36 protein-coding genes, 2 pseudogenes and 1 riboswitch (1 of these 39 cut by a window edge) are annotated in these 41822 nt (G+C 59.6%); of the genes and pseudogenes, 10 read left to right on the top strand and 28 right to left on the bottom strand.

The window, feature by feature from the left end; translation table 11 throughout:
* From F8N80_RS21020 to gabT, 6 genes are all read right to left on the bottom strand, one after another.
* Nucleotides 1-179, bottom strand: a 179-nt coding sequence (locus F8N80_RS21020; RefSeq protein ID WP_150784065.1) for an acetyl-coenzyme A synthetase N-terminal domain-containing protein, incomplete at its 3' end; no start/stop codon positions are given.
* A 337-nt stretch (nucleotides 180-516) separates the two neighbouring features.
* Entirely contained in the window at nucleotides 517-1245 is a 729-nt protein-coding gene (locus F8N80_RS21015; RefSeq protein ID WP_150744638.1) for a DUF4198 domain-containing protein, read from the bottom strand.
* A 219-nt stretch (nucleotides 1246-1464) separates the two neighbouring features.
* Nucleotides 1465-3588, bottom strand: a complete 2124-nt coding sequence (locus tag F8N80_RS21010; protein ID WP_150744639.1) for a TonB-dependent siderophore receptor — start codon at nucleotides 3586-3588, stop codon at nucleotides 1465-1467.
* A gap of 206 nt (nucleotides 3589-3794) precedes the next feature.
* The gene (locus F8N80_RS21005) at nucleotides 3795-4283 is read right to left on the bottom strand and encodes an Lrp/AsnC family transcriptional regulator (RefSeq protein ID WP_150744640.1); all 489 of its coding nucleotides are present in this window, start codon (nucleotides 4281-4283) and stop codon (nucleotides 3795-3797) included.
* A 46-nt stretch (nucleotides 4284-4329) separates the two neighbouring features.
* Nucleotides 4330-4986, bottom strand: coding sequence for an HAD family hydrolase (locus tag F8N80_RS21000; RefSeq protein ID WP_150744641.1), 657 nt, complete (start codon nucleotides 4984-4986; stop codon nucleotides 4330-4332).
* Between the two features lie 93 nt (nucleotides 4987-5079).
* Nucleotides 5080-6372: a 4-aminobutyrate--2-oxoglutarate transaminase gene (gabT, locus tag F8N80_RS20995; RefSeq protein WP_150744642.1), complete on the bottom strand. Its 1293-nt coding sequence runs from the start codon at nucleotides 6370-6372 to the stop codon at nucleotides 5080-5082.
* Nucleotides 6373-6647: 275 nt separating this feature from the next.
* Here gabT and F8N80_RS20990 point away from each other — a divergent pair, with 275 nt between their 5' ends.
* The 5 genes from F8N80_RS20990 (at nucleotide 6648) to F8N80_RS20970 (ending at nucleotide 12622) form a co-directional block, all read left to right on the top strand.
* The gene (locus F8N80_RS20990; protein ID WP_150744643.1) at nucleotides 6648-7574 is read left to right on the top strand and encodes a 2-hydroxyacid dehydrogenase; all 927 of its coding nucleotides are present in this window, start codon (nucleotides 6648-6650) and stop codon (nucleotides 7572-7574) included.
* Between the two features lie 426 nt (nucleotides 7575-8000).
* Nucleotides 8001-9341 carry an OprD family porin gene (locus tag F8N80_RS20985; RefSeq protein WP_150784594.1) on the top strand — a complete coding sequence of 447 codons (1341 nt, stop codon included), beginning with the start codon at nucleotides 8001-8003 and terminating at the stop codon, nucleotides 9339-9341.
* A 338-nt stretch (nucleotides 9342-9679) separates the two neighbouring features.
* Complete coding sequence (locus tag F8N80_RS20980; RefSeq protein WP_150744645.1) at nucleotides 9680-10537, top strand: GNAT family N-acetyltransferase; 858 nt, start codon at nucleotides 9680-9682, stop codon at nucleotides 10535-10537.
* Between the two features lie 57 nt (nucleotides 10538-10594).
* Nucleotides 10595-11302: a cupin domain-containing protein gene (locus F8N80_RS20975; protein WP_150744646.1), complete on the top strand. Its 708-nt coding sequence runs from the start codon at nucleotides 10595-10597 to the stop codon at nucleotides 11300-11302.
* A 117-nt stretch (nucleotides 11303-11419) separates the two neighbouring features.
* Nucleotides 11420-12622 (top strand): aminotransferase class V-fold PLP-dependent enzyme, encoded by a 1203-nt coding sequence (locus F8N80_RS20970; protein ID WP_150744647.1) that lies wholly within the window; start codon nucleotides 11420-11422, stop codon nucleotides 12620-12622.
* 509 nt (nucleotides 12623-13131) lie between these two features.
* On the opposite strand, the gene F8N80_RS20965 is transcribed toward F8N80_RS20970, so the two are convergent.
* The 12 genes from F8N80_RS20965 to F8N80_RS20910 all read right to left on the bottom strand — a co-directional run bounded on the left by F8N80_RS20965 (nucleotide 13132) and on the right by F8N80_RS20910 (nucleotide 27363).
* Complete coding sequence (locus F8N80_RS20965) at nucleotides 13132-14211, bottom strand: tartrate dehydrogenase (RefSeq protein WP_150744648.1); 1080 nt, start codon at nucleotides 14209-14211, stop codon at nucleotides 13132-13134.
* A gap of 41 nt (nucleotides 14212-14252) precedes the next feature.
* Nucleotides 14253-15710, bottom strand: a complete 1458-nt coding sequence (locus tag F8N80_RS20960) for an NAD-dependent succinate-semialdehyde dehydrogenase (protein WP_150744649.1) — start codon at nucleotides 15708-15710, stop codon at nucleotides 14253-14255.
* Between the two features lie 242 nt (nucleotides 15711-15952).
* The gene (gene argE, locus F8N80_RS20955) at nucleotides 15953-17110 is read right to left on the bottom strand and encodes an acetylornithine deacetylase (RefSeq protein ID WP_150744650.1); all 1158 of its coding nucleotides are present in this window, start codon (nucleotides 17108-17110) and stop codon (nucleotides 15953-15955) included.
* A complete protein-coding gene (locus tag F8N80_RS20950) occupies nucleotides 17107-18261 on the bottom strand; it encodes an NAD(P)/FAD-dependent oxidoreductase (protein WP_150744651.1) in 1155 nt (384 codons plus the stop codon). Before F8N80_RS20950 ends, argE begins: the two co-directional genes overlap by 4 nt.
* The gene (locus F8N80_RS20945) at nucleotides 18258-19649 is read right to left on the bottom strand and encodes an NAD(P)/FAD-dependent oxidoreductase (RefSeq protein ID WP_150744652.1); all 1392 of its coding nucleotides are present in this window, start codon (nucleotides 19647-19649) and stop codon (nucleotides 18258-18260) included. Before F8N80_RS20945 ends, F8N80_RS20950 begins: the two co-directional genes overlap by 4 nt.
* Nucleotides 19631-19939: a (2Fe-2S)-binding protein gene (locus F8N80_RS20940; RefSeq protein WP_150744653.1), complete on the bottom strand. Its 309-nt coding sequence runs from the start codon at nucleotides 19937-19939 to the stop codon at nucleotides 19631-19633. Before F8N80_RS20940 ends, F8N80_RS20945 begins: the two co-directional genes overlap by 19 nt.
* Nucleotides 19936-21780: an ABC transporter ATP-binding protein gene (locus tag F8N80_RS20935; RefSeq protein WP_150744654.1), complete on the bottom strand. Its 1845-nt coding sequence runs from the start codon at nucleotides 21778-21780 to the stop codon at nucleotides 19936-19938. Before F8N80_RS20935 ends, F8N80_RS20940 begins: the two co-directional genes overlap by 4 nt.
* Nucleotide 21781: 1 nt before the next feature.
* Nucleotides 21782-22654, bottom strand: coding sequence for an ABC transporter permease (locus tag F8N80_RS20930; RefSeq protein WP_150744655.1), 873 nt, complete (start codon nucleotides 22652-22654; stop codon nucleotides 21782-21784).
* On the bottom strand, nucleotides 22651-23607 hold the full coding sequence (locus F8N80_RS20925) for an ABC transporter permease (protein WP_150744656.1): 957 nt from the start codon (nucleotides 23605-23607) through the stop codon (nucleotides 22651-22653). The genes F8N80_RS20930 and F8N80_RS20925 overlap by 4 nt, the downstream gene beginning before the upstream one ends.
* Before the next feature lie 46 nt (nucleotides 23608-23653).
* Nucleotides 23654-25300 (bottom strand): ABC transporter substrate-binding protein, encoded by a 1647-nt coding sequence (locus F8N80_RS20920; RefSeq protein WP_150744657.1) that lies wholly within the window; start codon nucleotides 25298-25300, stop codon nucleotides 23654-23656.
* 83 nt (nucleotides 25301-25383) lie between these two features.
* Nucleotides 25384-26658 carry an NAD(P)/FAD-dependent oxidoreductase gene (locus F8N80_RS20915; protein WP_150744658.1) on the bottom strand — a complete coding sequence of 425 codons (1275 nt, stop codon included), beginning with the start codon at nucleotides 26656-26658 and terminating at the stop codon, nucleotides 25384-25386.
* A gap of 36 nt (nucleotides 26659-26694) precedes the next feature.
* Nucleotides 26695-27363, bottom strand: coding sequence for a haloacid dehalogenase type II (locus F8N80_RS20910; protein ID WP_150744659.1), 669 nt, complete (start codon nucleotides 27361-27363; stop codon nucleotides 26695-26697).
* 696 nt (nucleotides 27364-28059) lie between these two features.
* Between F8N80_RS20910 and F8N80_RS20905 the strand changes: the two genes are divergently transcribed.
* The gene (locus tag F8N80_RS20905) at nucleotides 28060-29523 is read left to right on the top strand and encodes an aldehyde dehydrogenase family protein (protein WP_150744660.1); all 1464 of its coding nucleotides are present in this window, start codon (nucleotides 28060-28062) and stop codon (nucleotides 29521-29523) included.
* A gap of 153 nt (nucleotides 29524-29676) precedes the next feature.
* On the opposite strand, the gene F8N80_RS20900 is transcribed toward F8N80_RS20905, so the two are convergent.
* From F8N80_RS20900 to tssB, 8 genes and pseudogenes are all read right to left on the bottom strand, one after another.
* Nucleotides 29677-30075 (bottom strand): DUF6124 family protein, encoded by a 399-nt coding sequence (locus F8N80_RS20900; RefSeq protein ID WP_150784593.1) that lies wholly within the window; start codon nucleotides 30073-30075, stop codon nucleotides 29677-29679.
* Nucleotides 30076-30336: 261 nt separating this feature from the next.
* Nucleotides 30337-31455 carry an OmpA family protein gene (locus F8N80_RS20895; protein WP_150784592.1) on the bottom strand — a complete coding sequence of 373 codons (1119 nt, stop codon included), beginning with the start codon at nucleotides 31453-31455 and terminating at the stop codon, nucleotides 30337-30339.
* A gap of 15 nt (nucleotides 31456-31470) precedes the next feature.
* Complete coding sequence (gene tssE / locus F8N80_RS20890; RefSeq protein ID WP_150744663.1) at nucleotides 31471-31917, bottom strand: type VI secretion system baseplate subunit TssE; 447 nt, start codon at nucleotides 31915-31917, stop codon at nucleotides 31471-31473.
* A gap of 3 nt (nucleotides 31918-31920) precedes the next feature.
* Nucleotides 31921-32457: a type VI secretion system lipoprotein TssJ gene (gene tssJ, locus F8N80_RS20885; protein WP_150784591.1), complete on the bottom strand. Its 537-nt coding sequence runs from the start codon at nucleotides 32455-32457 to the stop codon at nucleotides 31921-31923.
* On the bottom strand, nucleotides 32438-33535 hold the full coding sequence (gene tssG, locus F8N80_RS20880; protein WP_150744740.1) for a type VI secretion system baseplate subunit TssG: 1098 nt from the start codon (nucleotides 33533-33535) through the stop codon (nucleotides 32438-32440). Before tssG ends, tssJ begins: the two co-directional genes overlap by 20 nt.
* Nucleotides 33499-33756 (bottom strand): annotated as a pseudogene (locus tag F8N80_RS20875) (type VI secretion system baseplate subunit TssF); the annotation flags it as partial. The pseudogene F8N80_RS20875 and the gene tssG, both read right to left, overlap by 37 nt.
* A gap of 52 nt (nucleotides 33757-33808) precedes the next feature.
* Nucleotides 33809-34846, bottom strand: a pseudogene (gene tssC, locus F8N80_RS20870) (type VI secretion system contractile sheath large subunit); the annotation flags it as partial.
* Nucleotides 34847-34880: 34 nt separating this feature from the next.
* Nucleotides 34881-35384 (bottom strand): type VI secretion system contractile sheath small subunit, encoded by a 504-nt coding sequence (gene tssB / locus F8N80_RS20865; RefSeq protein ID WP_150744665.1) that lies wholly within the window; start codon nucleotides 35382-35384, stop codon nucleotides 34881-34883.
* Nucleotides 35385-35749: 365 nt separating this feature from the next.
* Nucleotides 35750-35945, top strand: a riboswitch (cobalamin riboswitch).
* A gap of 142 nt (nucleotides 35946-36087) precedes the next feature.
* Between tssB and F8N80_RS20860 the strand changes: the two genes are divergently transcribed.
* From F8N80_RS20860 to F8N80_RS20845, 4 genes are all read left to right on the top strand, one after another.
* Nucleotides 36088-37101 carry an ABC transporter substrate-binding protein gene (locus tag F8N80_RS20860; RefSeq protein WP_150744666.1) on the top strand — a complete coding sequence of 338 codons (1014 nt, stop codon included), beginning with the start codon at nucleotides 36088-36090 and terminating at the stop codon, nucleotides 37099-37101.
* Nucleotides 37098-38114, top strand: coding sequence for a FecCD family ABC transporter permease (locus F8N80_RS20855; RefSeq protein ID WP_150744667.1), 1017 nt, complete (start codon nucleotides 37098-37100; stop codon nucleotides 38112-38114). Before F8N80_RS20860 ends, F8N80_RS20855 begins: the two co-directional genes overlap by 4 nt.
* On the top strand, nucleotides 38111-38902 hold the full coding sequence (locus F8N80_RS20850; protein ID WP_150744668.1) for an ABC transporter ATP-binding protein: 792 nt from the start codon (nucleotides 38111-38113) through the stop codon (nucleotides 38900-38902). Before F8N80_RS20855 ends, F8N80_RS20850 begins: the two co-directional genes overlap by 4 nt.
* Before the next feature lie 83 nt (nucleotides 38903-38985).
* Nucleotides 38986-39366, top strand: a complete 381-nt coding sequence (locus tag F8N80_RS20845; RefSeq protein WP_150744669.1) for a RidA family protein — start codon at nucleotides 38986-38988, stop codon at nucleotides 39364-39366.
* A gap of 265 nt (nucleotides 39367-39631) precedes the next feature.
* On the opposite strand, the gene F8N80_RS20840 is transcribed toward F8N80_RS20845, so the two are convergent.
* Both F8N80_RS20840 and F8N80_RS20835 read right to left on the bottom strand, forming a co-directional pair.
* Nucleotides 39632-40327, bottom strand: coding sequence for a DUF1963 domain-containing protein (locus tag F8N80_RS20840; RefSeq protein ID WP_150744741.1), 696 nt, complete (start codon nucleotides 40325-40327; stop codon nucleotides 39632-39634).
* Nucleotides 40328-40822: 495 nt separating this feature from the next.
* Nucleotides 40823-41822 carry the 3' portion of an MFS transporter gene (locus F8N80_RS20835; protein ID WP_224790729.1) on the bottom strand. Its footprint extends 257 nt past the window's final position, so 1000 of the gene's 1257 nt are visible here — the last part of the coding sequence; its start codon lies off the right edge, out of view; it ends in the stop codon at nucleotides 40823-40825.

Here is a 41822-nt window from a genome sequence, read left to right as displayed (position 1 = left end):
AAAGACGTCTGCTTCACCGTGGTGAAAGGCTTGATCCAGTCGAGGCGCTTGGCTTGCTCGCGCCAGAAGCCGTCCGGGTTGACGACCGACTGCTGGTACATGGCCTTGTAGGTCGCCTCATCAGTCAGCGTGTTGGCCGCAACCTCGGGACGAACGGGATACAGAGAAGCCGCACTCATCTTTCTTACCTCGGTGAATAATTGTTTTTGTTAAATGTTTTGCAAGCGTCCTCGATATGTTCCACAGGTTAAGCTTTCGACGCAATTGTCTAAGCCGAACTTGGCCTCTGGGAAATTCGGATCGACTGTTTTCACCCCGGCAAACAGCAGAATCCTTAAATCAGCCGATAGTTGCTGCTGACCTTACCCCACGCTTGAGCAGTAACTGCGGCCTAACGCCGCAGCCTATGTAATCTACCGAATTGACTGCAGCGATTTGTCAGGCCTTGTCGCAGCTGCGATACAGCCACCGCGCCCGGGGGCGGCTGCGGGCTTTGTGCAGCCCAGAGATGCTGCACTAATCATGGTGCGCACTACCAACAAACGTCAAAGAGGTAAATAGGCCACGTTCATTGATATCCTTGTCATTCTCGACCGGCACAATGACTTCGGCAGCGATGATGTTGAGGCCTTCGTTACGCACCACTATTTCTGCGCGACCTTCGGCATTTGTCTCAGCGCTGACCTCATGCGGCGCGCTACGGTAGTCCCCTATGAGCTTGACGCCCGCTGCGGGTTTGCCGTCCAGCAGTACGCGCACCGGCAGTGGTTTTCCAGGGCCGACGTTAAGCGGGTCGATCTGCGGCACAATGACTAACTTCATTTTCTCCAGCGCCGGCAGTCTGGCCCCCTCCTGGTAGATGGCCAAACTGTATTTGTAGGTATGAAGCGAATGCACGGAGTTCGGAACTTGCGAGCGTCCGGAATTCACCCATTTCTTGTCGGGTGTTTGTGACCAGGCGCCATTATCCAAAGCCACGGCCAAGATTGCCGGGGGCTTGATCGGTTGCAGGCGCGCGTGATCATTGAGGCGCTGTACTGTTACCGGAATCTGTTTGCCGGTTGCGTCATAGGCCCAGGCACCGCTGATTTTTTCCGCTTTGAACGCATCATCTTCCGCGCCATCACCATAGATAACTTCGATGTTGCCGCGACGCTGTTCAGTCCACAAACCATGCGCTTGAACTTGTCCAATAAACAAGGCAGCACATAGGCTTGCCAGGAGGAAGGGCTTGTGAATAGTCATGAAATACTACCTTGCACTTAGAGGTTAATGGTTAGGCTGAAGCTGAAGTTGCGCGGATCGCCTGGCATGACCCACCCTGACTACGGTCCTTGCGTTTCACCGAGCCAAGCTCGCCGTTTGCAGCCGGGATACCGCGGTCAAATACCGACTCGGCACGCGAAAACTCACTGTTTATCAGTGAGCGCTTATCGGAGGCGCGCGCGCCTGGGAAAGTCGTCCCTACAAGGTGTATGAAATGCCGATCTGCACCGTTCTAGGCGCCCCTGGATAGGCATAGACATTGCCGAACGCTCCTTCCTCGTAATCTTCGTCCGCCAGATTCTTCACATCCAGATTGAGCCTGATCTTGTCGTTGACCTGGTAGTAGCCCAGCAGGTCGACAACGGTGTAGCTGCCCATTGAAAACGAGGTATTGGCCGTCTGCCCGGCGCGCTCGTCGACGTACTTGAGCCCGGTCCCAAGCCCCAGTCCCTTGAGCGCGCCATCCTGGAACTCGTAGACATTGAGCAGGCTGAAGCTGTTCTGTGGAATGTTCATCAGTCGGGTGCCGGACTGGATGACGTTGTCCTTGGTCACTTCTGCATCGACGTAGGCGTAGCCGCCAATCACACGCCATTGCGGGGTCAGGTTGCCGGCGATGTTCAGGTCGAAACCACGACTGCGCACCTCGCCTGCCGCCACACTGAAGGTCGAGTCCACGGGATCGGTGGTGAGCACATTGCGCTTTTCGATCTGGTAGATCGCCGCGTCGACACTCAGCTGACTGTCCAGCGCTTCCCACTTGATACCCAGCTCATAGGATTTACCCTTTTCCGGATCAAAACCCCCGCCCTGGCGACTGGCACCGGTATTGGGCTTGAACGAGCGGGCCGTATCGGCATAGACCGCCACGGTGTCGGTGAGGTCATAGGTCACCCCGATGCGCGGGGTCACGGCGTTGTCGCTGGCCTGCCAGCTTCTGCCGCCCGGCACGAAGGTTTCGTAGTCATGCTCGAAACGCTCGAAACGCGCCCCGGCCAGGACTCGCAAGCGCTCGGTCAAGGCCACCTGATCCTGGATGAACGCGGCGTAGGTCTTGAGATTTTCCTTGTCGTTGGTCGGCGTACGGGTCAAGGCTGGACGTGGCTGGCCGTACACCGGGTCGAAAATATCGATCGGGTAGGCGCTCACCGCCCCGCTGGAGCGCTGGATGATCGACTGGTAGTCGTAATCCTCGTACTCGACGCCGGTCAGCAAGGTGTGATCGAAACCGCCCGCGCTAAAATGCCCGGTGAGGTTGAGTTGGGTGTCCTTGTCCGTCCACTCCAGTTTGCGGTAGTTGAAGTTGCGGCCCAGAGTGCGCCCGTCTGCGGCCACGCCGTTGGCTTCAACGGCATTGCCTTGCAGCGTACCGTCCAGCCACTGGAAGCCACCGCCCAAGGTCCAGTTATCGCTCAGCAGGTGTTCGAAACGCAGCTGTGCCATGTTGTTGTCGTTGTGCAGTTTGCCGACGTCTTTTTCGCCGAAGAACGTGTCGCGAGAGGCCGTGCCGATCTGATTGGGATAACGCGTCACGCCGCGATCCAGCGGGTGATTGTTGCGCATGAAATCACCCTCGAACACAATCTTGGTGTCATCGCTAGCCTGCCAGCTCAGGACCGGCGTCACGCCGTAGCGCTCGGTTTCAACATGGTCGCGGAAGGTGTCGCCGCCCTCACCCACCACATTCAGGCGATAGGCCAAACGGCCTTCTTCGTCCAACGGGCCAGAGGCATCCAGCGTACCGCGACGCATGCCTTGATCATTGAGTTGGCTGCCCAGCGTGACGGTGCGCTCGGCCAGCGGCTGCTTGGATACCACGTTGAACGTGCCGCCCGGATCGCCGCGACCATACAACATGGTCGCGGGGCCGCGCAGGACCTCCAGGCGCTCGATGGTGTTCGCATCGGGCATGTTCGGATAACCACGGTTGATCGGGAACCCGTTGCGATAAAACTCACCGGTAGTAAATCCGCGCACCGTGAAAGTCGTGAGCCCCTGGCCGCCGAAATTGTTGGCCCGCCCCACGCCGCCGGCGTAGTCGAGCGCGTCCTGCAATCGGGTGGCACTGATGTCCTCGACAACATCCTTGGTCACCACGCTGATGGACTGCGGTGTTTCGTGGATCGAAGTGTCGGTGCGCGTAGCACTGGCCGAACGCGTCGCTCGATACCCCTGAACTGGCCCTTGGGCCTGCTCTTCGAATGTGCCATTGATGTCGATCGCTTGTAACTCTATCGATGCAGCCTCAGTCGAGGGTTGTTCAGCCCAGCTGGTCTGGGAGATGGCTTGGATCACACACAGAGAAACGAGAGTTCGACGCATGGACATACAACCTTGAGAAGATTACCGGGCACAACAGGAGCCGGCAGGAATTGTAGTTAATAATATCAATTCCCATTCTCACTGGATAGTTTTAAGTTTGGAACTATAGATCCAGATGCACAATTAACTGTAACCCTGCCGTCTCATTGGCAAGCATCGAATTCAAGCGGCCAGGGCAATCAGCAAAACCAAGTTACCGGGCAGCCTCAGTGACGTAATAGCCGACGGAGCGGGACACCATCCTTGAGTACAGGAGATTTGATGACGATGTAACTGAAGTACTTGGATATACCGATGTTCTTGTCCAGCAGCCCTTCGATCACTTCCTGATAATGCTGAATACTGCAAGTCATGAAGCGCACCAGGTAATCGTAACCGCCACTGACTAAATGGCACTCCAGTACTTCATCGACCAGGCGTATGTTGGATTCGAACTTGGCGAAGTCCTCCCGTTTATGGTCGCTGAGCGTGATTTCGGTGAATACAGTGACGAAGTCGGTGATCTTGGCCAGGTTCAGATGAGCTCTGTACCCGGAAATATAGCCGGCTGATTCAAGCCGCTTGACCCGCTGCAAGCATGGGCTGGATGACAGGCCCACCGCATCGGCCAGACTGACGTTGGTCATCCGACCGTCTTTTTGAAGTTCAACCAGGATACTGATATCAATTCGGTCTAGTTTGATTAAACCTTCCATCGGGTACCTCGTGATTGCCATTCGGTTAGACAGCGTTGTAGCAAACTCAACGGCGCAAAGATAGCTGATGTTGAGCGACCAGGTCGGCCATGCTGGTGATGCAAAAGTCCGCGGAATATTCCTGGGGATAGTGCTCATGGCCACGGCGGATCAGGCACAAACCAGCCGATGTTGGTGGCTGCGCCGGAGGCCGGGAAATCTGCAGGATATCTTTAGGCTCCAGCTGGTTGGCCAGCAACCATGCGCCATCTTCCAATGGATTACTGGCTCGGGAATGCAGGTCTTCGGCCGAAATCCCCAAGCGCTCGCAGAGCTGCTCGCGATCTTCGGCATCACGATCGCAGTACACCAGCAACCGATAGAATTTGCGCAGATACAACATGGCACCGGGCGCGTCCTCGAACAACGACCAGTTGCATGCCGAACGGGCAAAGCTCATGCCTTCTTCCCAACTGGCCTTGAGCCCCAAACGCTCTGCCAACTGGCGATGGGCAAAGCACAACAAGCCACTGAACCCCAACTCGGAGAACCGTGGATAGAGGGTGCGTACCGCCTCGTCAAACGCAGCCAATACCTCTTCCCTGCCCGGCGTGCCCAGATGGTTTTCAAGCACTGGCTGCAGGGCCGTCCAGATACCGGAATCCCGATCGACCAGGACTTCGTCGCAATCGATCAATAGTGCGCGATAATCAGTCAGGTACATGGTGTGTAGCCTCCCATGATGCATTCATCAATCCATGTGCGCTAAATGCCCTCGGTTGGCGCATTGCTACATTGCGCCAACCGAGACTTGAGATTAATCCAACACTCGCAACAATGCCGCTTCAAGAATAGTCAGCGCTTCGTCGATCTGATTCTCTTCGGTTACCAGAGGAGCCAGGAAGCGCAGCACATTTCGATACACGCCGCATTTGATTACCAACAGCCCGCCAACCCTGGCCTGATCGATCAGTTGTTGGGTGAGTTCGGCATCGGGGCTGCGGGCCTCATCGTCTTTGATCAATTCGATGGCCAGCATGAAGCCGGTGCCGCGTACGTCACCGATTTGCGGGTGACGCGCCTGCAAGCGCAGCAGACCCTGACGCAGGCGCTCGCCCAATACCTCACCGCGCTCGAGCAACTGTTCCTCTTCGTAGGCTTCGATCACCGCCAACGCCGCCGCGCACGCCAGGGCGTTACCGCCATAAGTACCGCCGAGACCACCGGGCAATGGCGCGTCCATGATGTGCGCACGCCCCACCACGCCCGATATTGGCAAACCACCTGCCAGGCTCTTGGCGACTGTGACCAGATCCGGCTGAATGCCGGCATGCTGGAAACCGAACCATTTGCCGGTACGGCCGAAGCCGGTCTGGATTTCATCGAGAATCAGCACAATGCCATGTTTTTCGGTCAGCGCTCGCAGCGCCTGGAGGAACTCTGGCGGCGCACTGAGGAAGCCTCCGTCGCCCTGCACCGGTTCGATGATGATCGCTGCCACTCGATCCGGCGTGACCTGGGTCGCGAGCAATTCGTTCAGGGCTTGCAGCGCCATCTCGCTGCTGAAACCGCGATAGGCATTAGGATAAGGAGTATGGAAGACTTCGGGAGCGAAGGGCCCGAAGTTCTGCTTGTAGGGCTGGCTCATGCCGGTCAGGGTCGTGCCCAGTAAAGTACGCCCATGGAAACCGCCACGAAATGAGATAACCGCAGGACGATTGGTATGAGCGCGGGCGATTTTCACCGCGTTTTCCACAGCCTCGGCACCGGAGGTAAACAGCGCCGCCTTGTAGGCTTCCTGCCCCCCCACCAGCTCGCACAAACGCTGCACCAGGTCGATATAGGGTTTGTAGGCCACCACCTGGAAGCAGGCATGGCTGATCTTTTGCAATTGGGCCTGCACCGCCGCGACCACCTTCGGGTGATTGTGACCGATGTTCAAGACGCCAATGCCGCCGACGAAGTCCAGGTAGCGCGTCCCGTCCACGTCCCAGACCTCGGAACCCTGGGCCCGGTCGATGACCAGCGGGTGTGCCGTGACCAGGCCCCGTGGCACGAATTGATCGCGCTGACGGAGCAAACTCGGGGTTTCTTCGACTTTACTGTTCATGGCATCTCCCATAGTGAACCTGGCAACCGGAAACGGCTGCGATGTGCTTCACAGGTTAAGCGTTCGACGCAATTGTCTAAGCCGAACTTGGCCTCTGAGAAATCCGGATCGACTGTTTTCACCCTGGCAAACAGCAGAATCCTTCAGCCCCATGGAATCTGCCGACAGGCGCTCCATACAACACAACGTTATGCGTTTACGCAGGTTCTTTCGACACATCCTGCTCTGCCACTCGGGCATGCTGGATACTCCCTATCTAATGCGAGAAGTGACCCATGGCCCTGCTCTATAAAGCTGACCCGGTGCGCGGCGAACGATGGAGGCGGCTATTCGCCGAGCACGCTCCGGATATCGAATGGCGTGCCTGGCCGGACATCGGCGATCCGAAGGATATCCGCTACCTGGCAGCCTGGCAGGCGCCGGACGACCTCGAAACACTGTTGCCAAACCTGCAGGTCCTGTTCGCCTTGTCGGCGGGAGTCGACCAGCTTGACCTTGACCGTCTGCCACCGACCCTGCCGGTGGTGCGTTTACTCGACCCGGGCATCACCCAAGGCATGTGCGAGTACGCCAGTTTCGCGGTGCTCAGCCTGCACCGGGATATGCTGCGTTATCGCCAGCAACAAATGGCTCGGTGCTGGCAGGCTCACCTGCTGCAACCGGCAGCCAAACGCCGGGTGGGCGTGATGGGGCTCGGCACACAGGCTCAACAGATTCTGGCCACCTTGCAGACCTTTGGTTTCGCCTTGTCGGGCTGGGCACGCAGCGAGCACAGCATCGCCGGGGTGGAGTGCTTTGCGGGTGCCGAGCAACTTCCGGCCTTCCTCGGCCAATGCGACATCGTGCTCTGTGTCCTGCCATTGACCGAGCAGACCAAAGGGATTCTCAACCGTGAGTTGTTCCAGCACCTGCCCAAAGGTGCGGCCCTGGTCAACATGGGTCGGGGTGGGCACCTGATAGAAGAAGACCTGCTTGAGGCATTGGCCAGCGGTCAGCTCAGCGCGGCGGTGCTCGACGTACTGCAACAGGAGCCGGCGGCGCCGGACCATCCCTTCTGGCACCATCCACAGATACTGCTGACACCGCATATCGCTGCGATGACCCAACCGGAAAGCGCCTTTGGCGTGTTGCTGGAGAATATCCGTCGGCATGAACGCGGCGAGTCAATGCTTGGCCAGGTCGACCGCGAACGAAGTTACTGAGCACCGGTGCCAACTCGAGAGTGGTAATCGCCCGGCGCCAGATTTGTTGATTCACACACGGGCAAATCTGGCGTCATACAAAACGGTCCTGGTTTTTCATCCCATAGTGCTGTCTCGCACTGACCTCCTTGACGAAAAAACCAGCCGATATTTGCTGCTGACCTCCCCCCCGATTGAGCAATAACTGCGGCTCCTGAAGCCGCAACTTATGCAATCTACCGAATTGAATGCAGCCCATTGTCAGGTCTCGCCATAGCTGCGATACAGCCAGCGCTGTGCATGGCCCGGCGTGTAGATCAAGTCCGTAGCAAGAGGCTGATCGACAGGATTTTCCCGGATTACTTCGCAGTGGTTTACCTGAGCTGCCGCAAGACCATCGCCTGCCGCGCAGATAACCAACACTAATAAGATCAAATGGGGTAAGCGATGAACATCGCAAAACTAAGCTCTCTCTCCCTGGCGGTCATTGCCGCCACCACGCAACTGGCACTGGCGGATCAGCAACAGGAAGCCAAGGGCTTCATTGAGGACAGCAGCCTCGGGTTGCTCAACCGTAATTTCTATATGAATCGCGACTTCCGTCATGGCGGCAGCAATAGCCAAGGCACCAACGGCGCCAAGCCTGCCAGTGAGCGCAACGGCTATCGGGAGGAGTGGGCACAAGGGGCCATGCTCAACTTCGCCTCGGGCTTCACCCAGGGCTCCATCGGTTTCGGCACCGATGCCTTCGCCTACGGCGGCATCAAGCTGGACACTGGCCGTGGCCGGGTGGGCAACGGCCTGCTGCCGATCAGCAACAATCGCACCGCTCAAGCCGAAGTGCCGGATAGCTACGGCGAGGTCGGCGGTGCAGTGAAGATGCGCGTGTCCTCCACCGTACTGAAGTACGGCGAGCAACGCCCCACTGCTCCCGTATTTGCCACCGGCGACAACCGCTTGCTGCCGGAAACAGCGACCGGCTTCCAACTATCGAGCAAAGAGCTCGACGCCTTTTCTTTCGAGGCGGGCCACTTCACAGCGTTCAACAATCGAGCCTCGACCAACGCCGATGACGGGCTGGTCACCACCTACGGGGGGACCGAAGCTGACAGTGTCGACTTCATTGGCGGTACCTATAAAGTCAACAACAACCTCAGCCTGATGGCGTACACCAGTGAGGCTGTGAATGTCTGGCGTCAGCACTTCGGCAGTGCCTCCTATACGATTGCTCTGGCTGACAAGCAATCGCTCAATTTTGGTCTGACGGCCTACAAGACCGAGGACCAAGGCGATGCGCGCGCCGGTAAGCTGGACACCACCAGCTGGTCGGCCAAGGCGACCTGGTCCTTCGGTGCCCACAAGCTCACCCTGGCTTATCAGAAGATCGATGGCGACGAGTATTTCGACTACATCGGCGTGGACTCGATCTGGCTCGCCAACTCGATTCAGTACTCCGACTTCAACGCCCCCAACGAGCGTTCCATCCAGGCGCGTTATGACCTGAATATGGCCACGTTCGGCATACCGGGGCTGAGCTTCATGGCCCGCTATGTCAAAGGTGATCAAATCGATGGCACCAAGGCCGATCCGAACGGCGCCTATGCCAACAAGGTGGGTGACGACCAGAAGGAATGGGAGCGTGACCTGGAAGCCAAATACGTTATCCAGGAAGGGACCGCCAAGGACTTGTCCTTCCGCCTGCGCCAGGCCACCCACCGCGCGACCTCGTTCGAGAGCGATATCGACGAAGTCCGCCTGATCATCGAGTACCCGCTGAGCATTCTGTAAGGGTCGACCCTGGCCGGTTTTACCTGTGGACCGGCCGGCTTTCCTGAAGGCCTGCTCCCTCGCTCCCTTAGCCTTGAGGCGCCCAGCCGGGCGCCTTTTTTTTGAGCGATGTACCCATAAGGAGTGTCTTTCGCTTTGACCTGCAGCCTGAAAGCCAACCCAGTATTTGCTGCCGATATTGCTTCTCATTTGAGCAATAACTGTGGCCTGCAGAACCATCGCTGACGGAATCTGCCGAATCAATTGCCGCCTCTTGTCAGGCCTCGCCGCAGGTGAGATACCACTACTTTCAGCGGAGAAATCCGACCGCTCACGCTCCCTGTCCAAGGAGATCTGTCATGTCCAATTCGCAACGCCCTGCGTATAGCTATCGCCCCATGACCCCGGCCGATGTGCCGTTGGCCCACGCCTTGTCCGTACAGTTGAAATGGCCCCACCGCCTGGAGGAATGGGCCATGTTGCAGCGCATCGCGCAGGGTTTTGTCGTAGAAGACGCAGGCCGCTTGATCGGTACCGCGTTCACCTGTGCGCAGGGAGATTACGCCACCATCGGCCTGGTGATCGTCAGTGATGAATACCAGGGTCAAGGCATAGGTCGCAAGCTGATGGAACTGGCACTCGAGGCTTGCGGATCACGTACCGCCATACTGAATGCGACGCTGGCCGGCGCCCCACTTTATGCCAGCCAGGGATTCGTGGACTTTGGGCATATTCAACAACATCAGGGGCATGCGCTGTCCCCTGTACCCAATGATCTGCCAGCCGGCGAGCACTGCCGCCCGCTGACCGAATCCGATCGAAGCGACCAAATCGAACTGGCCAGCGCCGGCAGTGGCCTGAACCGGCACGCCGTGCTCAATGATCTGTTCGACACTGTCGAGCACTCGGTCGGTATCGAGCGCGAGGGGCAACTGCGTGCCTTCGCCATGCTGCGTCCATTCGGTCGCGGTCGCTGCATCGGCCCGGTCATCGCGGAAAATCCAGAGCAGGCCAGGCACTTGATCGCGGTGTTGTTGGCCCAAGTGCCGAACGCATTCGTGCGCATGGATATACCGTCCGATAGCGGACTGGCCCCTTGGCTGGAAGAGGCCGGGCTGAAGCATGTCGACACCGTTGCCCAAATGGCTCGTGGCACCCCACCGCAGGCGATCGGCGGCGTGCGCCAGTTTGCTCTGGTCACTCAGGCGATCGGCTGACAACCCCCACCCTTACATCCACCGCTTCACAAAACACACTGCTGGAGAAACACCCTCATGCTAGAGCCCACTGCAGTGCTATTGGCACACGCCAACGGCAGTCCCGTTTCAACCGAGTTTACCTCTGGCTCCTTGGGAGCCAACGATCCTTTCGACAGGCAGATTGCTTATGTCGGGACTGATGACATTGCGGCCGGCGTGGTCCAGGCGAGCGGACAATTCAGCGTCAATGAATATCCCTACAGCGAAATGATCGTGGTGCACGCGGGGCAAGTCACCCTGCAGAGCCAGGATGGCACGCTGCAACTCAATCCTGGTGACAGCGCAGCGATCGCCCGCGGCACATCGATTCAAGTCGATGCGCAACCCGACTCTCTCTGGGCATTCTGCGCCGATACCCAGCTTGTTGCGCCGTGCAAACTCGGGCTAACGCCTCTCCCCCCGCAAACCCTGCTCTCTCCCTCGGCAGCACCGGATGCAGAAATTCTGCTAAGCCCGGCACCGCAATGTCGCTCGCACAATGTGTTCGTCGAAGAAGCGACCAACCTGCGCATCGGCATCTGGGACTCGACACCCTATACCCGCAGGGCGCGGCCGCACATGCTGCATGAACTGATGCACCTGATCGAAGGCAGCGTCACCCTCCAGGTGGCGGACGGCACCCATCTGACGGTCAACACTGGCGATACGGTGTTCGTACCCCGAGGCGCCCCATGCGCCTGGAAGAGCAGCGTCTATGTACGCAAGTTCTACGTCGTCAAGTAACTCGAACGGCGTTAGCGCCGGCAGATGGATTTCTTCACTAATCGCGGCATTGAAGCTCGTGGGCGTGGTGAGCGCCCAAGCCCCAGTCAACAATTCAAACAGAGGTGAGAAGCGGGAATGGAAGTGCAACTGATGTCAGACAAGTCTGTCGCTGGGGAAGCATTCTGGGAGCGCGTGGGCGCAGCCTATCCTGAGCAGCGACCCCTATTGAACCTGAACAACGCGGCCGTGAGTCCGCCGCCGCTGGTGGTAGAGCAGGCCATGATCGATGCCTATCGACTGATCAGCCAAAACCCGGACGTCAACATGTGGAGCAAGCTCGATGCCGAGCTCCCTGCGATCAAGCGACAGCTGGCTGACCTGGCCGATTGCGAACCCGATGAGATCGCCCTGAACCGCAACTCATCCGAAGGCTTGTCGACAGCCATCTTCGGCATTCCATTGGAGGCCGGTGACCAAGTGCTGGTCTCACTGTGGGACTATCCGAGCGTGATAGCCGGATGGATGCAGCGTCAGCAGCGCGAAGGCATTGAAGTGGTGACCGTCGACTTCGACCTGATGGACGATGAGAATGTCATCGTCCAAGCTTATGCGCAGGCAATTACCCCGCGTACCCGGGTGATCCAGCTGACCCACATGCTGCACTGGACCGGGCGGGTCCTACCGGTCAAGCGCATCTGTGCGCTAGCCCGGGCGCAGGCGCAGGCGCAGGCGCAGGCGATTATCACGGTGGTGGACGGTGCCCAGACGTTCGCGCAGATGCCGCTCAGCTTCCGCGAACTTGATTGCGACTACTTTGTCACCAGCCTCCACAAATGGCTGGGGGCGCCGGTCGGCAATGGCATGCTGATTGTCAGGCGCGACCGAATCGACAGCACCTGGCCGTTGCTGGGGCCTTTCGACCCTCCGCCGCTACAGATCGACAAGTTCGACCACTGGAATCTCGGCACCTATAATTCGGCGATACAGGCGGGCATTGCCCCGGCTCTCCGTTTCCATGCGCAAATCGGCACGCGAGCCATTCACGCGCGTCTGCAGGAGCTGACCCGCTACTGGGTTGACCTCGCCAAAGACATTCCCGGTTTCAGGCTCCACACGCCACTTGATACCGTCGAGCTGGGCGCAGTAAGCCTGTTCTCTATCGATCGATGCGATGCTCGATGGGTGGAGCAGGAGCTTCGAAAAACCCACAAGGTGCATGTCAAGTTCCGCGAGATCAGGCACATAAGCGGACTTCGGGTATCGCCGGGCATCTACACGCAGAAGAGCGATCTGCGCCGCTTTGTCGAGGCGCTAAAGCAGGTGATTGCAAGCAGATAGGCCGGCGGGCCGGGGGGACACTTGAGACCCACGGAGGCAGTGGCCCCCAGAAGGTGGCTTGGGTGTGCTCCCCCCACCGCAGCTAGATGCAATCACCGGTGAGCCAACGTCCTTCGACTGGCCAGTCGTTGGCATAACTCTGCTGCAGGCCCCCGCAGTAAACATGCTTTGGTAGTCCTTGTCGTCAATACTCACGAACCCTCTGTTCGCGCCAGTACGTCGACCGCTTTAGCCGAACGGGATATGTTCGACCGGCCGTATTCGCGCCAATTCTGCGCGCACAAAGACGACTACCCTCCCCCTCAATATAGGCCGCGAATAGTCCATCCAGGGCCGTGCGCTGGGTCGATAGCAGCGTGGATAGAGAGCAAAGGCGCGGCCGCTGGCCAACTTGAAAAGAGACTGCCTGAGGGTTTTTTGCGCGCAAAAAAAAGCCCGCAGTGAGACGGGCTAAAAGGGTGACACTAACGAATGAATAGAGCGGTGAAGCCGACCGGGTCTTCCTCAGCTCAAAGTGCCGCGGCGATTGCCTTACCGACATCCTGGGTCGAGCCCTGCCCGCCCAGGTCGGGGGTAATCGGCCCCTGGGCGATGATCTGCTCGATGGCCTTGAGAATACCGTCATGGGCCGCCCGGTAGCGCTCATCGCCATTGCCCAGGAAGTCCAGCATCAGCGCACCGGACCAGATCATCGCAATCGGGTTGGCGATGTTCTGCCCGTAGATATCCGGCGCCGAGCCATGGACCGGTTCGAACAGCGAGGGGAAGCGTCGCTCCGGGTCGAGGTTGGCCGAAGGCGCGATGCCGATGGTCCCGGCGCAGGCAGGTCCCAGGTCGGACAGAATGTCGCCGAACAGATTCGACGCCACCACCACATCGAAACGATCTGGCTGCAGCACGAAGCGCGCGCAAAGAATATCGATGTGTTGCTTGTCCCAAGTGATCTCTGGGTACTGCGCGGCCATCAACGCCGTGCGTTCGTCCCAGTACGGCATGCTGATGGAGATCCCGTTGGACTTGGTCGCCGCCGTCAGGCGTTTGCGCGGTCGGGTCTGGGCCAGATCGAAGGCGAACTTGAGAATCCGGTCCACGCCACGCCGGGTAAATACCGACTCTTGGAGCACGAATTCATGCTCGGTGCCTTCGAACATCTTGCCGCCGACCGAGGAGTACTCGCCTTCGGTGTTTTCGCGGATCACCACGAAATCGATGTCCCCGGCTTCGCGTCCGGCCAGCGGACACGGCACACCGGGAAACAGCCGCACCGGACGGATATTCACGTATTGGTCGAAGTCACGGCGAAACTTCAGCAGCGAACCCCACAGTGAAATGTGATCCGGCACTTTGTCCGGCCAGCCCACGGCGCCAAAGTAAATCGCGTCGAAGCCCTTGAGTTGTTCGAACCAGTCGGCGGGCATCATCTGCCCGTGCTCCAGGTAATAATCGCAGTGAGCCCAGTCGAGCACTTCGATGCTCAAATCCAGCTGCCATTTCTTCGCGGCCTGCTCCAGTACCCGCAGCCCCTCCGGCAAGACTTCCTTGCCGATGCCATCGCCGGCAATCGCGGCGATTCTGAATGGTTTGCTCATCAATCGTGGCTCCTCAACTATCTGTTCAAAGGGTGACCTGATCACAGCCCACCGATGTGGAAGGCTTTGACTTCAAGGTATTCATCCAGGCCGTACTTGCTGCCTTCACGGCCCAGACCCGATTGCTTGATACCGCCGAAGGGGGCGACTTCCATGGAAATGATCCCGGTGTTGAGACCGATCATGCCGAACTCCAGCGCCTCGCCGAACCGCCATGAACGGCGCAAGTCCTGGGTGAAGAAATAGGCGCCCAAGCCATAAGGCGTGGCATTGGCCAGGGCCAGCGCTTCTTCTTCACTGGTAAAGCGCATCAGCGGTGCGACTGGGCCGAAGGTTTCTTCGTTGGCCAGCAACATCCCGGCATGGGCCTCACCGAGCACCGTCGGCTGGACGAACTGGCTGTTGCCCTCGGGGATGCCGCCACAGAGCAGACGGGCTCCCTGGCTCAAGGCATCGTCGATATGTCGAGCGACCTTGCTCACCGCCGCCGCATTGATCAGCGGGCCGATGTTCACCTCAAAGTCCAGGCCATTGCCGACCTTGAGCTTGCCCACCTCCTCCACCAGGCGCTGGGCGAAGCGCGCGTAGATCCCCTCCTGAACCAGAATCCGGTTGGCGCAGACGCAGGTCTGGCCGGCGTTGCGGAACTTGCTGAGCATGATGCCGGCCACGGCCTGTTCCAGATCAGCGTCGTCGAACACAATGAACGGCGCGTTACCGCCCAGTTCCAGGCTCAGGCGCTTGATGTGTTCGGCGCTCTGGCGCATCAGCAGCCGACCGACAGCGGTGGAACCGGTGAAGGAGATCTTGCGCACCGTCGGATTGCCGGTCAGTTCTTCGCCGATGCCGGCGGGCATGCCGGTGACGACGTTGAACACCCCGGCCGGGATGCCGACCCGCTCGGCGAGGACTGCCAGGGCCAGGGCCGACAATGGGGTCAGATCCGAGGGTTTGACGATGATCGGGCATCCGGCGGCGAGGGCCGGTGCACATTTACGGGTGATCATCGCGTTGGGAAAGTTCCACGGGGTGATCGCGGCACAGACCCCGACTGGCTGCTTGAGCGTGAGCAAGCGGCGGTCGCCGCTGGGTGCCGGTATGGTCTCGCCGTAAACCCGGCGGGCTTCTTCGGCGAACCATTTGACGAAACTGGCGCCATAGCGGATCTCGCCCTTGGCTTCGTTGAGCGGCTTGCCTTGCTCGCAGGTCATGATCAATGCGAGATCGTCCAGGTTATCGATCATCGCCTGATACCAGCGCTCCAGCAGCGCCGCCCGTTCTGCCGCCGGGCGCGCGCGCCAGGCCGGCCAGGCGCGTTCGGCAGCTTCGATGGCGCGTCGGGTTTCGCTGCCTTGCATCGCGGGTACGCGTGCGAGCAACTGGCCGCTGGCCGGGTCGATGACGTCAAGGGTGGCGGCGTTGTCGGCGCCGGTCCAATGACCGTCGATGTAAGCGAGATCTACCAGCAGGCTGGGGTCTTTCAGGCGATTCTTGAGCATGGTCGAGTCCTGTTCCGAGACAGCCTTCAGTCTATTGTGTCGCCACAGGCGAGGATGCTGAAAGCGCCGCCCCGGCAGCCTTGAATGCTGAAAATCGGCATTCGACGGCAGGCTCTACTGTTGGTTGGTAATGGCTGTCGTCACGGCCCCAGGGTGCCGGGACGCGGCGGGTTATTGATCGTGAATTGAGTACGGGCAATCCCGGTCGGGTTGCGAGTGGCTGGCGGTAGGCGAGCGGTACACTAACGCCGCATCGAGCCCAATAACCCTTGCAGAAAGTGCTCGCCGGCCTCCATCTGGCTGATCTCGATGAACTCGTCAGGCTTGTGTGCCTGTTCTATCGAGCCTGGCCCACAGACCACCACCGGCACATCCAGGCGTTGTTTGAACAACCCGCCCTCGGTGCCGAATGAGACTTTGGCAGTACCGGTGTCCGGCGCCGCGAAGTTCTTCAGAAAGCGCACCGCTTCGACGCTCGGATGGGTTTCGAGGCCCGGGTAAACGTTCAGGGTTTCGATCTCGATATCCGCCACGCTGGACAGCTTTTTCGCTTCGCGCACGATCACTTCGGCACGCTCGCGCATCTGCTCCAGGAACTGATCCGGGTCGTCCGCCGGCAAGTTCCGCACTTCGAAATCCAGGGTGCACAGGTTCGGCACGATGTTCAGCGCCTTGCCCCCGACAATCTGCCCGACATGCACGGTGCTGTAGGGCACGTCGTAATCGGGATCCTGAGCACCCTGCTCTTGCAACTGCTGCTGGCTTTGACGCAGCGCGGCGATGAAATCGCAGGCCACGTGAATCGCATTGACCGAACGCGGTGCCAGCGAGGAATGCGCCTCCAGACCGCGACAGTAAGTGCGGTAAGACCCCTTGCCCTTGTGCCCGAGCACAAACTGCATGTTGGTCGGCTCCCCGATCACGCACAGAAACGGCCGCACCGGCGCCAGGTGCAAAACGTCCAGTAAGCGGCGAACACCGACGCAACCGATTTCTTCGTCATGGGACAGCGCCAGTTGCAACGGCCGATTCAACGAATGATCGGCGGCATCGAGCATGGCGTCGATGGCCAGCGCGACAAAGCCCTTCATATCGCAACTGCCACGACCATAAATCCGCCCGTCCTGCACCGTCGCCTGAAATGCCGGGAAGGTCCAGGCCTGCCCCGCTGCCGGTACCACATCGGTGTGCCCGGACAGCAAAATCCCCGGCACTTCCCGTGGGCCGGTGCTGGCAAACAGATTGGCTTTTTTGCCGCTTTCATCCTTGACGATCAATGACTCGATGCCCTTGGTCAGCAGCAGATCGCGCACGTACTCGATCAAGGCCATGTTCGACTCCGAAGAGACGGTGTTGAAAGCCATCAACCGTTTGAGAATCTCCAGTACACGGGGTTTCATGAGACTTTGCTCCGCTGCTCGACTGAAGTGGCGAACCGCTTGATGGAGAACGGCAAAATCGAAGTGCTGGTGCTGCCGGTGCTGATCAGTTCGGCCATCACGTCACCGACCCCCGGGCCAAGCTGGAAGCCATGACCGCAGAAACCGAACGCATAGAACAAACCATCAACCGTGCCGCTCGGCCCCATCACGGGCAGGGAGTCAGGCAGGTAACCTTCGATACCACTCCAGACCCGAATGATATTCAGGTTGCCGACACCCGGCAGCAGACGACGCATTTGCTCGAGCTGATTGAGGATGCTGCGCGGCTCGACCTGAGCCCGACGAGTGAGCATGTCGGGCTTGCTGCGGTATCCGCCACCGATGACGATGTTGCCGCGGGGTATCTGGCGGAAATAAATCACCTCTTCGGGAATTTTGGTGTAAACGCCGATCACCGTCGGCAGGGCGTACGGCACCGGTTCGGTCACGGCCATTTGCGGACCGTGGGTGTCCAGCGGCACCGGCTCACCGAACTGCGCCGATAGCTTCTGGCCCCAGGCACCGGCTGTAATCAACAAGCGCCCGGCGCTGAACTGGCGGCCGTCGGTGGTGTTGATGCTGAACTCACCACCCACCTTCTGCACCTCGGCCACCTCCGTGCGCTCTTCGATCCGCGCACCAAGGCGTCTTGCTGCGCGGGCAAACGCCGGAGCCGCCAGACGCGGGTTGGCGTGACCATCGTGTGGGGCATAGGAGCCACCCTTCACATCCGGGCCGAGAAATGGAAAACGCTGGTGCAACTCCTCGCCACGAAAGATCTTCAAGTCCAGCTGCTCCGCCTCAGGAGCGTCTGCGTAGGCTTGCAGCTCGGCGATTTCGTCTTCGCGGTAACACACCCGCATATGCCCGCTGGCGATGAATTCCAAGTCATCGTCGATCAGCTCCGGCAGACGCTTCCATAACGCCCAGGAACGATTGGCCAGTTCCAGCTGCCCGAGGTAACGCCCTTGGCGTCGCACGTTGCCAAAATTCACGCCGCTGGCGTACTGACCGATCTGGTCGCGCTCCAGCAAAATCACCGACTGCCCGCGCTGGCGCAGGAAAAACGCCGCCGCAGTGCCCATCAGGCCGCCGCCAACAATCACGACATCGGCTTTCTGTACCGTCATGGCGACACCTCCTCGGTGAGCATCGAAAGGGGTTTGACCGGCGCCTGTCCCCGTTGTCGGCCGACCTGTTGCACGCTGACGCCCGCGGCGGCGGCAATCACCTCAGCCCCGGCCTGGGAGCAATAACGCCCCTGGCAGCGGCCCATGCCGACCCGGCTGAAGGCCTTGGCCCGATTCACTTCACACGCCCCCTTCTCACTGACGGTCCGGCGCAACTCGCCGGCCGTGATCATTTCGCAGCGGCAGACGATCGCCTGGTCCGGCAGCGCTTTGGCCTGGGCGGAGGGCCAGGGAAACGACTGCGCCAGGCCGAGGCGAAATTTATCCATCACCGCCAGCGCGTGCCGCTGTTCGTCGCGCAGCCCAACGTTCACGGGTTGCTGCAGATCCTCCAGCAACGCCATGGCCACCAGGCGCCCGGCATGTTCGGCCGCATCGGCGCCGCGAATCTTCGAACCGTCGCCAGCGGCATATACACCGCTGACCGAGGTCCGGCCATCTTCATCGACGGCCAGCCACCATTGGCTGGAGGCCTCGTCAAAACGCATACGGCAGCCGGCCAGGTCGGCCAATTGGGTTTCCGGGCGCAGGTGATAACCCAGCGCCACGGCATCGCACTCCACCGTCAAGGTCTCACCTCGCGCCGTGCGCACGCGTACACCACTGACACCGCTGGCCGCATCGCCCAGCACTTGAAGCGGCGAAATGCCCAGGTGCACCGGGATCTTCGCGCGATACAACTGCGCCAACAGTTTCATTCCGGTGAACAGCAACCCCGGGCGCGCCAGCAGTTTCGGCAACGCGCCGATTCGCTTGCTCAACGGCGAGGTGTCGAGCACTGCCGCGACTTTGGCCCCGGCTTTCACGTACTGACTGGCGACCAGATACAGCAACGGCCCGCTGCCCATGAACACCACGCGGTGGCCGATGGACACAGCCTGGGATTTGAGGGCGATCTGCGCACCGCCGAGGCTATAGGTGCCCGCGTACTGCCAGCCTTCGATCGGCATCAAGCGGTCGGTGGCGCCGGTGCAGAGGATCAGCGCGTCGTAATCCACTGTCGAATGCTTGCCCTGGCTGACACAGCACAGTTGCCCCGGTGTCAGGTTCCACACCAGCGTGTCCGGGCGGTAGTCGATCTGCCCGCGCAAGCGGTCGAAGCTTTGGTGCAGGTCTCCGGCCTTGCTGGCTTCTGTGCCATACAAGGTGGCGTAATCCCGGGTAAAACCTTCGGGCTGGCGACGGTAGATCTGCCCGCCATCCCGGCGATTTTCATCGATCAGGATGGGCTTGAATCCAGCGGCGACCAGGGTTTCGGCACAACGTGTGCCGGCCGGCCCGGCGCCGACGACAACGACTCGATGAGTGCTCAGCCGCGCAGTGGCCATATCGCCTCCGGTTGTGTGGTGACAATATCCAGCCCTTCACGGACCTCATTGGAACAGGCGCGCAGACGCTCGCCGCTGCGGGTCCAGACCCAACAATCCTGGCAGGCGCCCATCAGGCAGAAGCCGGCGCGCCGCCCTGGATCGAACTCCGATTGGCGCAACGCCGAGCCCTGAGTCAACAACGCGACCATCAGCGTATCGCCCTGCAGCGCCTCGATGGGCATCCCGTCTACCTTCAGTTGGACGGTTGGCCGACTCTGTTCGGCCAGCCTTACGAAACGCCCGTTCATGCGTAGGCTCCCGCGATCATGTTGTTTGAATCCTGCTGGGTTTCCAGCAACTCGGCACTGTCGTGATGGCAGAGGATTTCACTGCCGCCAACGATCAACCGACGCTCCGGCGGGACGCAATTGCACCGACCGTCAATCCGCACCGGGCAACGATTGAGGAAGGTGCACAGCCCTGGCACATTGGCCTTTGCTCCGATGGGCGGCAGCGTGCCACAGGTCGTGGTTCCGCAACTTTCCAGCCAGCCCTGGCGCAACTCCGGCACGGAATGGATCAACAGGTCGGTGTAGGGATGGAAGGGTGCCTGCGCATACGATTGCCGGGTACCGGCCTGAATCTTGTGGCCGCTGTACATCACCACGATGTCGTCGCACAGCGCTCGCACGGTAGAGATGTCATGGCTGATGAACAGATAGGACACGCCCAATTGCTGGCGCAGGTCGCGCAGTAGTTCGAGAATCGCAGCACCGACCACGGTATCCAGCGCCGAGGTCACTTCGTCGCAGAGAATCAGGTCCGGCTTGGCCGCCAGGGCCCGGGCCAGATTGACCCGTTGTTTCTGCCCGCCGGACAGTTCGTTCGGACGACGCTCAGCCATGGTGCGCGGCAAACGAACGAGATCCAGCAACTCGCCGATACGCTCGCGCAAAGCCGCACCCTTGAGGCCGAAATACATCTTCAGCGGACGACTCAGAATGGTGCTGACGCTGTGCATCGGGTTGAGTGCGGTGTCGGCATTCTGGAAGACCATTTGAATGCGTCGGAACTGCTCGTCGGTGCGCGACGACAGGCTGCCACCCAGGGGCTGACCATCGAAGGTCAGCCCGCCGAGGGCCGGCGCCAACAACCCGGCCACCACCCGCGCCAACGTCGACTTGCCAGAACCTGACTCACCGATGACGCCAATCGCCTGGCCCCGACGCACGGTCAGATCAATGTCCTCCAATACGCGAATCGACGGCATTCCTTGTGCGTTCTTGTTGCCGTAACCGGCGGTCAACCCCTGGATGGTCAGTAAAGGCGTGTCTTCAGCGATGCCGCAAGGTGGACGAATCGTGGTGTCCGGCCGTGCTGCCGCCAGCAAGCTGCGGGTGTATTCGTGGGCCGGGCCTTTGAGCAAGGGCGCCGTGGCGCTCTGTTCGAAGATTTCGCCGCCATTGAGCACCACGATCTGATCGGCCATCTGCGCTACCACGGCCAAGTCATGGGATACGTAGACCGCCGTCGCGCCACGTTCGCGCACCACCCGTTTGAAGGCGCGCAGCACATCGATCTGGGTGGTCACATCAAGCGCCGTCGTCGGCTCGTCGAGCACCACCAGCAATGGATCGCTGATCAGTGCCATGGCCGCCATCACCCGTTGCAGTTGCCCGCCAGATACCTGATGAGGGTAGCGCTGGCCTATGCGATCAGGGTCTGGCAGGGCCAGGTCGCGGAATAACTCGATGGCCTTGGCCTCAAGCACAGCCTGGCTGCCCAAGCCATGAATCAAAGCCCCCTCAATCACTTGATCGATGAGTCTTTTCGCCGGATTGAACGCCGCGGCGGCGCTCTGGGCGATATACGACACCCGGTTGCCCCGCAGTCCTTGCAACTGACTTTCGCTTAACGCCAGCATGTCGTGCTCGCCGATTTGCACCACGCCGCCAGCCAGTCGACAACCGCGGCGGGCATAACCGAGCAACGCCAAGGCGATAGTGGTCTTGCCGGAGCCGGACTCACCGATCAACGCCAGCACTTCGCCTTTTTGCAGGGAGAAGCTCACGCCCTTGACGATTTCCACCTCACCAAGCTCGCCACAGGCGACCACTCGCAGGTCTTGAACCCGAATTAATTCACTCATTTCAATGGCCTCCCGAACGTCGACTACGTCGCGACGACAGTCGGTCGATAAACAGATTCACACCGATGGTCAGGGTACCGATGGCCAGGGCCGGAATCACGATGGCCGGCGCCCCCTGATTGAGGCCGCCAATGTTCTCGCGCACCAGCGAGCCGAGGTCGGCGTCCGGCGGTTGCACGCCCAAGCCCAGGAAGCTCATGCCACTGAGCAGCAGCACGATGAAGCCAAAGCGCAAGCCCAAGTCCGTCAGCACCGGGTTGAGCATGTTCGGCAGGATTTCCACGCAGGCGATGTACAGCCGACGCTCGCCGCGAGTACGGGCCACTTGCACGTACTCCAGGGCTTCGATATTCACTGCCATGCTGCGGGCGATGCGGAATGCACCGGGGGTGAAGCTCAATACCGCCGTGCAGATCAGCAAGGTGACCGAGGAGCCGAAAGCCGAGACCATGATCAGCGCCAGCATCTTGCTGGGGATCGAAATGAAGGCGTCCATAAAGCGACTGATCAACTCATCCAGCCACTTGGGCGAAACCACCGACAGCAACGCGAAGCTGGTCCCCAGACCGCTGGCCAATACCGCGGCCACCAAGGCCAGGCCCACGGTGAACCGCGCGCCGACGAGGATCCGGCTGAGCATGTCGCGGCCCAGGTAATCGGTGCCTAACGGGTAAGCAGCGCTCAGGGTGTCGAAGACATTGTCGGAGACCACTTCCCCCACCGGATGCGGTGCCAGCCACGGGCCGAAGATGGCCACCAGCAACCAGATCACACACATCGCAGCGCCAGCCAGGCCGAGCCAGGACGATCCGTGGGAACCCTTGCCCAGCGCCAATTTGGAAGTAGCCGGCGATTTCACAATGAGATTGTTCATTGATTTCTCAGCCTCGGGTTGGAAAGAATTGCGCACAGGTCGGCAATCAATACCAACGTCAAATACGCCGTACAAAACAACATGGTGCAGGCCTGAACCAGCGCCATGTCGCGGTTCGTTACCGCATCGACCATCAGACTGGCGATGCCGGGGTAGTTGAAGATCGTCTCGACGATTACCACCCCGCCCAGCAGGTACGACAGGCTCAGCGCGATGGCATTGGCAATGGGCCCGATGGCATTGGGCAAGGCATGGCGCAGGACGATCCGAATCTTGCTTACACCTTTGAGCCGGGCCATTTCCACGTAAGGACTGTCGAGCTGATCGATCACCGCCGCCCGGGTCATGCGCGCCATTTGCGCGACAATCACGCAGCACAGCGTCATCACCGGCAACGCGTAAGTGCGCATGAATTGCCAGGGTGACGTGATGTCACTGGCGTAGGACAGCGCCGACAACCAGCCCAGGTTCACCGCGAATATCAGCACCGCCAGGGTCGCGACCAGAAACTCCGGCACCGCCACCATGGTCAAGGTCAAAAAGCTGAGGAAGCTGTCGATGCGCCCGCCCCGGCCCATGGCCGAACCGATGCCCAGGGTCAACGCCACAGGCACTGACACCAGCGCCGTGGCGGCCGCCAGCATCAAGGTGTTGGGTACCCGCCCGGCCATCAAGTCGCTGACCGGCATGGCGTTGGACACCGACAGCCCCATGTCACCACTGAGCAGGCTCGTCAACCAGTGCAGGTAACGCAACACACCGGGCTGATCCAGCCCCATTTTCAAGCGCAAGGCGGCCACTTGTTCCGGCGTGGCGAACTGCCCGAGCGACTGTTGCGCCGCGTCCCCCGGCAGCACCGCCGTGATGGCAAAAACCACCATGGACACAATCAACAAGGTCACGATCGCCGCGCCCACGCGCCGGCCGATCAACCACAGTGTGTTGCTGTTCATCACCCTATCCTCATGCAATGTAGCTGCAGCAAAAACCCGACTGTTATCAAGCGTCCAGCCAGACTTGCTCGGAAAACATGTACCCCATGAAACCGCCCAGGGGATTGGTGCCGTAGCCCTTGACTCGCTGATCGACGCCATCGATGTTGCTGATGAACACTGGCACGCCGATACCGCTGTGCTCATGCACCAGGGTTTGCATGTCTGCGTACATCTTGCCGCGCTTGGCCTCGTCGGTTTCACCTCGGGCTTGAACCAACAGCTGGTCGAACTGATCGTTTTTCCAGCCGGACTCATTCCAGGGTGCCGTCGACTGGAAGAACTGCGAGAAAAGCATGTCGGCATTGGGCCGCGGGTTGATGTTGCCAAAGCTCAGCGGATGCTTCGCCCAGTGATTGGACCAGTACCCATCGGCCGGCAGGCGGTTGACGTCGAGCTTGAGCCCGGCCTCTTTGGCCGACTGCTGCAGCAGCACGGCGATGTCCACCGAACCGGTCGCGGCTGGCGAGCACATCAGCGGCATGGTGATGCTTTCCATGCCGGCCTTTTTGAGCAGGAACCTGGCTTTTTCCGGGTCGTAGGCACGTTGTGGCAGGTCAGCGTTGAAGAAGCGCGCACCGGGTGCGATCGGGTGATCGTTGCCGACCCGGGCGTAGCCACGGAATATCGCCGACTTGATCTGTTCCCGGTCCAGCAGCAGTTTCATGGCCTGGGTGAATTCCGGGCTTTTCCCTGGCAGCTGGTCCTGACGGATGATCAGGTCAGTGTAGTTACCCGACGGCGAGTCCACGACCCGATGCTTGGTGCTGGCCTTGATGCGAACCGTTGAGCGCGGGTTAACCTCGTTGACGATGTGTACGTCGCCCGATAACAGGGCGTTGATCCGCGACGGCTCGTCGGCAATGGCGATAAATTCGATCTCGTCCAGATACGGCAAGCCGGGTTTCCAGTAATTGGTATTGCGCACACCAATCGAACGCACCCCGGGCTTGAACTCCTTGGCCTTGAACGGACCGGTACCGATGCCCTGGCTGAAATCGCTCGTCCCCTCGGGAACGATCAACATATGAGAGATGGCAAGAACCGACGGCAATTCAGCATTCGGGCCGCTCAATTGTATCTGCACTTCGTGGGTGCCGACGGCCTTGACCTCGGCGAACTGCGACGCCAGCGGCAGGACCTTGGAACCGGTGATTGGATCCTTGTGGCGCAACAGAGAAAACACCACGTCGGCGGCGGTCAGCGCCTTGCCGTTGTGGAAGGTCACTTCCTTGCGCAGGGTGATCACCCAGAGCGTGGCATCAGTGGTGTCGATACGCTCGGCCAACTCCAGCTGCGGCACCATATGGCTGTCGAAACGCGTCAGGCCGTTGTAGAACATGTAATGACGCACGTAGTCGGTTGACGATGAGCCTTTGGCCGGATCGAGGGTGTCGGCGGTGGAGGAGGTCTGACCGGCAACGCGAATCCGTCCGCCCGGCTTGCCTTTGCCAGGGCTGGCGGCTTGATCATCGGCAAACAGCTTGCCGGCGGCGCCGAACAGACTACTGGCGCCCGCGACAGCCACCCCGGCCAACCCCAGCATCTGCAATGCATTGCGACGCGACATGCCGCGATTGAGCCCTTCGAATACGCGCAGACTTTCTTCACCGGTGATCAACTGGGCGTCGATATTTTTTTTGTTGTCAGTCATGTCCGTTCTACCTTTCGTCAATGATAAGGCTCGATTGCTCGCGATTAACGCAATTTGTTGAAACGTAAAGCGTCCCCATGAACTCAGTGCAGGTAGTCCTGCAGGCGGTAATACGCGCCTACCAGAGGCAGGAACCAGGGCTTGCCGAAATGCCCGGGAATAGCTGGCCAATCGAGTTCGCGCCACGGGTTGGCCTCGACCTTGCCGGCCATGACCTCGGCCATGACCTGCCCCATGTGCACCGACATTTGCACCCCATGACCGCTGTAGCCCATGGAGTAATAAACCCCTCCATGCTGCCCGGCCCGGGGTAACCGATCGGAGGTCATATCCACCAGGCCACCCCAGCAGTAGTCGATCTTCACGTTCGCCAGTTGCGGGAACATCTGGACCATTGCCGCCTGCAACACCTTGCCGCTCTTGGCGTCGGAAATGCTGTCGGACATGGCAAACCGGGCACGACCGCCAAACAGCAAGCGGTTGTCCGGCGTCAGGCGGAAATAGTTACCGATCATGCGGCTGGTGACATAGGAACGCCGTGCCGGGAGCAAGCTGTCGATCAGGGCCTGCGTTAGCACCTCGGTGGCGATCACGAAACTGCCCACCGGCACGATCCGCCGCCGATACCAGCCCAATCCACCCTGCTGGCACGTGCCTGTGGCCAGCAGAATCTGCGTGGCGTGTAGCGAGCCCTTGGTGGTGTTGACCTGATAGCCGCCGGCAAGGGCTTTCCAGTCCGTCACTGACACGCCTTGAAAGATCAACGCACCGTGACGTGCCGCCGCCTCGGCCAGCCCGACACCGAAGCGCCCGACGTGCATCTGCACGCCGTTACGCTGCAGCAAGCCTCCATGGAACTGGACCGAGTTGGCTTCAGCACGGGCCTCTTGCGCAGAGAGCAATTCGACCTCGGCGTCGACCTCCCGCCGAATCAATTCGCAGGTACGTGCCAAACCTTCGTAATGCATCGGTTTGGCGGCCAGCTTGAGCTTGCCATTACGCTTGAGGTCGCAGGCAATCTGCTCCTGCTCCACCAACGAAACGACGCTCTGCACAGCGCTTTCATAGGCCAGGTAATAGGCTCGCGCTTTATCGGCGCCGAGGCTGGCACTGAGCGCCGCGTAGTCCTGGGCAACGCCGGTGTTGCACTGACCGCCATTACGCCCTGACGCCTCGCCAATGACCCGCCCTCCTTCCAGCACCACCACACTGGCCCCCTTCAAGGCCAGGGCCCGGGCCGCTGCCAGGCCGGTGAAACCACCACCGACGATGGCCACATCGACCTGCCCGGGCAACGCGCCGAGCCGAGCACCGGTGAATTGCGGTGCGGTATCGAGCCAATAGGACTCACTGCCCATGTCTAACCCCTTTTGCCTTGAAGAGTGCCCTGAGACTTAGAGACCGACCAACCCGGGCAATGCGCCGATATCCGGGATCTGGTGGTAGCCATAGACCGCGTTCGCTGGTTGTTCATGACCACGAGCAACGAAGGCCTTGTTCTTGATCTTCATGTCGCTGGCCGGCATCAGGTCATAACGGAAGCTCGAGGACACATGCAGAACGTCCTCTGGGCCGCAGCCGAGGTTATCGAGCATGAATTCGAAGGCGGCCAGGCGCGGCTTGTAGGCTTGGGCCTGTTGGGCGGTGAAGACTTTATGGAAAGGAGCGCCGAGCTTGTCGACGTTGGACATGATCTGCTCGTCCATCGCGTTGGAGAAAATCACCAAAGGAATCTTGTCGGCGATTTTTGCCAGGCCAGCCGGTACGTCGGCATGAGGGCCCCATGTCGGTACGGCGTCGTAATAGAGTTGGCCTTCGTTCCGGTACTCGACACCCCAACGCTTGCAGACGCGCGCCAAGGCGGTCTTGATGATTTCATCATACGGCCGCCAGTCACCCATCACCTGATCCAGGCGATAGGCGGAGAAGTCCTTGACGAACTGATCCATTTGCTCGAAAGGGACACGATCGGCGAACAGCTCGCGCGTCATGTTTCCCATTTGAAAGTTGGTCAACGTGCCGTAGCAGTCAAAGGTAATAAACTTGGGTCGAAGAAAGCTCATGAGTGCGGTCCTTAATGATGGTTGAAGTCATGACGGGTCAAGCAGTTACGCCGCTCTGGAAGCATCGGTGCAACGCTGCATCACGGATTTATTACAACACCAAGAGACGATGCATAAACTGTTAAAAGTATAGGCTGCTTGGTACAAACCACCGTTTTGCAGGGCCTGCTCAGCAGACTTTGCGGGACGCTCCAGACTCGGGCGTTCCACCCCCTGTTCCCATGCCTTTGCGGGCGGTTTTGGTGCGCTGGTAAGCCACGCACAACGCCATGTGCGGCAGTATTTATGAGTGGCGGAAGGAGAACGGGGGCATTCGCTGAGGACGCGCCCGCTGATTGTGCTGCGAGGTGAGGCGGGGGCCAGTCAAGCGTCGATGCGCTATGGGACAACCTAGCTTCTATATGGATAGCGACAGGCGTGACATACCGGGTCAAAGCAACATTTGTACGCGTCGCCAAGTCAAGCTGACAGATACAGCAGATTCTCCCTTGCAAACCTGAAGAACAGCACATTTTATCTGGCACGCTTTGTTAGCTTATTGAGAAGACCCGGCATCGAGAAGTCCCGGTCGCCACGGCGATGTTGCGGTGATTTCCACGTTCGGCTCGATCTATGTTTCAGCGGCCTTGCAAGGTCGCGAGCCAGACCGCCCTCTGCTGCTTGCAGTGCCTATTACCGCTCTAGGGAGCCAGTTGGATGACAACACAATCTTCGAATAGCTACAGCGTTGATCCGCAAACGTCTCACAAATTTTATATCAATGGCTGTTGGTCTTCCCCGGCAATCCCGGCAAGTTTGCCGGTGGTCAATCCGGCAACTGAAGAGGTCGTTGCGCAGGTCGCGCAAGGCTCCGCCGAGGATGTTGATCGGGCAGTAGCGGCGGCGCGTGCAGCATTTCCTGGTTGGTCTGCTACCTGCGCAGAATCGCGCGCGCTTGTCCTTGGGAAGATCTACGATCTCATCCTTGAGCGAAAAGAACAGCTCGCGCAGGCGCTCTCGCTCGAGATGGGCGCAGCCATCGGTTCCGCACGGGCAATGCAAGTGCCTCTGGCCGCCGAACACGTTCGGGTCGCCCGCGACCTGCTGTCCACCTATCGTTTCCAGACGGTTGAAGGCGGCACGGCGATTGAACGCGAACCCATAGGCGTCTGCGGCCTCATCACTCCGTGGAACTGGCCGCTTTATCAAATCACCGCGAAAGTCGCCCCGGCTATTGCTGCTGGATGCACAGTGGTCTTGAAGCCAAGTGAATTGTCGCCTCTGAGCGCCCTTCTTTTTGCACAACTGGTGCATGACGCAGGCCTCCCGGCCGGCGTATTCAACCTGGTGAATGGAAGCGGCTCCGAGGTCGGCGCAGCCATGGCGGCGCATCCCGATATCGATATGATTTCGATTACCGGCTCAAACCGCGCAGGCGCTCTGGTCGCACAGGCGGCCGCCCATACGGTGAAACGCGTCACTCAAGAACTGGGAGGCAAGTCCCCGAACCTGCTGCTTCCCGACGCCGACTTCGCCAAAGCCGTTCCGCTGGGAGTGATGTCTGCGTTTCGCAACGTCGGACAATCGTGCAGCGCCCCAACAAGAATGATCGTTCCAAAGGATCGGCTGGCGGAGGTCGAATCGCTGGCTTCAGCAACCGCCAATGCAATCATCGTTGGTGATCCGCAATCGGAAGATACAGTACTCGGCCCCATTGCCAACGAGGCCCAGTTCAATCGCGTGCAAGCAATGATCGAGGCTGGCATTAGTGAGGGCGCAAAACTCGTTTGCGGCGGACCAGGACGTGTACCGGGCTTTGAAAAGGGCTTCTACACACGACCGACTGTTTTCTCCGAGGTAGATTCCACAATGCGGATCGCCCAAGAAGAAATTTTTGGTCCAGTGTTGTGCATCATCCCGTATGAGACGGTCGATGAGGCGGTCGCTATCGCAAACGACACGGTATATGGGTTGGGCGCCCATGTTCAGTCTCAGAACCTTGATCTTGCACGTGCAGTTGCCTCGCGTATTCGCGCGGGACAAGTGCATCTGAACTACCCCGCCTGGAATCCCATGGCTCCGTTCGGAGGTTATAAGCGATCTGGTAATGGTCGTGAATACGGTGTCTACGGCTTTGAAGAGTACCTGGAAACCAAAGCAATCATTGGATTTGGCGGATAGTTGGATTCTCCTTCGCGCACGTATAGAGACCGTTTAGTGGAGTGAATAAAGCAATTCGGCGCTGCATGGATGCAGGATGCAAACCCATGTGCGCCAGGCCCCCCTTTCGGCGATCGTTCAAGCACTGACCGGGAGTACACCGACCTTGATCCGTCAGTTGTTCGGCAGCACTTGAGCCTTTTGCGCCGGCACCACATTATCCAGTACCCGATTCACCGCCAGCTCACCCAGCATGATCACCTGCTGAACCGCCAGCATCGTGTTGCGCTGGGTTCCGTCCACCAGCCCGGCCAGGTCGCTGACCATGGCATTGGCCGACGCCAGCAGTTCGCAGACCTGGGCCAGTAGCGTTTCGTTGTCGACTTCGGGAGCGACGATGAAAATCATCGCGGGTTTGCGCCGATTGCAGGTGTCTTGCGCAGCGGAGGGTTTGAGGTAGTGGTCCAGGGCACGGTCGGCGGCCTGTTGAAATTTTTTCGAATCGCCAGAGGCATACGGGGTGGTGCTTTGCGCCGTTGATGGCGCATGGGTCTTGAATGTGTCGTCGGGCATGGTGACGCTCTGCGCAGTGATGAGAGCGACCACGCTAACCGCCGCACTTCCGACAGCCAACCCTAAAAACACGTCGGACATTTCCTGTGTTTTCAGCGTGTTTTAATCGGCTGTGGGGCGTGCACATGGAAAACCAACGTATTTGTCGGAGCTTGTTTAATCATCGTCAAAATGACTGCGCGAAACCTACAACATTGTGAGTCGCTGCCTACAGCTGCGCCAGAATCCACCGATTTTTCCTGCGGCCTGCCACCTTTTTTTTCAGCTTCCACAGGCCCCCTCTTGCGGCACCAGACGGATATCGACACGTCGGTTGGCCGCGCGTCCGGACTCGGTGTCATTACCGGTGACCGGCGCGCTGGCGGCGAGCCCCTGGACAGCAAAACAACGGTCCGGGATGTCGCCCATGCGTTGCATCCAGTCACGCACAGCCCAAGCGCGGGCGCGCGACAGCGCAAGGTTCTGTCCGGCATCGCCGGTGGCATCGGAATGCCCGTTGATGACGATCAGCCAGCCTGGCCGGGCCTTGATCCCGGCCAGGGCATTGATCAGCACTTTGGTCGAGCCGGCTTTGAGCTCGGCGCTGCCGGCATCGAACAGCATCAGACTGTCCAGCTGCACGGGATCGGCAGGCAAGCGATCGCTGGCCTGCCCTGCCAGCCAATGCTTCCACCCAAACCAGCCGGTCAAGGCGATGGCAGTCACCACGGCGAACAGCCACAGGGCCATTCGACGTCTCTTTGTCGTCGGGTCTGCAGTCCCCGCTTCAGGCATGCGAGGGGGCGGCAGGATCACCACCGGCATCACGAATGCCGGTTCAGGGCCTCTCGTCGACAACGGCACGGTTTCCCCCGAAGCCGGGCTTTGCTGCAAACGTCGCATCAGGCTATCGACCTGCTGACGCAGCGCCTGCAGCGTTTCCGGCAGGACGTGTGCCTGAATGTCCAGTCGTTGGTTCAAACGGCTCAACTCGGTGTCCAGGTGAACCAGTGTCGGCAAGCTGCGCGTATCCAGCGCCAGGCTGCGCAGCAAGGGCTGCAATTGGGCGAACAGCCAGCTCAGGCTATCCAGGCGCAGCGATTCCACTGGCGGCCACAGGTGCGGCCAGTCGCAGCTCAGCGCCTCGATCAATGCCACCCCTTCCACCATGCCTGGCAGGCCATGGCGTTGGCTGCGCGCCAGCGCGTAAGAGACCGTGGTTTGCAGATCCGCCCCGTTGTTCTGGAACAAGGTCAGGCACAACTGCTCGACCTTGACCCAGTTCACGTCCGGACACGCCGGGTGGCTCAATTTGGCCAGTTCATCACGCAACGCCATGAACTCGCCCAAGCCGCGCGAATCACCGCCCGCGCGTATACGCATTTCAAACAACGCCGTCATCCAGCTTCCCTTCCGTTACAGGTTCATGGCCGACAGGTAGTTCTGCCGCTTCAGGTGACGCACCAGCACCCTGCCCTCGGGCGCCAGGGTGGTACCGAACGTTACCCGCTGCCCCGCCTTGAGCTGCACGTCGAGGGCGTATTCCAGATGACCCGGTCGCACCTGCGGCAGCAGTTCGATGTTCACCGCTGCCAGGCGCGGTTCGTACTTGAGCAAGGTATCGCCCATGCTTCGCATCAGGGCATGCGCCGTGCCCGGCAACCCCTGGAGGATCAGGCCCATGTCCGGCAGGCCGTAATCGGGCAGATGACTGAGCGTGCCCGCCCGGCTGTTGAGGATGCGTTGCAGGTTGTCCAGCACCGACAGGGTCTGCTGGTCTTCTTCGCCAACCCGATACAGGTGCAGCTCGCCGTCGAAATTCTGCAGCAGCATTTCGTAGAGCGAAGGATTGAGTTCGGTCATCGGTTATTCCTTGGCCAGGGGGCGCAAGGTCAGCAGGTTGTCCGCCAACTCGATGACCCGGGCCCGGTCCGGATCCAGGTCATCACGGGTCAGCGTCAGGCGCCATGTCTTCGGTTGGCTGTCGGGTTCGCGGAACAACGCGACCACTGCAACGGAACGCGCGTTAGTGTCCAGGGGCACGCTCAGTTGCGCCCCCTCGCCCGGCTTGACCACCACGGTCCGCTTGTCCAGCAGATCCGCGCTCAGCAGCCTGCCGTCATGGCTCAGCAAACTGTCGTAGGTGGCCTTCTCCAGCATCTTGCTGTCGCTGAGTTGGTACACCCGAACCAGCGTGGCGACCGACAATGCGTTCATGGCTGCGCCATCGGTATTCATCGATGCCCGCCCACTGAAGTCCAGGTGCAAGGTCTTCACCTGCTTGTAGAAAATCGAGCTGGCGGCGGAGGTGGTGCTGTCCGTCACTGACTGGGTCACCCCACAACCGGCGAGCCATGCACCCAGCGCAACGACCATCGATGATTTAAAAACCGTACGTGACATGGTGTATCTCCCTGTCCCGGGAATTTTTCGAAAGGCCCTGGTATCGGCCCAGATTGAGGGTGATGGTGTCGTGCGCCCCGACCTGCCAGGCGTCACTGCCCGGGCCCAGCACAGCGGTCATGCCCAGCCGTACCGAGGCGCGCCCCAGCACCGGCGCCGGCAGGCTGCGCAGCGGTAGTGACAATTGCAGCTTCGCGGTGCAACGCCAGCCGAGGTACACACGCAGCAGCACCAGCAGGTCGTTGTGCAACTGGCCACCCGGCAACCAGCCACGGGCTTCGTCTGCATCCTCGGTGAACAGCGCCAGGTGCAACTGGCTGTTGGCGTCATGCCCGACACTGCCCAGGGGCGTGCCTTGGGACAAACTCACCGGGCGCTGGCTGGACAGACTGGCCGGCTGCGCCAAGGGGATTTTCTGCGGCCAATGGGGCGTCACCCGTGCCTGGGTCTGGGGGGCCAGCAGCTTGACCAGCGCGATGATGCCTTCGGCGTTGCGAGTGGGCAGGCGCATCACGCTGAGCAGCGCCAGAAAGCGTGATACCGGCGTGGCGATCTGCCGGGAGGTGCCGGGAATTCCCAGGCCGATCAACCCCAGCAGGCACTGCGAAGTCGCATCGACGCCGCCCGCCTCGAACGCGGCCGGATAGGAGTACTTGCGCCATATACGGTAGAACTGGGTAAAGATCCGGTGGTTGAAAATATCGAGGAAGGCTTCCACTGCCTCATGCCCCTCCCGACGCAGGGCGATATCGTCGAGGAAAGCGGTCGGCATCGGCGAGTCCACGCCGTACAACCCAAGCAGGCGCGTGCGCACCGTTGCCGGGCGCTGCGGATGATGGTCGCTGGTTTCGATCGCCTTCAATTCCCCGGCAGGAAAGCCCATGCCAGGGTCGGGCCGAAAGCGTACCGGGTCATCCGCCGGATGAGCCGTGCTACCCAGTGGCGGATGATCCGGCAAGGCCTGTTCCAGCAACTGGCAGAAGCGATACAGATTGGCCTCCGCCACCCGCCCCTGCAGTACTTCCAGTAATCCACTGGCTTTCAGCCGGGAATACGCTGACTGTGGTTCTCGTTCCATCGCAGGCACTTTCCGGTAGGTTGCAGGATCAGCGTGAGCTGGTTGAATACATGGATGTCGGCGTACAGGCCAAAGAAGCGATGGAGCATCTCGCCGAACAGGCTGATGTCGCCCTCGCCGGAAAAGCCATTGGCGTCCAGGGTGACTTCGATATCCACGCCGCGCAGCAGGAAGCCTTTTTCGAAACGCTGGATCAGGTGGTGACGCACCTCGACGATCGGTGCCGGTAACCACGGCTGGGGACGATTGCCGCTGACGTCCCGGGCAATCCATTCGCGGGTGGCTGCCCGTACCCAGATCGTACAAGTGAATCGGTAGATCGGTGACCGCGCCGCCGGACTGCGGTCCGCGAATCTGTACGCACCAGCCGTTGGCGATGAAGCTCTTGACCATGTTTGCCGCGAAGGCGAACGAGGCGTTGGTCCACAGGTACTTGTGGTGATCAGGGCCCTTGACGCTTTCGATGTAGTTGAAACTGCGCACCGCAACCGTGTCCGGACCGTAGGGCAAACGACCCAACACGCGCGGCATGGTCAGGCCGATGTAACGGGCATCTTCACTGTCGCGGAATGACTTCCACTTGACGTACTCGGCGCGGTCGAAGTAGTTGCCGATGTCCTTGATCGCAGCAACCTCCTCCATCGACTCCTTGCCAAAGAACGCCGGGCCGACGGCACCGATGAAAGGCATGTGCGCGGCTGCGGCAACTTTGGAAATATTGCGCAGCAGGGTGATGTCCTGCGGGCCCCGATCGAACTCATAATTGGAAACGGCCGCCGCGATCGGCTCACCACCGGGGGTGTCGTACTCTTGGGTGTAGGTATGCACATACAGCCCGCTCTGGTCGATCTCCGGTGCATCTTCGAAATCCTGGATCAAGTGATCCTTGCTCAGGTCCAACAGTTCGATCCGCACGTTCTGGCGGAAGTCGATCTGATCGATCAACGATTTGACGCCGCGCCAGGTCGACTCGACGCGTTGAAAATCCGCATGGTGCATGATTGCATCCAGTTGACGGCTGATCTGCGCATCCAGCGACGCAATATGTTCATCCAACAGGGTCTTATCCAGGCGCTCGACTTTCTTCGACGATTGTTTGAGCAACTTCAGAAAAACACTGACGGCCGCCGTCACTCGCTCATCGGCCGAAGCCTCGGACAATGCTTCGGCATTCTGAAAAACATCGATGCCGCCCAGTTCTACAACCGGACTGAGATTGATCTTGCTGAACAGGCTGCTATAGACACTTTGATTTTCTTTAGACAACACTGCAGCGCCACGCGAATGCGCGGAAGAGTTTTCTACGGACATTGTGGGAACTTCCCTTTAAACCAACCGAGGTGAATTAACGATCTTGTTCTGGAGCCAGAGCGGCCAATTCGGCTCTCAACTCGTCACTCAGCGTGTCATCCTTGAGGATGCGCTCCAGTTCGTAGCGAAAGGTGGCGTTGTCCAACAGGTTCGACTTGAGGTCGCGCAACAGGTTACGCATCGCCAACAGGGCACGAAGTTGCGGTATCTGCCGCGCCACCTGTTCCGGTTCAAAATCCTTCATACCCTGGAATCGCAGCTGGACGCAGGCGTCGGAGCCATCGTTGACCAAGGTATTTTCCACGGCCAGTGTCAGGCGTGGCGAGAACTCGGCCAGGACGCTGTCGAAGTTGTTTTTGTTGACATCGACCTTGCTTCTTTCCGACAGGGAACGCTGCTCCCTACCGTTACTGTAATCCCCCATCACCATCAACTTCAGCGGTAGCTCGACTTTCTTCTGCGCACCACCGGTGTGCAAATCGAGTTTGATATTGACGCGAGCCTTGGGTACTTCGTTTTGAAAACTGCTTGAAGCCATAACCCCTCCAGACACTTTAAGTAACAGCATGCGCCATCACGAAAAACAACAATGACTGGAATCCACGCCGCTAGCCAACCCCAATAAAAAAGTTTTCGCCAACAGCCTGTGAATTCCTTTTCGATACAACGATTAAAGCGTTTGCAGTACAGGTGTAGTTCAGCGACCTACAAACATAATGAATCATCTCAGGCTGCTATTCCATATCTCGGAGCATCAACAGGACGTTTCCGACGCATTTAAAGAAACAGCCTACATACTGAAACAAACAGCAATAAAAATGGCCGCTCAAGGGCGAGTACCACGCGAGCGGCGGGGAATCGGCCTACCCGAGAAAAAAACTGGACCGTTGGACGGCATGATCGACTACCATGCCGGCCGCCGGTTTCCACATGGGATTAATAGGGAATCCGAGATGCCTGATATGGCATCAATCGGAACTGCCCCCGCAACTGTAGGTGCCGAGCCTGCTCCTGAACTGCCACTGGGATCGCTCCCGGGAAGGCTGGAGCCAGGCGATGACGCATCAGTCAGGAGACCTGCCGGCCAAGCAAATCACTAACCGGCGGGGTGTCCGGGAAGGACATCCTTGCGCCGTGCGTCACCTGCAGTGATCGTCACGTCAGTGCTTTAACGGCAGCGTTCGATGATGTGTTTCCAGTCCGTACCCCTGCCCCGAGTACGGTCAACTGGAGATTGCGTCATGCTGCTGTCACGCCTTGCCATCCTCGTCACTGCGCTGGGTCTGTCCACCCTCGCCCATGCGGCCCCGACCCACTATCCCCTGAGGGTCGAGAATTGCGGCAACACGCTGACCTTCGAGCAGGCACCGAGCCGCGCCGTGACCATCGGCCAGGCCGGCACCGAAATGCTCTACGCCATGGGGCTTGGCCACACGCTGGTCGGCACATCACTGTGGTTCAACGAGGTGCTGGCCAAGTACAAGACCGAGAACGACCCGATCCCGCGCCTGGCCGATAACGAGCCGAGCTTCGAGGCGGTGATCGGCAAGCGCCCGCAGCTGGTGGCGGTGGAACTGGAGTGGATGGTCGGCCCGCAAGGCGCGGTCGGTACCCGCGAGCAGTTTCACGAGCTGCAGATCCCGACCTACCTGATGCCCTCCGACTGCGAAGCCAAGGACAATCTGGTCGGCGCCGACGGCACACGGCTGGAGGCGTTTCGCATCGACAGCATTTACAAAAGCATCAGCCAACTGGCCGAGATCTTCGATGTGCAGGAACGAGGCCAGCAGTTGAACGACGAACTCAAGGCCAGCCTGGCGAAGTCTGTCGCCACGGTGCAGAACAAGAACCTGGAGCACACCAGTGCGCTGTTCTGGTTCTCCAGTGCCAGTCTGGATATCGACCCTTATGTCGCCGGACACAAGGGCATTCCCGACTTCATGCTCAATACCCTGGGCGTGCGTAACGTGGTGCAATCCGACGAAGAATGGCCGACCGTCGGCTGGGAAACCATCGCCAAGGCCAACCCGACGTTCCTGGTCATCGCACGCATGGATCGCCGGCGCTTCCCCGCTGACGACCATCTGAAGAAACTGGCATTCCTGCGCAGCGACCCGGTGACCCGCAACATGGACGCGGTGAAAAACAACCGCATCATCATCCTTGACGCCATGGCCATGCAGGCCAGCGTCAGAATGTTCGACGGACTGGCAACCCTGGCATCAGCCATCGACGGCTATGACCTGCCGAAATGACCAGGACGCTGATTCGCACATTGCTGGCCGTTGTGACCCTGCTGCTGGCCGTCATTGCCGGTGTGGCCATCGGTGAAACGCCCATCGATCCGGGTGTGGTGTTCCAGGTGCTGGCCAACAAACTGTGGGCTGCCGGATATGTCCTCGACCCGATCGACGAAGGTATCGTCTGGAATTATCGCCTGACCCGCGCGCTGGTGGCCGCGGCCTGCGGTGCGGGCCTGGCCACTTGCGGGGTGATTCTGCAATCGCTGTTGCGCAACCCGCTGGCCGATCCCTACCTGCTCGGCATCTCCGCCGGCGCCTCGACGGGCGCGGTGCTGGTGGCGTTGCTGGGCCTGGGGGCGGGCCTGGTTTCGCTGTCGGTCGGAGCGTTTGCCGGGGCCGTTGCCGCCTTCGCCGTGGTTGTTTTGCTGGCCCGTGCCAGCGGTTCGCCCGGCGGCACCTCGCAGATCATCCTCGCGGGGATTGCCGGTTCGCAGCTGTTCAATGCGCTCACGGCGTTTCTGATCACCAAGTCGGCCAGTTCCGAACAGGCTCGCGGCATCATGTTCTGGTTGCTGGGCAATCTCAGCGGGGTGCGCTGGCCGTCGGTGTGGCTGTCCGTCCCGGTTGCCGTGGCCGGTCTTGTCGTGTGCCTGTGGCACCGTCGGGCGCTGGATGCCTTCACCTTTGGCGCCGACTCGGCCGCCTCGCTCGGCATTGCGGTACGCCGGGTGCAATTTCTGCTGATCAGCTGCGCCGCACTGGTGACGGCAGTGATGGTGTCGATTGTCGGCTCCATCGGTTTCGTCGGGCTGGTCATTCCCCATGCCGTGCGACTGCTGCTGGGCACCCGGCATGCACGCCTGCTGCCGGCCAGTGCACTGGGGGGGGCGCTGTTTCTGATCGCCGCCGATGTCCTGTCCCGGACGCTGATCAAAGGCCAGGTGGTCCCGGTCGGAGTCATTACCGCACTGGTCGGCGCGCCGGTGTTCGCGTTGATCCTGATCGGCCGGAGGAATGCCCGATGAATGCCGTCACACCTGTTATCGGCGAATCCGTGCTGAGCTGTTCCGGCCTCGGGTTCCATGTCCGCGACACTGAACTGCTGCACGATATCCACCTGGACATCCGCCGAGGAGAAACCCTGGGCATCGTCGGGCCCAATGGTTCGGGAAAATCCACGCTGCTAAAACTGCTGGCCGGCGTACGCGTACCGAGCCGGGGTGACATCCACCTGAACGGCCAGCGCCTCCAGGCCCTATCACGGCGAACCATCGCCCAAGCCTTGGCGGTGGTGGAGCAACAGGCCGACACGCTGGATGCCATCAACGTGTTCGATGCCGTGGCACTTGGCCGAACGCCGTGGCTGTCGGCCTTGAGTCCGTGGTCGAACGAGGACGCTGCCATCGTCCAGCAGGCGCTGTGCGACGTCGATGCGGCGCACCTGAAGAACCGGACCTGGCACAGCTTGTCCGGTGGCGAACGCCAGCGTGTCCACATCGCTCGCGCCCTGGCCCAACGCCCGCAGATCCTGTTGCTGGACGAACCGACCAATCACCTGGATATCCAGCACCAGCTCGCGATCCTGAACGTGGTGCAGGCTTTGCCGGTGACGACATTGATAGCCCTGCATGACCTGAACCAGGCGCTGAGCTGTGATCGTCTGGCAGTACTGGAACGCGGGCGACTGGTGGCCCTCGGCGAACCGTTGCAGGTGCTGACCCCGCAACGCTTGCAGGAGACATTCGGCGTACACGCGCATTACCTGACCGACCCTTTCGACGGCGCGCGGATATTGCGGTTTCGTTCTGTTTGAGCGGTCGATGTAGAATCAACCGCGTATCACCCTGCTCGAAGGCGCAAGGCCGCCACCTCATCACCCCTCAACAAGAGATCCCCATGGCAAACCACGACATCACCTTCGTACCCGATCCCGACGCGGATTCCATCTCCTCCGACGTCGCCGGTTTCGGCGGCCTCCTGGTCTCCACCCAGATCCCCACCCACGCCGATGGCAGCCTGGAATTGGGCGGCATTACCGAGCAAAGCGAGTGCACCCTGCAGGCACTCAAGTCTGCGCTGGAGCGCGCCGGCAGTTCCATGGACCGGGTCCTGCACCTGACCATCTACCTCACCGACATGGCCGACCGCGCCGCCTTCAACGAAGTCTACCAGCGCTTCTTCGCCAAGCCCTGGCCGGTACGCGCCGCCGTTGGCGTGGCCGCTTTGGCGGTGGAAGGAATGCGCGTGGAAGTCACCGCGATGGCAGCCAAGGGCTGAGTTCGCTAGCGCTCGTGGAAAACCTCCAAAGGTGTACACACGGTGGCCGGGGATTTTACCCGGGCCACCGCCATCGTAGCGTTGGCCAAGTAGCAGTGCCGGAACGCTATAGGTCCAGAATGAATGGATGCCGCGCCTCGCTACTACGGCATCGCGGCCAATGCGACGCCTGAAGCACGGTGTTTTGCCGAATGGCTGGAAAGCGAACTGGCCAGGCAGAACACGAAGCAGGCGTAGCCACCGACTGACCGCCTGACCAAGTCGTTCAGTAGAAATCGTAGTAAATGACCCACTCGCCTGTCGTTTTGTGCTTCCAGAACATCAAACTTCCACTATCCACCACATTCAGGTTTATCCTGGAATCGGATGTGATCTGGAACACGAACTGAAAATCATCGCCAACGTCAACGCCAGGTTGGCAGAATGAAGGGTATCCGCCGATCTTGTGATCATCTGTATGAGTCACGATATCGTAATAGGACTCTATCTTCCCCGTTTCCTCCAGCTTGCAAATTTGGTCTTCAAGATACTTTGGTACACCGCCTCCATCCCATACAGGAAAGTCCTCTGCGATCAACTCGGCCTTCAAGGGGAAGGGCTTGAGGTGCGAGCCTGCTACCGGCAACTCCTTACGGACAAGCACATCGTCGACCCCATACTCTCTGATCAGCCAGTTATTTCCCATCGGCTCGAACGCCTCCGGAAAGGGATCAGAAACAAACAGTGTCAGTACGCGAACCCCCTCCAGAGCCGGGCTATTGAATGGCAGGCTTGGCAAGTGAAACTGTGCATAAGGATGCAATTCATCTCCGGCATCGTTTCTCGGTACTCCCTCATCAGGTCGAAACAGAAACACTTTTCCGAACCAGCTTTCATCATCCTCATTGCTGGGATGGAACCCACCGGCGACGAGTTTTATCGCCGGCCGGGCCAGATGCTTTCTGATCTCTTGAATATCCATACTCATGGGTGCGCCTGCGCTCAGTAATGGGAACAGCCACGCTAAACCACACACGTCCGAGGGCCAACCCTAAAAACATGTCAGACGGATCCTGGGTTTTTTCAATCCATTCGCCATTTCCTAGCCCTGTGTACCCGAAAAATCCAAGCGTTTGGCATTGCCATGTTTAATGGCTGTCTGCGTTACCTCATAAAAGCTACAACACCCTGAATCGTTTCTTACAGGCGCATCAGATTCCGCCGACTTATGCGACTCGGACCGAATCACTCCTCGACAAGCCATGTCGTTTTCGGTGTAACACCCGATTGAACCACCGGTACCTGCTCGCCGAACGTCGAGGTCACCATGGTCGCGATAATCGACTTCAGGACCAACTGCTCCAAAGGCTGCTCCCGTCCGTCCGTGACCATCAGCTCATCAACTCCCTCTTCAACAAGGAAATCCCGTCAACCATAACGACGTCCGGAAAATTTTGTTGCAGACCCCGCTGAAATATCACCGTCCAATATGCGTCAACGCTGGAAGGTCCTCAATGTCCCGGGTATGTCGTAACGCTGAAAAAACTACAGGAAGGGATGAAACACACATCAATGCTGTTGCAATAAATATACTCGCACTGGGACTTACAACACTGCCCAGCCACCCTCCAATCATGGCCCCGCTTGCCGCAGCAATACCGATACAGGTTCTAATACTGGCTGTCACCTTGCCTAGGCTTTCCAGGGGGCAAGAAGACTGCCGATAGGAATACTGCGCAATGTCAAACAATACAAAGCGAATAGACGTCAAACATAGATAAAGTGCCGGCAGCAGCAGCGGATGACTCTGCGCCCCATAAAGAAGAAAACCTGCCGGACTGAGAAAGACCACCCACCACATTATTTTTGCGCTGCCGACCAAACGCATCAACGCACTCGCGAGGATAGCTGCCAACAGCCCCCCACCTTCACCGATAAAAAATACAACACCTACCATTTGCGGTGAAAGTTTCAAATCGGCAATTAAGTAATATAAAAAAACCGCATTCATCATGGCCAGACAGAACATTGACCCAATGGTGGTCACCTCGGTGCGCGCTAAGACCGAGTTGGCATACAGAAGTTTGAATCCCTCCCCTATTTCCTGCAGCACGGGAGGCCTTCTGGTTGCCTCCACCTTGCTGGGCTCGTCCGCTTTGGTAAAACTCAGAAGAACAGCGCTGGCAATATAGGAAAAGACATCAAATAACAGAGTGAGCGGGGCTCCAATCCAACCGGCCATGAACGTACCGATCCCCGGACCGCCCACCCGCGCGGCGGACTCTGTGGTTTCGATCTTGCTGTTCGCCTCGGGCAAATCCTTGCGCTGCACAAAAATTGGGTAGTAGGAGTGATAGGCAATTCCGAAGGCGACCGAGAACACGGAACAAAGGAAGGAAACGGCATACAACCAGAACATCGAAAGCTGATCGTAAAACGCAAGCAACGGCACCGTGACCAATACGGCAGCCCGGACA

Origin of the sequence: Pseudomonas fluorescens (genome assembly GCF_902497995.1) — a bacterium.
Classification (GTDB): Bacteria; Pseudomonadota; Gammaproteobacteria; order Pseudomonadales; family Pseudomonadaceae; genus Aquipseudomonas; species Aquipseudomonas fluorescens_BK.
This window is presented reverse-complemented; position numbering and strand designations above follow the sequence as displayed.

Excerpts from the sequence above, each read along its gene's own strand:
- F8N80_RS21015 (WP_150744638.1), bottom strand. The coding sequence starts at position 1,245 with ATGACTATTCACAAGCCCTTCCTCCTGGCAAGCCTATGTGCTGCCTTG.
- F8N80_RS21010 (WP_150744639.1), bottom strand. The coding sequence starts at position 3,588 with ATGCGTCGAACTCTCGTTTCTCTGTGTGTGATCCAAGCCATCTCCCAG.
- F8N80_RS21005 (WP_150744640.1), bottom strand. The coding sequence starts at position 4,283 with ATGGAAGGTTTAATCAAACTAGACCGAATTGATATCAGTATCCTGGTT.
- F8N80_RS21000 (WP_150744641.1), bottom strand. The coding sequence starts at position 4,986 with ATGTACCTGACTGATTATCGCGCACTATTGATCGATTGCGACGAAGTC.
- gabT (WP_150744642.1), bottom strand. The coding sequence starts at position 6,372 with ATGAACAGTAAAGTCGAAGAAACCCCGAGTTTGCTCCGTCAGCGCGAT.
- F8N80_RS20990 (WP_150744643.1), top strand. The coding sequence starts at position 6,648 with ATGGCCCTGCTCTATAAAGCTGACCCGGTGCGCGGCGAACGATGGAGG.
- F8N80_RS20985 (WP_150784594.1), top strand. The coding sequence starts at position 8,001 with ATGAACATCGCAAAACTAAGCTCTCTCTCCCTGGCGGTCATTGCCGCC.
- F8N80_RS20980 (WP_150744645.1), top strand. The coding sequence starts at position 9,680 with ATGTCCAATTCGCAACGCCCTGCGTATAGCTATCGCCCCATGACCCCG.
- F8N80_RS20975 (WP_150744646.1), top strand. The coding sequence starts at position 10,595 with ATGCTAGAGCCCACTGCAGTGCTATTGGCACACGCCAACGGCAGTCCC.
- F8N80_RS20970 (WP_150744647.1), top strand. The coding sequence starts at position 11,420 with ATGGAAGTGCAACTGATGTCAGACAAGTCTGTCGCTGGGGAAGCATTC.
- F8N80_RS20965 (WP_150744648.1), bottom strand. The coding sequence starts at position 14,211 with ATGAGCAAACCATTCAGAATCGCCGCGATTGCCGGCGATGGCATCGGC.
- F8N80_RS20960 (WP_150744649.1), bottom strand. The coding sequence starts at position 15,710 with ATGCTCAAGAATCGCCTGAAAGACCCCAGCCTGCTGGTAGATCTCGCT.
- argE (WP_150744650.1), bottom strand. The coding sequence starts at position 17,110 with ATGAAACCCCGTGTACTGGAGATTCTCAAACGGTTGATGGCTTTCAAC.
- F8N80_RS20950 (WP_150744651.1), bottom strand. The coding sequence starts at position 18,261 with ATGACGGTACAGAAAGCCGATGTCGTGATTGTTGGCGGCGGCCTGATG.
- F8N80_RS20945 (WP_150744652.1), bottom strand. The coding sequence starts at position 19,649 with ATGGCCACTGCGCGGCTGAGCACTCATCGAGTCGTTGTCGTCGGCGCC.
- F8N80_RS20940 (WP_150744653.1), bottom strand. The coding sequence starts at position 19,939 with ATGAACGGGCGTTTCGTAAGGCTGGCCGAACAGAGTCGGCCAACCGTC.
- F8N80_RS20935 (WP_150744654.1), bottom strand. The coding sequence starts at position 21,780 with ATGAGTGAATTAATTCGGGTTCAAGACCTGCGAGTGGTCGCCTGTGGC.
- F8N80_RS20930 (WP_150744655.1), bottom strand. The coding sequence starts at position 22,654 with ATGAACAATCTCATTGTGAAATCGCCGGCTACTTCCAAATTGGCGCTG.
- F8N80_RS20925 (WP_150744656.1), bottom strand. The coding sequence starts at position 23,607 with ATGAACAGCAACACACTGTGGTTGATCGGCCGGCGCGTGGGCGCGGCG.
- F8N80_RS20920 (WP_150744657.1), bottom strand. The coding sequence starts at position 25,300 with ATGACTGACAACAAAAAAAATATCGACGCCCAGTTGATCACCGGTGAA.
- F8N80_RS20915 (WP_150744658.1), bottom strand. The coding sequence starts at position 26,658 with ATGGGCAGTGAGTCCTATTGGCTCGATACCGCACCGCAATTCACCGGT.
- F8N80_RS20910 (WP_150744659.1), bottom strand. The coding sequence starts at position 27,363 with ATGAGCTTTCTTCGACCCAAGTTTATTACCTTTGACTGCTACGGCACG.
- F8N80_RS20905 (WP_150744660.1), top strand. The coding sequence starts at position 28,060 with ATGACAACACAATCTTCGAATAGCTACAGCGTTGATCCGCAAACGTCT.
- F8N80_RS20900 (WP_150784593.1), bottom strand. The coding sequence starts at position 30,075 with ATGCCCGACGACACATTCAAGACCCATGCGCCATCAACGGCGCAAAGC.
- F8N80_RS20895 (WP_150784592.1), bottom strand. The coding sequence starts at position 31,455 with ATGACGGCGTTGTTTGAAATGCGTATACGCGCGGGCGGTGATTCGCGC.
- tssE (WP_150744663.1), bottom strand. The coding sequence starts at position 31,917 with ATGACCGAACTCAATCCTTCGCTCTACGAAATGCTGCTGCAGAATTTC.
- tssJ (WP_150784591.1), bottom strand. The coding sequence starts at position 32,457 with ATGTCACGTACGGTTTTTAAATCATCGATGGTCGTTGCGCTGGGTGCA.
- tssG (WP_150744740.1), bottom strand. The coding sequence starts at position 33,535 with ATGGAACGAGAACCACAGTCAGCGTATTCCCGGCTGAAAGCCAGTGGA.
- tssB (WP_150744665.1), bottom strand. The coding sequence starts at position 35,384 with ATGGCTTCAAGCAGTTTTCAAAACGAAGTACCCAAGGCTCGCGTCAAT.
- F8N80_RS20860 (WP_150744666.1), top strand. The coding sequence starts at position 36,088 with ATGCTGCTGTCACGCCTTGCCATCCTCGTCACTGCGCTGGGTCTGTCC.
- F8N80_RS20855 (WP_150744667.1), top strand. The coding sequence starts at position 37,098 with ATGACCAGGACGCTGATTCGCACATTGCTGGCCGTTGTGACCCTGCTG.
- F8N80_RS20850 (WP_150744668.1), top strand. The coding sequence starts at position 38,111 with ATGAATGCCGTCACACCTGTTATCGGCGAATCCGTGCTGAGCTGTTCC.
- F8N80_RS20845 (WP_150744669.1), top strand. The coding sequence starts at position 38,986 with ATGGCAAACCACGACATCACCTTCGTACCCGATCCCGACGCGGATTCC.
- F8N80_RS20840 (WP_150744741.1), bottom strand. The coding sequence starts at position 40,327 with ATGGATATTCAAGAGATCAGAAAGCATCTGGCCCGGCCGGCGATAAAA.